Annotated in this window: 44 protein-coding genes and 1 pseudogene; 26 read left to right on the top strand and 19 right to left on the bottom strand. The window is 34.4% G+C overall.

Translation table 11 applies throughout. The features are described from left to right. Together ACJROP_RS07650 and ACJROP_RS07645 are read right to left on the bottom strand one after the other, a co-directional pair. A pseudogene (locus ACJROP_RS07650) lies at positions 1-231 on the bottom strand (hypothetical protein); the annotation flags it as partial. Between the two features lie 145 nt (positions 232-376). Further along, positions 377-1,552, bottom strand: a complete 1,176-nt coding sequence (locus ACJROP_RS07645) for an MFS transporter (protein WP_406534879.1) — start codon at positions 1,550-1,552, stop codon at positions 377-379. Between the two features lie 81 nt (positions 1,553-1,633). On the opposite strand from ACJROP_RS07645, the gene ACJROP_RS07640 reads away from it, so the two are divergent. Together ACJROP_RS07640 and ACJROP_RS07635 are read left to right on the top strand one after the other, a co-directional pair. Continuing rightward, positions 1,634-1,903 (top strand): hypothetical protein, encoded by a 270-nt coding sequence (locus tag ACJROP_RS07640; protein WP_406534878.1) that lies wholly within the window; start codon positions 1,634-1,636, stop codon positions 1,901-1,903. A 4-nt stretch (positions 1,904-1,907) separates the two neighbouring features. Continuing rightward, positions 1,908-2,012 (top strand): zinc-ribbon domain-containing protein, encoded by a 105-nt coding sequence (locus ACJROP_RS07635; protein ID WP_406534877.1) that lies wholly within the window; start codon positions 1,908-1,910, stop codon positions 2,010-2,012. A 99-nt stretch (positions 2,013-2,111) separates the two neighbouring features. Here the strand turns inward: ACJROP_RS07635 and ACJROP_RS07630 are convergent, their stop codons facing one another. From ACJROP_RS07630 to ACJROP_RS07620, 3 genes are all read right to left on the bottom strand, one after another. Continuing rightward, on the bottom strand, positions 2,112-2,324 hold the full coding sequence (locus tag ACJROP_RS07630; protein ID WP_406534876.1) for a hypothetical protein: 213 nt from the start codon (positions 2,322-2,324) through the stop codon (positions 2,112-2,114). 167 nt (positions 2,325-2,491) lie between these two features. Beyond that, positions 2,492-2,605: a symporter small accessory protein gene (locus ACJROP_RS07625; RefSeq protein WP_406534875.1), complete on the bottom strand. Its 114-nt coding sequence runs from the start codon at positions 2,603-2,605 to the stop codon at positions 2,492-2,494. Then, positions 2,605-4,215, bottom strand: coding sequence for a sodium:solute symporter (locus ACJROP_RS07620; RefSeq protein ID WP_406534874.1), 1,611 nt, complete (start codon positions 4,213-4,215; stop codon positions 2,605-2,607). Before ACJROP_RS07620 ends, ACJROP_RS07625 begins: the two co-directional genes overlap by 1 nt. 231 nt (positions 4,216-4,446) lie before the next feature. On the opposite strand from ACJROP_RS07620, the gene ACJROP_RS07615 reads away from it, so the two are divergent. Next, a complete protein-coding gene (locus tag ACJROP_RS07615; RefSeq protein WP_406534873.1) occupies positions 4,447-5,748 on the top strand; it encodes a phenylacetate--CoA ligase family protein in 1,302 nt (433 codons plus the stop codon). Positions 5,749-5,757: 9 nt separating this feature from the next. Beyond that, on the top strand, positions 5,758-6,189 hold the full coding sequence (locus ACJROP_RS07610) for an amino acid-binding protein (RefSeq protein ID WP_406534872.1): 432 nt from the start codon (positions 5,758-5,760) through the stop codon (positions 6,187-6,189). A gap of 116 nt (positions 6,190-6,305) precedes the next feature. Here the strand turns inward: ACJROP_RS07610 and ACJROP_RS07605 are convergent, their stop codons facing one another. From ACJROP_RS07605 to iorA, 3 genes are read right to left on the bottom strand one after another with little or no spacing between them, the layout of a single operon-like run. Then, on the bottom strand, positions 6,306-6,584 hold the full coding sequence (locus ACJROP_RS07605) for a hypothetical protein (RefSeq protein ID WP_406534871.1): 279 nt from the start codon (positions 6,582-6,584) through the stop codon (positions 6,306-6,308). A 55-nt stretch (positions 6,585-6,639) separates the two neighbouring features. Next, entirely contained in the window at positions 6,640-7,224 is a 585-nt protein-coding gene (locus ACJROP_RS07600; RefSeq protein ID WP_406534870.1) for an indolepyruvate oxidoreductase subunit beta, read from the bottom strand. 4 nt (positions 7,225-7,228) lie between these two features. Beyond that, positions 7,229-9,121, bottom strand: coding sequence for an indolepyruvate ferredoxin oxidoreductase subunit alpha (gene iorA, locus ACJROP_RS07595; RefSeq protein ID WP_406534869.1), 1,893 nt, complete (start codon positions 9,119-9,121; stop codon positions 7,229-7,231). A 108-nt stretch (positions 9,122-9,229) separates the two neighbouring features. On the opposite strand from iorA, the gene tfrB reads away from it, so the two are divergent. The 5 genes from tfrB to glyS are packed head-to-tail and all read left to right on the top strand — an operon-like array spanning position 9,230 to position 14,766. After that, complete coding sequence (gene tfrB, locus ACJROP_RS07590; protein WP_406534868.1) at positions 9,230-10,705, top strand: fumarate reductase (CoM/CoB) subunit TfrB; 1,476 nt, start codon at positions 9,230-9,232, stop codon at positions 10,703-10,705. A 12-nt stretch (positions 10,706-10,717) separates the two neighbouring features. Then, positions 10,718-11,626, top strand: a complete 909-nt coding sequence (locus ACJROP_RS07585; protein WP_406534867.1) for a TrmJ/YjtD family RNA methyltransferase — start codon at positions 10,718-10,720, stop codon at positions 11,624-11,626. Next, on the top strand, positions 11,623-12,453 hold the full coding sequence (locus ACJROP_RS07580) for a 4Fe-4S binding protein (protein WP_406534866.1): 831 nt from the start codon (positions 11,623-11,625) through the stop codon (positions 12,451-12,453). Before ACJROP_RS07585 ends, ACJROP_RS07580 begins: the two co-directional genes overlap by 4 nt. A gap of 18 nt (positions 12,454-12,471) precedes the next feature. After that, positions 12,472-13,056, top strand: a complete 585-nt coding sequence (gene dcd / locus ACJROP_RS07575; RefSeq protein ID WP_406534865.1) for a dCTP deaminase — start codon at positions 12,472-12,474, stop codon at positions 13,054-13,056. A gap of 15 nt (positions 13,057-13,071) precedes the next feature. Next, entirely contained in the window at positions 13,072-14,766 is a 1,695-nt protein-coding gene (gene glyS / locus ACJROP_RS07570) for a glycine--tRNA ligase (protein WP_406534864.1), read from the top strand. A 9-nt stretch (positions 14,767-14,775) separates the two neighbouring features. Here glyS and ACJROP_RS07565 read toward each other — a convergent pair whose 3' ends face one another. Then, positions 14,776-15,552: a helix-turn-helix transcriptional regulator gene (locus ACJROP_RS07565; protein ID WP_406534863.1), complete on the bottom strand. Its 777-nt coding sequence runs from the start codon at positions 15,550-15,552 to the stop codon at positions 14,776-14,778. A 184-nt stretch (positions 15,553-15,736) separates the two neighbouring features. On the opposite strand from ACJROP_RS07565, the gene ACJROP_RS07560 reads away from it, so the two are divergent. Beyond that, the gene (locus tag ACJROP_RS07560) at positions 15,737-16,489 is read left to right on the top strand and encodes a TatD family hydrolase (protein ID WP_406534862.1); all 753 of its coding nucleotides are present in this window, start codon (positions 15,737-15,739) and stop codon (positions 16,487-16,489) included. A 9-nt stretch (positions 16,490-16,498) separates the two neighbouring features. Then, entirely contained in the window at positions 16,499-17,416 is a 918-nt protein-coding gene (locus tag ACJROP_RS07555; RefSeq protein ID WP_406534861.1) for a TDT family transporter, read from the top strand. 5 nt (positions 17,417-17,421) lie between these two features. Here the strand turns inward: ACJROP_RS07555 and ACJROP_RS07550 are convergent, their stop codons facing one another. From ACJROP_RS07550 to ACJROP_RS07540, 3 genes are all read right to left on the bottom strand, one after another. Then, positions 17,422-17,931 carry a cell division protein SepF gene (locus ACJROP_RS07550; protein WP_406534860.1) on the bottom strand — a complete coding sequence of 170 codons (510 nt, stop codon included), beginning with the start codon at positions 17,929-17,931 and terminating at the stop codon, positions 17,422-17,424. Positions 17,932-17,936: 5 nt separating this feature from the next. Continuing rightward, entirely contained in the window at positions 17,937-18,989 is a 1,053-nt protein-coding gene (locus ACJROP_RS07545; RefSeq protein ID WP_406534859.1) for a DUF1611 domain-containing protein, read from the bottom strand. Between the two features lie 244 nt (positions 18,990-19,233). After that, positions 19,234-20,046, bottom strand: a complete 813-nt coding sequence (locus ACJROP_RS07540; protein ID WP_406534858.1) for a hypothetical protein — start codon at positions 20,044-20,046, stop codon at positions 19,234-19,236. 156 nt (positions 20,047-20,202) lie between these two features. Between ACJROP_RS07540 and ACJROP_RS07535 the strand changes: the two genes are divergently transcribed. Together ACJROP_RS07535 and ACJROP_RS07530 are read left to right on the top strand one after the other, a co-directional pair. Continuing rightward, entirely contained in the window at positions 20,203-21,147 is a 945-nt protein-coding gene (locus ACJROP_RS07535; protein ID WP_406534881.1) for a 3H domain-containing protein, read from the top strand. After that, positions 21,140-21,718, top strand: a complete 579-nt coding sequence (locus tag ACJROP_RS07530; RefSeq protein WP_406534857.1) for a ZPR1 zinc finger domain-containing protein — start codon at positions 21,140-21,142, stop codon at positions 21,716-21,718. The genes ACJROP_RS07535 and ACJROP_RS07530 overlap by 8 nt, the downstream gene beginning before the upstream one ends. 9 nt (positions 21,719-21,727) lie before the next feature. On the opposite strand, the gene ACJROP_RS07525 is transcribed toward ACJROP_RS07530, so the two are convergent. From ACJROP_RS07525 to ACJROP_RS07515, 3 genes are all read right to left on the bottom strand, one after another. Further along, positions 21,728-22,132, bottom strand: a complete 405-nt coding sequence (locus ACJROP_RS07525) for a hypothetical protein (protein ID WP_406534856.1) — start codon at positions 22,130-22,132, stop codon at positions 21,728-21,730. Positions 22,133-22,526: 394 nt separating this feature from the next. After that, the gene (locus ACJROP_RS07520; RefSeq protein ID WP_406534855.1) at positions 22,527-22,958 is read right to left on the bottom strand and encodes a hypothetical protein; all 432 of its coding nucleotides are present in this window, start codon (positions 22,956-22,958) and stop codon (positions 22,527-22,529) included. Positions 22,959-23,226: 268 nt separating this feature from the next. Further along, positions 23,227-28,893: a hypothetical protein gene (locus tag ACJROP_RS07515; RefSeq protein WP_406534854.1), complete on the bottom strand. Its 5,667-nt coding sequence runs from the start codon at positions 28,891-28,893 to the stop codon at positions 23,227-23,229. A 464-nt stretch (positions 28,894-29,357) separates the two neighbouring features. On the opposite strand from ACJROP_RS07515, the gene ACJROP_RS07510 reads away from it, so the two are divergent. Then, entirely contained in the window at positions 29,358-30,491 is a 1,134-nt protein-coding gene (locus tag ACJROP_RS07510) for an adhesin (protein WP_406534853.1), read from the top strand. 28 nt (positions 30,492-30,519) lie between these two features. Then, positions 30,520-31,203, top strand: a complete 684-nt coding sequence (locus ACJROP_RS07505) for an MIP family channel protein (RefSeq protein ID WP_406534852.1) — start codon at positions 30,520-30,522, stop codon at positions 31,201-31,203. A 21-nt stretch (positions 31,204-31,224) separates the two neighbouring features. On the opposite strand, the gene ACJROP_RS07500 is transcribed toward ACJROP_RS07505, so the two are convergent. Continuing rightward, positions 31,225-31,914, bottom strand: coding sequence for a nitroreductase family protein (locus tag ACJROP_RS07500; RefSeq protein WP_406534851.1), 690 nt, complete (start codon positions 31,912-31,914; stop codon positions 31,225-31,227). 76 nt (positions 31,915-31,990) lie between these two features. Here ACJROP_RS07500 and pyrH point away from each other — a divergent pair, with 76 nt between their 5' ends. The 7 genes from pyrH to ACJROP_RS07465 all read left to right on the top strand — a co-directional run bounded on the left by pyrH (position 31,991) and on the right by ACJROP_RS07465 (position 35,411). Beyond that, complete coding sequence (pyrH, locus tag ACJROP_RS07495) at positions 31,991-32,668, top strand: UMP kinase (protein ID WP_406534850.1); 678 nt, start codon at positions 31,991-31,993, stop codon at positions 32,666-32,668. 8 nt (positions 32,669-32,676) lie between these two features. After that, positions 32,677-33,465 carry a TatD family hydrolase gene (locus ACJROP_RS07490; RefSeq protein WP_406534849.1) on the top strand — a complete coding sequence of 263 codons (789 nt, stop codon included), beginning with the start codon at positions 32,677-32,679 and terminating at the stop codon, positions 33,463-33,465. Positions 33,466-33,476: 11 nt separating this feature from the next. After that, entirely contained in the window at positions 33,477-33,668 is a 192-nt protein-coding gene (locus tag ACJROP_RS07485; protein WP_292749562.1) for a DUF2116 family Zn-ribbon domain-containing protein, read from the top strand. 7 nt (positions 33,669-33,675) lie between these two features. After that, positions 33,676-33,999: a YbjQ family protein gene (locus tag ACJROP_RS07480; protein WP_406534848.1), complete on the top strand. Its 324-nt coding sequence runs from the start codon at positions 33,676-33,678 to the stop codon at positions 33,997-33,999. A gap of 1 nt (position 34,000) precedes the next feature. After that, complete coding sequence (locus ACJROP_RS07475) at positions 34,001-34,852, top strand: hypothetical protein (RefSeq protein ID WP_406534847.1); 852 nt, start codon at positions 34,001-34,003, stop codon at positions 34,850-34,852. A gap of 8 nt (positions 34,853-34,860) precedes the next feature. Beyond that, on the top strand, positions 34,861-35,112 hold the full coding sequence (locus tag ACJROP_RS07470; protein ID WP_406534846.1) for a hypothetical protein: 252 nt from the start codon (positions 34,861-34,863) through the stop codon (positions 35,110-35,112). Positions 35,113-35,201: 89 nt separating this feature from the next. Next, positions 35,202-35,411, top strand: a complete 210-nt coding sequence (locus ACJROP_RS07465; RefSeq protein WP_406534845.1) for a hypothetical protein — start codon at positions 35,202-35,204, stop codon at positions 35,409-35,411. Between the two features lie 12 nt (positions 35,412-35,423). Here the strand turns inward: ACJROP_RS07465 and ACJROP_RS07460 are convergent, their stop codons facing one another. Together ACJROP_RS07460 and ACJROP_RS07455 are read right to left on the bottom strand one after the other, a co-directional pair. Then, complete coding sequence (locus ACJROP_RS07460) at positions 35,424-35,783, bottom strand: tetratricopeptide repeat protein (protein ID WP_406534844.1); 360 nt, start codon at positions 35,781-35,783, stop codon at positions 35,424-35,426. Between the two features lie 9 nt (positions 35,784-35,792). Continuing rightward, complete coding sequence (locus ACJROP_RS07455; RefSeq protein WP_406534843.1) at positions 35,793-36,602, bottom strand: sulfite exporter TauE/SafE family protein; 810 nt, start codon at positions 36,600-36,602, stop codon at positions 35,793-35,795. A 38-nt stretch (positions 36,603-36,640) separates the two neighbouring features. Between ACJROP_RS07455 and ACJROP_RS07450 the strand changes: the two genes are divergently transcribed. The 4 genes from ACJROP_RS07450 (at position 36,641) to ACJROP_RS07435 (ending at position 41,830) form a co-directional block, all read left to right on the top strand. Beyond that, complete coding sequence (locus ACJROP_RS07450) at positions 36,641-37,723, top strand: hypothetical protein (RefSeq protein WP_406534842.1); 1,083 nt, start codon at positions 36,641-36,643, stop codon at positions 37,721-37,723. Between the two features lie 4 nt (positions 37,724-37,727). Then, positions 37,728-38,618 carry a DMT family transporter gene (locus ACJROP_RS07445; RefSeq protein ID WP_406534841.1) on the top strand — a complete coding sequence of 297 codons (891 nt, stop codon included), beginning with the start codon at positions 37,728-37,730 and terminating at the stop codon, positions 38,616-38,618. Between the two features lie 447 nt (positions 38,619-39,065). Further along, positions 39,066-40,964 (top strand): MJ1255/VC2487 family glycosyltransferase, encoded by a 1,899-nt coding sequence (locus tag ACJROP_RS07440; RefSeq protein WP_406534840.1) that lies wholly within the window; start codon positions 39,066-39,068, stop codon positions 40,962-40,964. 107 nt (positions 40,965-41,071) lie between these two features. Further along, complete coding sequence (locus ACJROP_RS07435; protein WP_406534839.1) at positions 41,072-41,830, top strand: Cna B-type domain-containing protein; 759 nt, start codon at positions 41,072-41,074, stop codon at positions 41,828-41,830. 104 nt (positions 41,831-41,934) lie between these two features. Here ACJROP_RS07435 and ACJROP_RS07430 read toward each other — a convergent pair whose 3' ends face one another. After that, positions 41,935-42,939, bottom strand: a complete 1,005-nt coding sequence (locus ACJROP_RS07430; RefSeq protein WP_406534880.1) for a transcription initiation factor IIB — start codon at positions 42,937-42,939, stop codon at positions 41,935-41,937. Positions 42,940-43,057: the final 118 nt, after the last annotated feature.

Genomic DNA, 43,057 nt, shown 5'->3' with positions numbered 1-43,057 from the left:
CTGATGGATTGCATCCATTTGCCTTATATCCTTATCGCTTTTTGCATAATTTTTATCATATGCAAGCTCGGAACCTTCTATTTCAGTACTTTCAGTAGATTTTGAATCTTCCACTTCAACAAAGTTAGAGATGTCCTGCTTACAAATCGGACAATTGTCCAAATCTTTGAGCAAAACACCTGTTGCCTCTTCATTATGTATATGACCACAGATTGTGCATTTGTAAATCATGGATATCACGCTCACTTGATTAATAAGTGAAGGCCATTAGTATATATACATATTGTCAAATTTCTTTTACAAATCTTAATGTAGCCTAATCTGGCGAAACAACAACCTAAAACGATAATTTAAAAAAAAAGTTAATATGATTTTCCTATTTTCTTAAGGCATACAAACAAATCGGCAATGCCAGTATTGTAATTATTGAAGATATGAAATACAAAGGAGCATAGCCTGTGCTTGCAGATACAAAACATCCAAGCAATGCAGGTCCAAAACCCATTGTGGCATCACAGAATATGAAGAATGTTGAAAGCGCATAAGAACGGCGCTCCTGAGTGGAATTTCTTGTAATAATGGTAGTGCAGGCGGAGTTCAGTGTACCGAATCCCAAAGCAGTGCCAATAGCACATAGAATTACTGTTAATGTGGATGGTGCTATAGCAATGAGCAAAAGCCCGATGCTTTGTGCAACAATGCCCACTACACAGACTATAAGGTCTCCACCCCTATCCTGGATTTTGCCTGCAATCGGTCTTGATAAAACCAGACAGATTGAATAGATTATAAAAAACCATGAAAAAATGCTTACCAAATCAACTTCAACGGCATAAAGCCTATAGAAAGATAAGATTGAAACATAACCTAGACTTGTAAGGGCAGTAAATAAAGAAACCGGAATTGCCTTAAATTCCAAAACCCTTTCAATGCCAGAATAGGACTCTTTTTCATCATCTGATGTATTGTGTACCGGATCATGCTCCCTTACATCAATGAAATACATGCAAATCAATGCAATTGCTGAAAATATGCTGGCCAGCAAAAAGCAACCTGCAGAACCTGCATTATCATATGCAAATCCACCTATATAAGGACCCATCCCAACAGCCAATGTAGTTCCAAGCATGAAGTAGCCAAACGCTTCTCCAAAACGCTTTTGAGGAAGAATTGCTGATGCGATGGTTACAATTGCATTTGCAGATGCTCCAAAGCCGACCCCATGAATGAATCTGATTATAATCAATGTTGTGACATCACTTACAAGAAAATATAAAAGACAGGCTAAGAAATGAATGCTCATGAAAATCAATGCAATCTTTTTCCAGCCGACCCTTTCAAGAGCATCTCCAGAGTAAACTCTTGAACAAAGCCCTCCAAAGACATATATTCCAGACACAAGCCCAGCAATAGTGGCAGTTGAACCCATGGAAGTGGCATACTCAGTTACGGTAGACATGAGAGCATACATCACAAGAGCTGTGAATAATAATGCCCCAAATATCAGGAAAAAGGAGGTTGTAAAAATTTTTTCAGATTCGTTAACTGTCATTGGTTAAAATTTTTTACTTCAATTTATATTAAAGTTATTATTATATAACATATAACAACAATATTGATACAAGGTGATATCATGGGAATTTGTCCTGTATGCGGTACTTTTATAGACCCCGGAGAACCTTATTGCCCTGATTGCGGTTATATAGTTAGTGAAATCTCATCTTCCCCAATATCTATCAATAAAGATTCAATAACCATTGATGGTATTGATTATGATATTGATGAACTTGAAGAGGCGTTGGAAGAATGGGGCTATGATTTGGATGATTTGGAATCCGGGTCAATAGATGATGATGAATTGGAAAAAATTCTAGAAGCCTGTAAATTATTAATGAAGTGGTGATTTAATGAAAACCTGTCCTCGTTGCGGATCTGTGCTTGCAGATAATGAACTTTATTGCGAAAACTGCGGTTTTGACCCTGATTATGATTCAGAAGATTGGGAAGATTAATACTAAATATTAATAAAATAAGAATAAACCCAACTAGATTGTTTTATCTAAGTTTAGTTAAAAAAATAAGAAAAGAAGAAAAATAAATTAATATTTTTCTTATTGGTTCATTTGATATGCATCATATGCAACGTAAACAGCATAAGCAATATTAATTATTGTTGCTAACCAATTTCTGAAAATTAATGCTACAATAGCACCTAATACAAGAGCACCTACGAGAAATATTACACCTTTTTTAATATCTCCAGAAATAGCTTGACCTAAACCTGGGATTATAAGGGATAATATGGCAGCAATTATAGCGTTCATATTTTTTACCTCCATTTAACTAATTATTACAAATTTTATTTAATGGTATTAATATAGTTTTTTGATATGAATCACAATTTTGAATAGAATTCTAATATTCTCTAAAATTCACAAATCTTAAAAAAAGAAAAGAAAAAAATCTAAAAAAAAGAAAAAGGTAAGGAGATTTAATCTCCTTTATTCCAGTTTATAATACCATAAACGACACATAAGAGTGTGGATAAGATAATTCCCAAATAAACTCCCCAAATCAATGGGTCTTCTATTCCTAAAACCATCATTATGCATCACTTCCTTTTGTATCAATGTTTTCAAATGCTTTATCAATGACCTCTTGAGCTGGAGGTTGGGTAAGCAAGCTTACTACAATTGTAAAGATAGCTGAAACTGGAACTGCTATTAACATTACATCAATGAACGGCCATGGTGCAGTTGGTATTAATGTTTCAGCACCAATCAAGAATTGGCAGATTCCAAGACCTACTGCAGTCTTTTTAAATACAAATATTAACCAGAATAAACTTACGAATGTTCCGGATAAGATACCTGCAATCGCTCCGAGCCTTGTAATTCCTTTCCAGTAAAGCGCTCCTAGGAACACCGGCAAGAATGCTGCTGCACAGATTTCAAAGAACAAACTTGTACCTAATGCAACTACACTTCCAGGAAGTGAAAATGCCATGATTAATGCCAATATAATAGCTATTAGAATACCCACTCTTGAAATGGACACCTCATCCAATTTCCTTTTGGATTCCTCTCTTAGAGTTGAGTAGATATCTACACCGAATGCTGTTCCTTGGGTGTGCAATTGTGAAGATATTGTAGACATTGCCGCTGCAATCAATGACAATAGGAAGATATATACAAACCATTCAGGCAGCGCCATTGTAATGAATGTCGGAATAATCTTATCGATGTTTCCTCCAACCACATCTACCGCAATTTGACCTAACTTATCGTAGAAGTATACATTTGATAAGGATCCTACGATATATGCTGTAGTCGGCATGATTGCAATAAATATTCCTCCAATCAAAACAGACCTGTTCAATTCTTTGTCTGATTTAACAGTCATGAACCTTACAATCAAGGAAGGCTGTGCGAGTACCCCAATACCTACACCGATAAGGGTTGAAGATACTAAAGACCACCAGAATGGAGTTCCAAACTCTGGGAACGATGTCCAGCCCGTACCCCCTGTTGCAATTGCATCGGCAGGATATAAGTTAACCATTCCTGAAAGTGCAGTATTTGCAGTGTTGACTCCGCCGAGCAACCAATATACAAATACAAGTAAGAAAATCATAGCAACTACCATGATTGACCCTTGTAATGCATCGGTATACATTACACCGCGTATTCCTCCGAACAATACATAGAATGTGATAATGATTGACAAGATTAAAAGCGCAATGCTGAAATCAATCAATAATGAGGATTCCAAGAATCTTGCGGCTCCAATCAATACTACTGCCGCATAAATAGGCATTGCACAGAAAATAATTAAACCTGATGCATATTGAATGAATTTACTGTCAAAACGTTTACCTAAAAACTCTGGGAAAGTCAATGATCCTAAAGAGTGACCCATACGACGAGTTCTTTTTCCTAAAAATACAAATGCGATGAATACACCAATTATGATGTTCAGGAATGCCAACCATAAAACGCTCATACCGTATTCACCGGCAACCCCTCCAAAACCAACGATAGCTGCTGTCGAAATGAATGTGGCCCCATAACTCATTGCCATAATGAATGGGTGTGTATCCTTACCAGCAATCATGAAGTCTTCAGAGGACTTAGTTTTCTTGTATGCATAATAACCTACAAAAACAAGTGCGAATATGTAGACTATAAATACAATTGCTAAAATCATTACGTCCATAAATAATTACCTCGATAAATATAATACAGATTATACAATCATTATATATAGTAGAAATACATATATAAATATTAGCATAAAGATATACATTAATGTACATTTTTGTACTATAATACTCAAATTATATAATTTGTACATTATAACAAGAATATTATAAAATGCTTACATAAATTTATATTAATTAAAAGCAATATTTTAACATGCTTATAAAAAATTAGAATAGGGATAAATATGTTTTGGGATGAAAAAGCCGAATGTATGAGTAAGGAAGAAAAAGAAGAATTGCAGCTTCAGAGGCTGCAAGAAACTGTGAAGATGGCATACGAAAATGTCGAATTTTACAAAAAAAGGTTTGACGAAATAGGTTTAAAACCTGAAGACATCAAAACATTGAAAGACATTGAAAAAATACCATTTACAACAAAAAGCGATTTAAGAGAAGCTTATCCATTAGGATTACTTGCAGTTCCTCGTGAAGAAATCGTGGAAGTTCACGCATCATCCGGAACAACCGGAAAGCCAACCGTAACTGCATACACTCAAAATGACTTGGATATTTGGGGAGAATGCATTGCACGTGGTCTTAAAATGGCTGGTGCTGAAAAAGAATACATCATTCAAAACGCATATGGATACGGATTGTTCACAGGAGGATTCGGTATCCACCATGGGGGAAATAAGATGGGAGCAATAACCATCCCTATTTCAGCAGGAAATACCCAAAGGCAACTTGACACAATGGTCGATTTCCAAAGTGACATCTTAACATGCACTCCTTCTTATGCAATGTATCTTGGCGAATCAAGAGAGAAAGCAGGAATCCCACTTGAAGACATTAACCTAAAAGCAGGAATCCACGGAGCTGAAATGTGGACCGATGAGATGAGAAAAAGAATTGAAGAATCCCTTGGAATCAAAACCTACAACATTTATGGTTTAACTGAAGTTATGGGTCCGGGAGTTGCCCAAGAATGTGAATACCAGAACGGAATGCACATTCAAGATGATCAATTCTACCCTGAAATCATTAACTCCGAAACTGGAGAAACCCTTGATTATGGCGAAAAAGGAGAACTTGTCTTAACTTCCCTTACCAAAACAGGAATGCCTATTTTAAGATTTAGAACAAAAGATTTAACCTCCATTATCGGAGAAAAATGTGAATGCGGAAGAACAACCGTTAGAATGACCAGAATCACCGGTAGAAGTGATGATATGTTGAAAATCAAAGGTGTTATGGTATTCCCATCACAAATTGAAAAAGCATTACTTAAAATCAAAGGAATCAGCCCTAATTACATGATTCATGTAACAAGACCAGATATTCTGGATGAAGTGGAAGTAAAAGTGGAAGCTTCAAAAGAGTTATTCTTTGATGAAATGAAAGAAATGGAAAAAGTGGAAAAACAAATCCAAGCATCCATCAGATCAGAAACCGGCCTTAGAGTTGATGTGACTATCTGTGAACCTGAAACACTTCCAAGAAGTGAAGGTAAAGCTGTTCGTGTAATTGATGAGAGGAATTTTGATTAAGGTGGTAAAATGGCAGTAAAACAAATTTCAATTTTCGTAGAAAACAAAGAAGGAAGGATTAAAAAAGCTATTAACACATTAGCACTAGAAAACATTAATATCCGTGCTCTTTCAATAGCAGATACAACAAAATACGGAATTTTAAGATTAATCGTTTCCGACAATGAAAAGGCAATAGAAGCTCTCGAAAGAGATGGATTCATTGTAAAAGAAAATGAAGTAATTATTTTAGCAGTTCCAGATGAACCTAATGGATTAAATTCTACATTAGCCGTCTTTGACGAAAAAGGCATCAACTTAGAATACTTATATGCATTCGTAAGCAGCAAAACCGATGAAGCTATTGTAGTTATGAGATTAGAAAATATGGAAAAAGCTATCGAAGCTCTTCAAGATAGTAATGTTAAAATCTTAGATGAAAACGACATTAAAGAATTATAGAAAAGATTACAATCTTTTCTACTCTATTTTTTTAAGAATATTTGAACTAAAAATATTAAAACTAAATAAAAACTAATTTTAGAAAATTAAAAAAAAAGAAGTGAAGAAAAAAATAACTAGAATTCTTTTAACATTTTAGCTATATCTTCTCTTGAATAACCTAAGCGGACAAATAGGCTTTTAATAGGTTCACTATCAGGAATAGGACCTAATTCTCTCCAACTTTTAAAATCGTTTTTCATAATACTATTTATTAAAAGCTGGATAGTAATTAAATCATCACTTTTAATTGCTATAAATGCATCTTCATCTCCAAAAACGTTTTCAGGATCAATTAATGAAATTTTTCCATCCTTATCCTTTTTTATAATGGCATTGTCAATTCTGTAACCCATGGTACCACACTTCTAATTATCTAATTAAATTTTTAGTTTAAATAGTATTTATAATTTAACCTTTAATGGAATTATATCCACTTTCAATTGCTTTTAAATTCATGTCATGGAATTTAGGTTTTAAATTATTTTTCATTGCATCAATAACTGATTCTTTAGTTAGAGGGAATTTATCATCAGCAGTGACAGCGCCTAAAAGAACCATGTTTAAAGATAATACGCTTCCGGCTTCAATAGCCAATTTAGTCCCGTCAATTGGAAGCACATATTTGAAATTCTCTTTTAATGTTTTGGTTATGCTATCCACACTCGGATAAGCCTTATCAGTTGAAGACGGAATAATCGGATGAGTATTGTAGACGATTTTTGTATCGCTGTTTACTTTGTCAAGGCCTCTGATTGTTTCAATCGGTTCAAAGGAAAGTAACATGTCCGCACCCTGTTTAGGAATGATTGATGAGTTGTATCCTCCTATCTTTAACTCGGTTGAAACGGATCCCCCCCTTTGAGACATTCCGTGGATTTCACTCATTACTACATCCAAACCCTGATTCATTGCAGCTTCGCCAATGATTGTTGAAGTTTTGATAATTCCTTGACCTCCAACACCACAAATATAAATATTATAATGATTATCCATTTTCTCACCTACCTGCCTCTAAAGCTCCATATTTACAAACCTGAATACATACATTACATCCATCACATTGTGCTGTATCAACGGTTATTTTACCATCGATTTTTGAAATTGCCGGACAAGCCAATTCGTTTACACATTTATCGCACTTATTACAATTACCTTCTACGAAATTAACCGGAGGTTTTTTGGTCAAACCTTTAATTAATGTACATGGTGCTTTTGATACAATAACTGCAGTATCATCTCTCTCAAATGCCTCTTTATAAGTTTTAATAACTTGTTCCAGGTTAAATGGATTGATTACACGCACATAATCGCATCCGCAAGCAACAGCCAATTTACGAATTGACACTTCAGGTGCTTCATCTCCCATTCCATCAATTGGAATACCAGGGTTTGGCTGACCACCAGTCATTGCAGTGATTCTGTTGTCCAAAACGGTTAAGACAAAATTGTGCTTGTTGTGAACTGCATTTATCAATGGAGAGATACCACTATGGAAAAAGGTAGAATCTCCAATGAAGCTTGCCACCTTCTGGTCTGTGGATACTGAAAATCCGCATCCGTCACCAACGCTGGATCCCATTGACAACAGGTAATCGGCAGCATTATATGGTGGATTAATACCTAATGTATAACATCCAATGTCAGATGCAAAGATTACATCGGAAGCCTTTAGGCCTAACTCTTCAATAGCTTTGTTTATTCCATAATACATTGCCCTGTGAGGACAGCCTGCACATAAAACCGGAGCCCGGGATGGAATGTTCTCGCTTAATTGCTCTAAGCTTTGAGAGAATTTAATGGACTCTTCATTTTTAAAGTTTAATACCTTATTAAAACCTTCCGCCACAACATCAGAATTGAATTCATGGTAAAGCGGGAAAGTTCCATCCAATTTACCATGTACAACAACATTGAGCTGTTTTGCACCAATGCAAGCTAGAGTGTCTCTCTCAATAATCGGATCGACTTCTTCAACGATGAACACTTCATCCAAATTCTTTAAAAATTCAGCCACTTTATCTTGCGGAAACGGATATGAAAATCCTAACTTTAAAATATCAACATCTAAATCATTGAATTTGACAACATCATGAGCATAATTATAAGCGCTGCTTGAAGCGATTGCACCATATTTTTTATCATTTGAAAATTCGATTCCGTGATTGAAATCACTTTTATTGGTTAATTCTTCCAATTTATGAACTTTATCCCATAATCTGACATGCATATCCCCCGCAAAAGCAGGGACAGGAACATATTTTGATGGGTCCTTGTTGAAGTGACCTCTCTTCCAGTGATTGTCATTATTTGATGAATTATCTTTAATATCCCCAAATTCGACTACACCCCTCATATGAGACACGCGAGTGGTTGTTCTGACAATTACAGGTAATTTAAACTGTTCTGACAAATCAAATGCATATTTTACCATATCTTTAACTTCCTGACAATTTGAAGGTTCTAAAACAGGCACATTTGCCAATCTCGCATAATTACGAGTGTCCTGTTCGTTTTGAGATGAAAACAATGATGGATCATCTGCTGAAAGAATGACCATTCCACCATTAACCCCAGAATATGCTGTTGTCATGAATGAATCGCTTGCCACATTCATGCCCACATGCTTCATGAATGTGAATGACCTAAGCCCTGAAGCGGCCGCAGTTGCAGCAACCTCCATTGCGACTTTTTCATTAGTAGAAAACTCAAAATAGATATTGGCATCCTTAGCCAATACTGATAACACATTTCCAATTTCTGATGAAGGAGTTCCTGGATATGTAGCTGCGATGGAAACACCTGCTTCTATAACTCCCCTAACGGCAGCTTCATTACCTAGCAAAAATTGTTTTTCACCAGACACCCCTGTGACTAATTCTTTTAAATTCATATATTTTCCTCAAAAATATCGTTAATTAACAATATATTATATAGTACATCAATACTATAAATATTATAGTATAAAATTTTACAAGCTTTTAAAGATAGAGGGATAAAAATGATTAAAGTTTATGTTTCAAGATTTAATAGTGAAACGGATAAGGAACCACATTTGGAGTGTTATGAAATTGAAAAAACACCCCATATGAAAGTTCTTGATGCGCTTCAAGCTATTAATGAGAAATACAATGAAGACATTAGTTTTAGAAGTTCCTGTAGAGCGGGCCAATGTGGATCTTGTGGAATCCTATTTAAAGGAAATGGAGCTCTTGCTTGTCAAAAGGAAATCACAGATGGGGCAATAATTGAACCCCTCAACTTCCCAGTTATCAAAGATTTAATCGTTGATAAATCAAGTATCGAAGCTAAAGTTAAAGAATTGGAATTATCTCTTCAATGTGACCACAAATGCGATGAACTTGATACCAGCATAACTAAAGAAGACTCAAAAGAAACCAAAAAGGTAAGAAGCTGCATTGAGTGTTATTCCTGTCTTTCAACTTGTCCGGTTGTCAATATTGCAACTGAAGAATTTGGCGGCCCATATTTAATGAGATATATTGATAAATTTGAAACTGACCCTAGAGATAAATTTGATAGGCTTAAAGAGGCTTTAGATGAAGGTTTGTATAATTGTACCAGTTGCGGCAAATGTTTAGCTGTTTGTCCTAAAAACATCAACACTTTTGGAGATGCAATAGAAAAGATGAGAGCCATTGCAGTTGCAAATGGTTCAGGGCCTCTTCCAGAGCATGTTGCATTTAAAGAAAATATCATGGAAACTGGAAGATCTATCAAAACTGATAAAACTCCATTTATCGAAGAGGCTGAAAATTATACTGGCTCAAAAGTAGCCTTCTTTACCGGATGTATGGTTGATTACAAGTTCCCGGAACTTGGCCATAAATTGGTTAAAATCCTAAAGGAAAATGGAATCGATATTGACGTGCCTGAAGGCCAAGTCTGTTGCGGGTCCCCTCTTTTAAGAACCGGACAGACCGATATCGTTCAAGAACTTGTTGACAAAAACAAAGAAGTCTTTAAAGACTATGACACAGTCATTACAATCTGTTCTGGTTGTGGAGCCACATTAAAGAATAATCATCCTGAATTCGGTTCAAAATTACATGTAATGGACATCAGTGAATTCCTAGTAGATAAACTCGACACAAGCAAACTCAAAGAGGTTGACATGAAAGTGACTTATCATGACCCTTGCCACTTAGGAAGAGGTCAAGGAATAAAAGACGCACCTAGAGACATTATTGAAATGATTCCTGGCGTTGAATTTGAAGAAATGCTGTACCCATGTCAATGCTGTGGTGCTGGCGGAGGAATAAAATCCGGAAAACCTGAAATCGCTATGGATTTGTCAAAATCCAAAGCGGAAATGATTAAGGATACTGGTGCTGATGCTGTAGTTACAATTTGTCCATTTTGTCAACTGAATATACAGGATGGCCTTAACGCTATTGGATGTGAAGATGTAAAATGTATGCACCTTCTAGAATTATTGGATAAAGCTTATGAATAACTAAATTGGGAGTTGATTAAAATAGGAGACGTTGCTGTTGATGAACAAAAAGTGGTTGAAACTACTTCCATTAGTTCACCTGAAAAAAAGGAAGAAAGCAGCAGCGAAAAAGAGTCAACTTCAACAAAAAAATCTAAAGCTAAAAAACAATCCAGAGGAACTGCTAGAGTTAAACTTGTAAGAGAACAGGAAGAAAAAGAGATTAACCTCTTTAAAGAAAACATTTACGTTGTTTTTGTAGAATGTGAAACTCCTGGAAATGTCGGTTTTCTTGCAAGAACAATGGCAAACTTTGGATTGAAAAATTTAGTATTGATTAATCCTCCTACATTAACAAAAGAAGCATATTATCAAGCTACACATGGAAAATATATTGTTGAAAATGCAAAAATTTATCCGACTCTTGATGATTTCTATCAATCCCAAAGGATTGATTTCAAAGTCGCTTCAACAGGAATGGCTGGGGGAAGTTATAATCTATCAAGAATTCCTATTAAGCCAGAAGAGCTTGGCAAATCCATAAATGTTTCAAATAAAACAGCAATCTTATTTGGAAGGGAAGGAGATGGACTTTCTAATAAAGAAATAGGAGATTGCGATATTTGTGTCTCAATTCCAACAGACCCAACTTATCCAATCATGAATATTTCACATGCAGCTGCAATAATTTTCTATGAATTATTCAAAAATAAGCATGATTTTGGCGTTAAAGGACTTGATGAAAGTACTGAGTTGGAAAAAGAGTACTTGATAAAAGACATGAAAGAGATGATTGATAGTTTGGATATTCCTGAACATAAAAAGAGAAATGGTCTTAAAACATTCAACAACATTATTTCAAGAGCTTTCATTACAAGCAGAGAAGCACATACCTTTAAAGGTATATTAAGACGATTAAAGATAAAACTTGGTGAAGAATGAGAAGAATTAGATTTGTAGACATCAGTATTTTTGTCCTAAAATACATTTTCAACTGGAGATTTTGGATAGCTGAAATAACCAAAAAATCAAAATCCTATAAAAAATTAGTTGATAAAATGCTTTTTGAAGAGGACGAAATCATTGTTATTCCCAATACTATCAATGTGAACAAAAAAATAGAATCCGAAGGATCTGAATTTTTACCGACGGATATTATCAAAGAAGTTATAAAACGCAGCGATGATATTGTTATAATGAATTCTTGCCTTTGCCGGTCATCAAATAACTGTAAAGACTACCCTCAAGACATTGGATGCATTTTCCTTGGTCCGACTACAAAAAAGATTCCAAGCCATATCGGAAAACCTGCAACAGTCGAAGAAGCATTAGCACAGGTAGATAAAGCTGATGAAGCTGGATTGAGCCATATTATTGGAAGAAATAAAATCGATACCGTATGGATGAATGTAAGGCCAGGTAAAGGGCTTTTAACAATCTGCCATTGCTGTCCATGTTGCTGCCTGTGGAAGGTTTATCCGAATTTAGATAATGACATTAGCGACAAATTAGAAAAGCTTGATGGCGTTGAAGTGAAACTTCACGAAGACAGATGCAGATTGTGTAAAAAATGTTTGGATGAAGTCTGCATGTTTAAAGCCATTGATTTAAAAGATAATAAAATTACAATCAATCACGATATTTGCAGAGGATGTGGCCTTTGCGTAAATACCTGTAAATTTGATGCCATTACAATTGACTACACTGACGAGACCATTGAAAATGTAGTTAATAGAATGGACAATTTAATTGAAATTAAAGAATTATAAACTTACTTGTGTGAAAAAATGGCAATCTTAAGTGATAAGACTATAAAAGAATATTTGAAAGAGGGAAAACTTGGTTTCGAACCTCTTTTAGATGAAAAGCAGATACAGCCATCTTCTATTGACATGAGATTGGGAGATGAGTTTAAAGTATTCAAAGTAATTAGAAAACCGTATATTGACCCTAAAGATGAAGAAGACGTTGCATCCTATATGGAATCAACAACTGTTGAAGAGGGTGAAGCCTTCATAATCCACCCGAATGAATTTGCCTTGGCCACCACTTTAGAGTACGTCAAAATACCGGATGACCTTGTTGCAAGGGTGGAAGGCCGTTCAAGTATGGGAAGGCTTGGTGTTACAATGCACGTTACAGCAGGTTTCATTGATTCTGGTTTTGAAGGAAAGATTACTTTAGAAATATCAAACATTGGTGCAATGCCAGTTGCATTATATCCTGGTCAAAGAGTGTGTCAGATTGTATTTGAAACCATGACAACACCATCAGAAGTTCCTTACGGACACCCTGACAGAAACAGTAAGTATATGGGTCAAACTCGCCCTGAAAGCAGTAGAGTTAAACAAGATTATGAATTAAAAAAATAATTGGAGTTAATATTTATGAATCATGATAAAATGAGCAATATTAGTGCAAAAAGAGGATTTTTATGGCCGTCTTTTGAGATTTACTCAGGAGTATCCGGTTTTACAGATTATGGTCCTCTTGGAGCAAGCTTAAAAAATAACATTATGCAAAAATGGAGAAAACAATATGTTTCAGGTGAAGGATTTTATGAAATAGAAGGTCCGACTGTTATGCCTGAAGAAGTCTTAAAAGCTTCTGGACACGTTGATAACTTCACAGACCCAATGTGCAAATGTGAAAAATGTGGAGAAGTATTCAGAGCAGACCACATCATTGAGGATGTTATTGGTGAGGATGTGGAAAGCCTTGAAAACGAAGAGCTTGACCAAATCGTGCTAGATAACAACATAGTATGTCCGGAATGTGGAGGCAAATTATCCAATATTTGGAACTATAATCTAATGTTTAAAACAAGCATTGGTGCTAAAGGAGATAAAGTAGGGTACATGAGACCTGAAACAGCACAAGGAATCTTCATTTTATTCAAACGTTTGGAAAGATTTTTCAGAGGAAAACTTCCGTTCGGTGCAGTGCAGCTTGGAAAAGCATACAGGAATGAAATTTCACCAAGACAAGGAGTTATCAGACTCAGAGAATTCACACAAGCAGAAGCTGAAATCTTTTTAAATCCAAAAGACAAGACTCATCCTAAATTTTCACAAATCGAAGACGTAATCTTACGCTTAAACTCACAAGAAGTTCAGGAAAATAATTTGGAACCTTTAGAAATAACCGCACGTGAAGCGCTTGACAAAGGAATTGTAGCCAATGAGATGTTAATTTACCAATTATATTTGGCTCGCAAATTCTTGACAGAAATTGGAATTCCTGAAGATGTTTTAAGGTTCAGACAACACCTCGCAGGAGAGATGGCTCACTATGCGCTTGACTGTTGGGATGTTGAAGTTAAAACCGACAAATACGGTTGGGTAGAAATTATTGGAATAGCTGACAGGGAAGACTACGACCTAACATCACACTCCCAGTACAGTAACGATGATTTGAATGTGTTTGTAGAGTATGATGAACCTAAGAAAGTTCAAAAAACCATTGTTAAACCTAACCTATCCAAATTCGGACCAATATTCAAAGGAGATTCTCCTAAAGTAAAACAGGCTATTGAAGATGCTGACATTGAAGATATTAAAGCTGCAATTGAAGCTGAAGGGAAATTCACTGTTGAGTTGGATAAAACCTATGAAGTAACAGAAGATCTATTAATCTTTGAAGATGTTGAGGAAGAGATAACCGGTGAAAAAATCGTTCCTCACGTTATTGAGCCTTCATTCGGTATTGACCGTATAACATATTCCGTTTTATTGCACTCATTTACCGAAACTGAAGAAAAGGATTATTTCAAATTTGACAAATCCGTAGCTCCAGTGCAACTTGGAATATTCCCTCTTGTCAACAAGGAAGGCCCTCGTGAAATCGCTCAAGAGTTAACAGAAAATCTAAGAATGGCCGGATTTACTGTTGAATATGATGCTACTGGAACTATCGGAAAAAGATATGCTAGAGCTGATGAAATTGGAATTCCCCTTGCAATAACCGTTGATTTCGACACATTAAATGACAATCAGGTAACCGTTAGGGATAGAGACACAGAAGCTCAAGAAAGAATTCCAATCGAGGAGCTTAACGACTATCTGGAAAAATATTATAAATGAGTCTAACACTCATTTATTTTCCTTTTTGAAATTTTTAAACAAATTTTCTGCCCATTTAATTGAATCCTCATTTTTAGAGGTCAATAACCTGTTCTGGTCAAAATAGCCGTCATCCTTAAACAAACCAAGAATCATCACTTCATCCGTAATTATTAATAAAAAGTTATGTTCCCCGGTAAAAGTGAACAATCTCTTGATTTTAGATTTCTCTTCAAAAATCTCAATGACAACTTCAGGCACTACTGCTTCTACCCTTTTCCTGTTGTCAACCAAATCATTTAATTTATCATTGAAATTCTCATGATAAAACGGCAAAATGCATTTTACTTCATTGGCATTAGTTAAAACCTCTTCAATGTAATTATACATCTTATATACATCAATGCCATCGGATTCTATGAGATTCGCTTTTCCCAGCAGATACAGCTCTGCAACCGATTGATTTGGAATCATATCAACAAGATGTTTATCTAGAATATTGAAAAATTCATTTAATAGCTTTATGATGCTTCCAAGTTCAATAATTTCTTCAATTTTCAATTTTGTTGAATTGGATAAATGATATTTGTTTTTATATCTATATACATGGCCCCTTAATTCCAAAAAGTGCATGTTGCTGGATATTGAACTGTAACTTAATCCGGTACCCTCGTTTAAGTCTTTCATGGCCAAAGGTTTCTCATATAAAATAGCCAATATCTTCAACCTTATCAATGACTTGGTCAGGTACTTTACTTCTTGCGAAATCGATTCGTAGTTTTCTAAATAAATCTTACTGTCTTTCACATTAATCACCAAATAGTATTACTTACAACATTACTTTTTATTACTGAAAAATATAAAATCTCTTGAAGTGAACAAATGCACCAAGTAGCACATGCAAAAAATTTAAATGCATTAAATAATTTCAGTAATTTTTTTAAAACAAAAGAAACAAAATATCAATAACTAAACATTAACATGTGATAATATGATTGATACACACATCCATGCCGATTCAAGAAGTAGTGAAGATTTTAGAGATATGTATTTGGCAGGAATAGATACTGCCATAACCTGCAGTTTTTATCCCTACAAAGTCAATGAAGATATACTTTTAAATCATTTAAATAGAATTTTAGAGTTTGACACCAAAAGAGCACTGAAATATGGCCTAGATTTAAAAGTTGCATTGGGAATACATCCCACAAATACAATAGAAAACCCAGAAAGAATCTTCAATGAATTATATTCATGGATAGAAAACAAACAGATAGTGGCTATCGGCGAAATTGGCCTTGAAGATTTAACAGACTCCGAAATAGATACATTTAAAAAACAGCTCGTCATTGCTGATGAAACCGATTCCAAAGTAATCATCCATACGCCAAGAAAAAATAAGCTGGAAGTTTTAAAAGTAATTCTGGACATTGTTCCCCAATATCTGGATGAAAAACAGGCCGTTATCGATCATATCAACCCAGATGTTATTGGCGAAGTCATTGATAAAGATTACATGTTAGGATTAACCGTGCAACCCCAAAAACTTGATGTTGCAGGAGCAATAGCAATTTTAGATGAATATGGATTTGACAGGTTCTTTTTAGATAGTGATATGAGCAATAATCCGTCTGACCATCTTTCAGTTCCAAAGACCATTCGCGAATTAACCAGATTGGGCTACAAGCAAAGCGATATTGAAAAAGTATCACAGGAAAACGCCAAAAAATATTATGGAATATAACTTGATAGAATGAATCTCATTAAACAACTGCCACTGCCTGCTTGCGGCTTGATTCTTGCAACGTTATCCCTTGGAAACCTCCTGCAGGACATTCATCCATATGCAAGATACCTATTTGGAACAATAGGCACAATATTGATGATTTTAATAATCTTAAAAGTGATTTCATATCCTAAAGATATTAAAAATGATTTTAAAAATCCAATAATTTTAAGTAGTTGCGGTACTTTTTCCATGAGTTTGATGTTGTTATCTACATATCTTATCCAATTTACACCAAGTATTGCATATACCATATGGATAATTGGAATTATGTTGCATATTCTGCTAATGATTTACTTTACCTATAATTTCGTTATAGCCACTTTTGATATTTCGACAGTCTATCCGACATGGTGGATAGTCTATGTTGGAATTACCATGGGCGCAATTACTGCACACATTCATGGACTTAACGAAATAGGATTTATCTGCTTTTCAATTGGATTCGTTGCGATGCTGATTACAACACCCGTAATGATATACAGATACCTTAAATATCCGGATATTCCAAACATGAACAAACCTCTAATCTGCATCCATACTGCACTTTTCAGCATATTGATTGTAGGCTATCTGAACTCCGCAACTGTAATTTCAAAAGAATTTCTAATTGGAATATATGTGCTCGCTTGCTTGTTTTACATATTTTCATTTTATAAGCTGGTGGAATACAGAAATTTGGAGTTTTATCCAAGTTTTTCAGCATTTACATTCCCATTTGTGATAAGCGCACTTGCAACAAAAGGAGTTTTGAACGTGATGAGCCCAAACATAATATTATCTGCCATTTCAACAATGGAAACTTTAATAGCGGTAATAGCAGTATTCTATGTATTGTTCGAATACTCTAACTTCTTAAAAAATAGTGAAAAAAGTAGAAATTAATCTACTTAACCTTTATTAACGATTTTTACTTTTTTAGGAGAAAGAATTATTAGATTTCTCTCTTCAGAACGTGCAAGCAATAATGCCTGCGCATCATATTTTGATCTTAATACTTTGATTTTATCTCCTGCTAATTTAAAGTTGGCGGGACTTTCCTTTTCTAAAAAGGATAAATCTAAAATAACAGGATTCTTCTCTTCAATTATCTGATCAACAACATAATTGATATCATCAAGAGTTTTAGGCCTAATTAAAACAATTTCATAAAAAGGCTGTTCAGGAGTAATCACATAATCGTAGTCATCATAAACAGGGGTAGGTTTTGGAACAGAATTTTGTGCTGTTCTAGTTTCAGGCCTATTTTGTGTACTTTGTTGATTTTGCGCATCGTTACCTGAAGGTTTAATCAAACTGTTAATAATCTCATTTAGATTAAATCCTTCACCATCCTTTTTGTCATTTGATTCTGTTTCTTCAAAGCCTAAGCTTCTTTTTATAGTATCAGTAAAGCTCATTTAAACTACTCCTCTAAATATTCAAGGATTGCATCTAACAATTTAGAAGCTCCATTTTTATAAACATCCTCAGCAGGTAAATTATAAGTAGATTCAAAGTATTCAGGGCATAAATCCAGACTAGCATTTTTAAGGTTAACTGATAAACCAACGACTTTTGTAGGTTCAACAGCTTCAATAGCTTTAATTTCTTCTTCAATGCCTCTAGGTTCTCTATATGGGTGATTTGGTCTATGTCCAACAATAACTGCATCAGGAGCGCAACCTATTAAAATGGCTGCAGATAAACCTCTTGGGTGAGGGTTTCCCTTTTCAGTCAAACTGGACTGGCCTTCAATAAAAATGATATCCGGTTGTTTTGTTTCTTCAGCATATTTGATTGCAGATAATACTGCTGCCGGAACATCCATTGCAGATAAACTTCCAGCTCTAAAGTTAAAATCAGTAGGTTCTTCCAATCCCATTTCGTCAGTTGAAATAATTGCAGGATTTAATCCTCTCTCAGCACTTGCCAAACCAAGCATTTTAGTGGTAGTTCTTTTACCACATTCCTGGGAAGTTCCTCCAACAAAAATTACCGGAGCTTTTGCTTTGTAAGAAATTTTTGGCAATACTTCACATGATTTATCAGGAGCAACACCAGCTATTTTTTCCACTACATCAAGCCTAGGGCCAATTTCTTTTACAACTACATTTTTAGAATCAGCAAACTTCTTTAAAGACAAATTCTCACTAATGGATAATGATCTAAAGGAAGTGATTACATTTAACCCTGCATCAATAGCCTGAACTGCATATTTTAAAGCAGTCCCTTCGGCACCAATTGGCAACATTATGACTAAAGATTTGGCTGCTGGAGCGCTTTTTAAGCAGTTAGCTAAACCGTCTGCTACGATATGGCCACAAAACTCTTTTCCTTGTTTTCTTACATCATCATCAATGAATCCTACTGCATCAATTCCGTCAAGATTAGAGAATTTTTCTCCTCCACCGCCACAACCGACAACGATGTACGGATTTAAATCTTGAAGTTCTTTTACTGATTTTACTGAATACAAAAATTTCACCCCTATAAGTTACCTATAAGTTATAATTTATAACAACCGTGTAAATTTATTATCATAATTTTTCTGAAAAATTTTTCGAAAAAAATGTTATATTAGTAATTATGATTTTTCATATTAATAAATGTAAATGTTTTAAGGAGAAATCAATAAAAAAATAATATCAAAAAATAGTGATAAAATAGGATGAAATCATTCTAAATCATCCAATTATCATTTTATCAAAATATGAAATAGCTTATTTAAAATCAACGTGTTGAGTTTCGCCTTCGGAACTAGCACTGCCTGAATTGGAAGGGGTTTTACTAGAACCTGAAGATGAACTACTGCTTGAAGATTTGCTTGAACTTGATGAAGAGTCAGCAGTCTTATGGGTGTCGCTTGAAGATTGGCTTGAACTTGAGGATGAGTCACTACTTTGAGAACTGTCACTGGAGCTTGAGTCTGAACTAGAACTATAACTGGATTGGCTTGAACTTGATGAATAATCATCATAATATCCACTATCATCATCCACAGTATCCTCTACATATGTATCTTCAGTATCGCTTTGTTCATTGTCTTCTACTACCGCAGGAGCCGCAAAAACAAGACTGTCAAGCATATGTTTGAGAATTTCCAAATCTTCGCTTCCTATGATAATGTTATCATGGGTAGTTTCATTACCGATATAGGCAATATAGTAATGAGTGTCATTTATTGTGCTTTCCTTAATTTCATATCCTGTGTAATTTTCCACTTCATTCGCACTATTCACCCACATGTCAAGATAATTGGCAAATTCTTCATCGCTTGAAGAACTGTAATCCTCAGCACTGTTATAGGTATTCATAAAGACCTTTTTAGATGGGCATTGGTATGTCTTAATACCGTTTTCATTTACTATCCATGACGCATCGTCAGTTTTAGGCACATCAATTGCAGCAGTACTGCTGATATTTAATGTTTCATATGTAACTTCAGATTGGGAAAATAATGCTGCCCCAATACCGATTACAAGTGCGAGTATTACTAGAATTAATGCTATCAAAATATATTTGCTGTCTATCATACTAAATCACTTTTCTTAAATTTTGCATAAATTTATGAATATTGATTATATTTAATATCAATCTTATTAAATACAATAGTTTTTTTATTATAATTGAAACAAATATAACCATTAATGAGTATCGAAAATAAAGTTCAAGACAAAAGTGAGGATAGCATAAGAAAACCCTATGTCATACTTATTGGAAGTGCATCCGGAATTGGAAAATCAACAATTGCAGCGGAACTGGCTAAAACCTTGAATATCAAGCATTTGATTGAAAGTGATTTTATAAGGGCTGTTGTCCGTGGAATTATCGGTAAAGAATATGCTCCTGCTCTTCACAGCTCCTCTTACGATGCATATAAAAGTTTAAGGAATAAAAACCGATATGAGGATTACAATGATTTGGTTTCGGCCGGATTTGATGAACATGCATCCTATGTAATTCCTGCATTAGAAAAGATAATCCAAAGGGCAATTACTGATTATGACGACATTGTTATTGAAGGCGTGCATTTGGTTCCGGGGCTGATTAACACCGAACAATTTGAAGACTATGCGAACATCTACTTTTTTATCCTGGGTTCTGATGAGGAATCCCACAAAGAAAGATTTGTCAAAAGGGCCGTTCAAATCCACAGAGGTGGAAAACAGCTGGATTTCTTTAGAGAAAACAGAATAATCCATGACCATCTGTTAAAGCAAGCTGAAATATATGATGTCAATGTTATCCATACCGAAACAGTCGAAAAAACATTGGATAAAATCTTAGGGATAATAAATAAATCCTGCGCTACAATAAACTTGATAAACAGTATTGATGAGTTAGAAGACGTTATTGACATAATCATCAACGAGAACAATGGTTCGCTAGAAAAAATTACCTACAACATCAAAGGATTTAAAGAGCCATTGACTAGAAATATTGGTGTTTCAGACAGCAAATCCGCAAATACGTTTATTAAAAGCATTAACGAAGATAAGAGTAAAAAGGAATACCTGTCAGAATTATATAATTTATCAGAATATAGGAAAACCACTATCTGTGCATCAAATAAAGAGAGATTAAATAAAATCATTGAAGAATTAAAAGAAAAGGGGTATGTTTTAGATGAGTGAAGAAAACCTTGCAGAAATGATTATCAAATGTCCCGCCTGCGGCATTGAAGGCGTGGCAAAATCAATTATGAAAGAACTTGACATTCCTCATTTTGGGAAAGTCTTAGAAACAACAATCCTATGTCCGAAATGTGGATTCAGACATAGTGATGTAATAGCTTTAGAGCAGAATGATCCTGCAAAATATGTTTTAGAAATAAACAAAAACAATTTGTCCATACGTGTCGTCAGGTCCCAATCCGCAACTGTGGAAATACCTGAAATTGGCGTGAAAGTGGAACCCGGTCCAAAATCAGAAGGTTACGTGACAAATGTGGAGGGGGTTCTTACCCGTTTTGAGGACGCAGTAATTAAAGCCTTGAACTTATTTGAAGATGCACAGTCACAGGAAAATGCAAAAATTGCTCTTGAAAAAATAAGGGAACTTAAAAAAGGAAACGGAACTGCTACATTGATTATGCTTGATCCGTTCGGTCAGAGCAATATTGTAAGTGAAAAGGTTGAGATTTCTGAAATTCCCGAAGAGGAATTGAAACAATTAAAAACTGGTTTTTACGATTTAAATGAATAAGAGGAAGATTCATTCATCCTCCTCATCTTCTTTTTCTGTTGCTGAGAAATCAACAAAAGAGTCTTCCTCAACAACATCCTTTAATTTTAATGTTTTTTGAACATCAGCAGATAATGCATCGCAATCCGCCTTGATTGCATCCAAATGCAATAGTATTCTTTCTTTTTCCTGATTGATTCTTTTGATGTTTGTATATGGGTATGTGGATTCCTTGAACATTTCGTAGTCTATAGTGGTGTATGGGTACTCGTTTAACTGTTTGCATACGTTTTTCAAAATGTCGCCTAAAAACTTGTTCATTTCAACTTTTACCCTTTCCCTAATCATTTTATCGTCATCCAACTCTCTTTTCATTAATTTTACAACTTCCGCATATGCAAATGGCAATTCTTTTTTATTGACTTCTTCTGACATGGTTTTACCTCACAGTTTTTATCAAAAAATGGTTGTTCAACTAACTTTTAAAAAAAAAATATTTTAGTAGTGTCTAATAATATATTTAGTTGGCATTCTATATAAAGGTTTTGTTTAAATGAAAGAACCGACTAATTATTTGATATGATATTGATATAAGTTATCAAATAATGTTGCATAAAGTAGATTATATGAATGCTTGTAAATTTTGAAAAGTCAAATTATTGAATAGTGAAACATCTAAAAGGATATTATTCTAATGAAAAAATATTACTGATAACAAGTTCTCTCTAAAAAAAGTCAGGCAATGCTGATAAGTGAAAAATAGGATACTGTGAAATTCCGGATAGGAATTAAAAAAAATTATTAAAAATAAAATAAATTAGAAGAAGATCTATTCCTCTTCTTCGTCTTCTTCTTGAATTGATGCTGAAAAACTAGCGAAGGTGTCTTCTTCAACAACATCTTTTAATTTTAAGGTTTTTTGTACGTCCATAGCTAATGCATTACAGTCTGCTTTAATAGCTTCTAAATGCAATAGGATTCTTTCTTTTTCTTGATTGATTCTTTCAATGTTGGTGTATGGGTAAGTACATTCCTTAAACATTTCATATTCAATTGTAGTGTATGGATAATCGTTTAATTGTTTACATACATTTTTTAAAACTGAATAGAGGAAATTGTTCATCTCTACTTTTACTCTTTCCCTGATCATTTTGTCATCATCAAGATTTTCTTTCATTAAACGTACAACTTCTGCTTTTGCAAAAGGTAATTTTTCTTCCTCGATTTCAGAAATTTCTTCAATCATTTCTTCTTCAGACATAAATTACACCTCATGTGTTTGATTAAGAATATTGATTCACTCTACGTTTTTTTAAAAAAAATATTATTTCATCAATATCTACCAATACATTTGTTGGAAGTTTTATATAAAGGTTTTGCTTAAATTGAAGAAACGGACAAGTATTAGACCATATTTATATCCAACTTATAAAATAATTCATCGATAAATTAATAATTCGGACACTTACAAATTTTTGAAAAATCGTTTGAAAAAAATAAGAAAAAGTAGCTTAAAAGCTACTTTAAATTTATCTCTTTTTAAAAATATCGCGACCTCCAAAAATTATGGAAACTAATGTAGAAGCGATTAACAATGCAATCAGATTTGCAGTAGAGTATTTTTTAAGGTTAGAAACTGGATGATGAATATTTCCAGCTTTAGACATCTTTTGTTTAGCAAAATCACCAGTGACATTATTTAAAATATTGTCCTGATGTTTAACGATTTTTACTAAAGCAAAATCATCATTATTACTTAAATCAATATCAAAGGTATCGCTTACAACAGACACTACATTTTTGAAGATGCCCTCTTTAATAGCTTCAAATCCAAGTAATAATTTTTCTTCACCACCCGCAGCAAGTTCATCCATGGACCATTCATAACTTGAAGTGTCGAATGTGCCTTTTGTTGCTTTAACAGACCTTAAGACTAAAGAATCATCAAATACTTCACTAACCTTAACGTTCAAAGCATCATCAGGCCCCAAATTACTTAGTTTGATGGAAAAAGTAACCAAGTCCCCTACGCCATACTTGTATTTTGATACTGTCTTTGTAATTGCCAAGTCTGCTGCAGGATAAACATGAACAGTATCTTCAGCCTCATCGTTTAAAGGGTTAGGATCTTTTTCATTGCCGGAAACGATAGCATAATTAGAAATGTCTCCAGTTTCGATGACTTTGGATATGATTTCTAACTTTTTAATTTCTCCAACTTTTAATTCCCCAATATGCCATATGCCTGTTTCATAGATTCCATCACCGATTGCTTCAATTAATTTTAAGCCGTGAGGGAATGTATCTTCAACAATAACACCAGTTGCATCATTAAAGCCCTCATTTGAAACGACTAATGTCCATTTAATGATATCACCATAATTTGCACTGGAAACGTTTGCGAATTTTTCAATTGAAAGGTCTGCAACTGGAGATGCATCAATCAACTCATCATCATGGTTATTGGACATGTTAACATCATACTCATTCGCTATTGCAGATACATTATTGATGATTGTTCCTAATCCATTTACATAACAACTGATGTTTATGCTTTCGCATTCGCCTTTGTTTAGATAATCTAAAATCCAAATGCCATTTTCATAAGTGCCTCTACTGGATGCATAATCTATAAAGATTAGATCTTCAGGCAATTCATCGTATATACGGACATCTGTTGCCATATCCGGACCCATATTTTTAACAGTTATTGTCCAAACAATTACATCGCCGAAAAAAGGATTAAGATCATTAACTTCCTTTAAAACAGCAATATCGGCCGCTAATGGCACGTCAATAGATTCATTATCAATATTGTTAGTTAAATCCGAATCATATTCCCTTCCGGAAATTCTAGCCAGATTTGTTAAATGACCAGTTTTATTGACTTTACAAATGATTTCTAATGTTTGCATTTCGTCTTTTTCAAGACAGCACACATTCCACACACCCTCATCATAAAATCCTTTGCTTGCAGTATAGTTTAACAATATTAACCCGTCTGGCAAAGCATCATCCACCACAACATCAGTTACCTTGTCAGGACCTTTGTTTGATGCAATTAATGTCCACTTGACCAAATCAGTATAATTGACCTCACTAGCATTGACTAATTTTACAATAGCCAAATCACCGGATTTATTAACAACAATAATTTCACTATCATTGTTATTGGTTAGATTATAATCAAATTCCTTAGCAGTGACTTTTGCATCGTTTGTGATGTTGCCGGTTGCATTGACTCTAGTTATAACATTGAATTCAGCTGATTTTCCTTTATTTAAAGTGCCTATATCCCAAACACCAGTATTATGATTAAATTTACCTTGTGAATCATCACTAATCCAAATCAAAGATTCTGGAATCACATCAGTAAGTTTTACGTCATGTGCATTATCCGGACCGTTATTCTTAACGATTAAAGTCCATTTTACTACATCTCTGAAATTAGGGTTGGAATTATTAACCAATTTTATAACTTCCACATCTGATGCGGGATTTATTGTGACTGATTTATTGGCAACATTGTTTTCAGGGTTGTAATCGTATTCATTGCATGTGACATTTGCAACATTTACAAATTTGCCTGTCTTATTTGCCTGGGCAATAATGACAATCTTTAATATCTCTCCAACATTTAAATTACCTATATTAAACACATTGTTTGAATAGGAACCTTTATCCAAAATTGAATTAATGTAAATAAATCCGTTTGGCAAGATATCAACTACTTTAACACCGGTTGCATTGTCAGGACCGTTATTTTTAATAGTTAATGTCCATTTGACCAAATCAGTATAATTTGCAGTTGAAACGTTGGCTGATTTTGAAATTTCCAAATCCGCTGAAGGTCCGACATTGATTTGCTCATCATCGTGATTGTTTGACAAATCATAATCAAACTCGCGGCAAGTCACGTTAACCTCATTGATTATTTTTCCTGTTGCATTCACTTTACAAACTATTGAAAGTTTAACGGATGCAGAAGGATTTAAAGTTCCAACATTCAAAATGCCCATACTAGTGTTGTAATTTCCGTTACAACTTACAAATATCAATGATTCCGGAAGAATGTCAACCGCTTTTACATCATGGGCAACATCAGGACCATTATTTGTTACTTCAATAGTCCATTCTATTGAATCGTTGAAATTTGGATTTGAATTGTTCACCAATTTTTGGACTTCCACATCACATGCAGGATTGACGGTAATTGCTTTTTGATCTTTATTATTTGACATATCATAATCGAACTCGCGAGATGATACATTAGCATTATTTACAATCTTGCCTGTTGCATCAACCTCACAGACCAAATTTAACCTAACTGACTTGTCAACACCCAAAGTTCCAATATTCCAAATACCTGTATTCTCATCATAAGCATCCACATCACTGCTGATGAATTTTAATGAATCTGGAAGCACATCAAGAAGCTTAACATCATTAGCAATATCAGGACCGTTATTCTTAACGATTAAAGTCCATTTGATTAAATCGTGATAATTCGGATTGGTCACGTTGACATGTTTTACAACACTCACATCAACGGCAGGTGCAACACTAATTTCTGCATCATCATAATTATTTGAGGGGTCATAATCAAATTCCCTTAATGATACAGCAGCATTATTCCTGATAACACCTGTTGCATTGACTCTAGCCACAATATCTAATTTAACAGAGTTATTAACACCTAAAGTTCCAATATTCCAAATACCTGTATTGTTATCATAGTTTCCATCACAACTAACAAAAATCAAAGATTCTGGAAGCATATCTTCAACCTTAACGTCATGGGCAACATCAGGACCGTTATTCTTAACAACCAAAGTCCATTCAACCAAATCCCGATAATTCAAATTAGTTTCATTGACGGATTTTTCAATAGCCACATCCGCTGCTTGAGGAACATTTATCGCTTTTTCATCATAATTATTGTTGAGATTAGTATCAAATTCCTTTCCTGTGACATTTGCCTTATTTACTATATCTCCAGTCTTATTTACTTGAGTTACAATATTTACAACAAATGTCTGACCAATTTTCAAATCGCCAATACTTAAAACACCAGTGATTGAATCGTATTTACCATTGCTGTCATCGCTTTTCCAGATTAAGCCATCCGGCAGAACATCATATACGACAACCCCAGTAGCATTATTTGGACCGTTGTTTGTGATATTCAATGTCCAGACAACCAGATCCCCATAATTTATAGTGTCCTTATTAGAAGATTTGACTATCCCATTGTCAATTTTCGGATAAACATTGAATGTTGTAGCATTAGTAATTCCCTTGTAGTAATTATCTTCAAAATGCTTTGCTGTGACATAATATTTTCCAGGTTTCAAATTAGTCAAGTTATCAGAGACTTCACCCAAATAACTTGAATTTAAGGAGTTATTGTAAACGACTGTTCCATCTTCATGTTCTACTGTCATTAGTATTGCCATGTTATACTCACGGTCATCCTGGTATAATTCACCACTCATTGTGGCGCCGGAAACCGGATGTTCACCGTCAATTTCAATGTTATTGTAATTTGCGGCATTATAAATTGCATTTGAAACGGCCAAATTATCATAATCCGCAATGTTATTTCCACCAACAATGACGGATTTGATGTTTTCTACATCCCCATAGTAGATATCATGAGCAGAAATTGGCAAATGATAGACCCATGCCTGATTTTGATATAAAGTGTTGTTTTTTAACTTAAATTCAACACCATGTTCATCAAAATAGATTGCACTACCGTTTCTTGCAGTGTTATACATGAAAACGTTGTTTTGAGCTAATACTTTTGTAGAATTTACATAAATAGCCCCACCTAATCCGTCATTCAATTTATTAACGTCTGGTATTGCTTCATTAGCAATGAATGTAGAATCTTTGACTGTTGTATCTTCACCTTTAATAAATACGGCACCACCGTCAATATTCGCAATGTTTCTGTTAAATTCAGAATTTATAATTTTAACATTATCTGCCTCAATATTCACAGCACCACCATACTCTGAAGCATAATTATCATTAAAGATAGATTTTTCAATTTTAATATTGAATCCATCCAACTTAACTGCACCACCTAGCGGAGCACTGTTTCCTTCAAAAACACTATTTGTAATGTTTAAATCCATAAAAGTCTGATAATCCATCAATATTGATACTCCTCCACCAAATACGCTTGCGGAATTATTGATTAAAGTACAGTTGTTTAAGTTTCCTGAAGCGTGGAATGTCAAAGCACCACCATGATCTGCACGGTTATTGATAAAAACGCAATCATAGTATGATGATCCGTTCCTAACGCATCCTGCTCCGGCATGTCCAGACCCATCGGAAGTTATTACAATGTTGTTTTTGAATACACACTTGCTAACAACCCCATAAGACGGTTCGGTATCCAAACCTATCTGTATTGCTCCACCACAGAGAGCCTCAGGACCACGGACATAATTTGAATCAAAAATACAGTTCGTAATTTTGAAGTCATGGCTGAAAGCCCCTACAGCACCGGCAGCAATGCCTGCACCATTATTTGTGAAATTACAGTTTTTGATTGTTAAACCTTGAGCGGTTTCTGCCTTATATGGCGTGTGAATTGCACCAGAGGTGGTTTTTGCAAAATTGTTTTCAAAAACACACTTATCGAATGTTATGTATTTAGCAGAAACCTGTACAGCCGCACCTCTACCATCCGTATATCCATTAATGAATTTCAAATTGGTAAATTGAGAATTGGCTCCGCCAGAACTAATTTTCAAGATTACTGTTGATTGTTTTCCATTTAATGTTGCACCGGATGATGAAGTGAATGTCAATTTTTTATTGAGTGAAATCGTATCAGAGGAACTGGTTGAAACGAAGGTTCCACTAAGTTTAATTGTATCTCCGCTACTTGCTTTGTTTATAGTATTCTGAATATCTTTAAATGTACCTCCATTGAGAGAATATGAATTTGCTCCCAGTGACTCATTGTTTTCATAATTCAACGACATGATTTCATTTTCTTGAGAATCTTCTAGCTTATCTTCTAAATCTAATTCCACATTAACTTCATCAGTCTCATTCAAATCTATGGCATATGCTCCTTCCATATCCACTCCGATTGAAATGAACACTAAGCCAATGAGGACTAATGAAACGAGGAATCTTTTGCTAATAGCTATCTTTTGAATATTTCTTAACATATTATTACCTCAATTGAGGACGTTTACGCAGTATTAATTAACAAAAGCTATCAATCAGCAATTAAACTTTTTATTTTTAGTTTTAATCTAAAAAGAATATATCCAACCACCAAATTTGAAAAGATAACCTTAATTAAAAAGCCAACTATTATTTAGCAGCCTTACACGAAAAATTTTTAATCAAATTCTTCGCCACGATTAAAAATTATCCTTCAATTTGACATGACGGAATATACTTTTTCAAATCATGACAAAATTTAACTTAAAATAAAAGATAATCTCTCTAAATCCTCAAAAAAACTATTACCAATTGATTTATTTAAATCTTTTGTTTTAAATGGCTTAAATTTCTTTAATTTAAAAAATATCTGATTTCAAAAGAAATATTATATGGAAACGTTGAAAAAATATTTTATTGATAAAGTTAATAAATTAATATTAATTAACATCAAGGAAAAAGAAAAATGAAAAAACAAATTGCAATACTGATATTGGCATTATTGATAATTGCCCCAGTTATTCACGATGTATCTGCATCAAAGACAGTATTCATAACTTCGGACAATATAGTAAACCATGATCAGGACATAAAGTTATTAAACTCGCTTAAAACTCATATAGAAGACATAAGTAATGGTGAATTACAGGTAATTGTTGACAATCAGGCACCTGCACCCGGAGAAGGATGGCGGTCAATAAATGTGACAAGTGACGTAAGCATCAACATCGCCGCTTCGGATGCCGGAAATTATATGCAGCTTGCTTCATCAACTGTTGATACAAATAAACAGATTGTTTTTGTAAACATAGGCAGCTATGATTTGGATAACCATACCAACTTCCTTAGAAGAGCATGGGACGATAATTATTCAAATGAGGCTCTTGCCGGAATGCATGACCCTGGAACATTTCTAAAAAATGCCGGAATCTATTACATACAGCCGGCTAAAGAATTTCCAAGTAACGTTGAAGATGGCGTCTTATCTAAATATGATGAAGACATGAACAGAAAAATGGCAAAAGAAATTGTGGACATCATTAATGGATATGGAAATTATTCAAAAGTCTACAGTAGTGAATTAGTTGTAACAAATAAAATATCCCCACAAGGCATGGCAAATGCAAGCAAAATGCTTGTCCAAAGTGGAGATAACGAAATGAAAGGCCCATACGGTCCATATTCAACCCCTCAATTACTATACCAAACCAGTGCTTACCTGAATGGTGATGGAATTGACATTCCTAAAGAATATGACGAACCAGACAATCCACAGGGAATTTCATTTTTAACAAGAGACAGTTATTCCGTTTACGACTATTTCAAAATGGCAGGAATCGTTAAAAACTATATGGATGCAAACGGCAAAGCACCTGACTCAATAGTGTATGAAGGAGCACATATAGGCTATTATGACCTTGTATACAACTTTGCAAAAATCGTGCAGAATCATACTGATGCTAACCACATGGGCTTTGAAAGTGAATATCACTTCGATAAAGTAAATGATTCATTACTATTACATGTATTCCCATTCATCTTAGTATTATTTGTACTATTAGTTGCATATTTATTTATGAAAAGAATTAGACTATTTTAATAAAAATTAGGATTATAGGAGAAAAATTATGAGAAGATATATATCGGAATTAATCGGAACAATGGTACTTGTCCTGTTCGGTTGTGGAAGTGCAGCCATAGCCGGTTCAGTATTAGGTACCGTTGGAATTGCATTGGCATTCGGTTTATCCATCGTTGCTATGGCATATGTGATTGGAGACATTTCAGGATGCCACATCAATCCGGCTGTTTCAATCGGCATGTGGATTGATGGAAGAATGGAAGCAAAAGACCTAATAATGTACATCGTATTCCAATGTATTGGTGCAATCATAGGTATTGCGATATTGGTTGCAATCATCAGTTCAATTCCAAGTCTTGGAGGATATGCTGCAACAGGACTTGGCCAAAACGGATTTGGATCTGCATCAAGCCTAGGTATCGATGTTGTTGGAGCAATTATTGTTGAAATTATTTTAACCTTTGTATTTGTATTTACTGTCCTTGGTGTTACAAAAAAAGCAGAAAACGCTACAGTCGCAGGTATTGTAATCGGTTTGACACTTACTTTCGTACATATTATGGGAATTCCATTAACCGGAACTTCCGTAAACCCGGCACGTAGTTTAGCACCTGCATTATTCCTTGGTGGCCAGGCTTTAGAACAAGTTTGGGTATTCATTTTAGCACCTATTGTTGGTGCAGTCATTGCAGGTTTCCTATACAAAGGCTTAACTTCAGAGGATGCTTAAATCCTCTAATTTTTTCTTTTTTTAAATCTTTATACTTCCAATGTAAGTATGGCTCTTAATATTTTCAAAATTAGCTTTTTTATAGAATTCAAAGGTGTCCTCGTTAGCCACATACATATGCGCTAAAGCTATTCCTACATCGATTGGATTCCATTTCTTGATGAATTGGCGTTTAACAATATTCTGTTTTACCTGATAGACATCAAAGCCGTCATCCGAATGTTTGAAATACCAAGGCTGTGCATTGATGGCTGATGGAGCGAGTTGTGCTGGAATTAATCTCTCATCGGCAAAATCTGAAATTTCATCCAGTTTTTTCCTTTTAAAACTAGAGCGGTCTCTTGTAATATTGTCTGATTTGCCAAATGCAATGGTTATCACAAAACCTGGTCCCTTATCCTTAGGTGAAGCCAAGCCCACCCAGCAATTGCCAATACCCTTACTTTGGAGATATAAGCAAAGCTGCTCGAAAATAAAACCGATATCTATATGATTCTCTTTTTTATCAGCGTATAATGCCAAATAATATGGAGCGGAAAAACGTGCGCGATTATTAACCTTATCAAGAGTTAATATTTCATAATGGTAGTCTACACCTTCATTTAATGGCTTGACTTTTGACATTGCATCATGAATCATATCCATGTCAATCTCATCTTCCAAATACTTGCGGCAGGATTTCCTTTGATAAATTTGCTCATTTAAACTCATTAATAATAATTATTTTCTCCATCTTATTAAAATTTAAATAATATCTTAAAGATAAATATATATTTAAGGTGAATATATGAAAATTGTTGTTGCAATTGGAGGATCTATTTTACTTAAGGAATATGATAGTAAAAAATTCCAAGAATACAGTGCTATCTTAAAAGATTTGACCAAAGAACATGAAATATTTGTTGTTGTGGGTGGTGGAAAACCTGCAAGGCAATACATCAGTGTAGTCCGTGATTTAGGGGCTGGCGAAGCGCAATGTGACGATATCGGAATTGAAGTTACAAGAATCAATGCAAAACTAATGTTGTCTGCACTTGGTGATGCTGCATATCAAAGAGTGCCTCATAACTTCCAGGAAGCTTTAGAATTCTCAGCTACTGGAAAAATAGTCGTTATGGGTGGAACTGAACCTGCACACAGTACAGATGCAGTTTCTGCTATTCTAGCAGAATATGTTCAAGCGGACAAGCTCATCAACTTGACTTCTGTCGATGGAATGTATACCAAAGACCCTAATAAATTCGATGATGCGGAGCTTGTTCCAGAAATTACCGCAACTGATTTGCTTGCATTCTTAAGCGATAAGGACGTTAAAGCCGGAACATATGAATTTTTCGACACAACTGCAGTTCAGATGATTAAAAGGTCCGACTTAGAAACCGTTATAACAAACGGTTTTGAGCCTGAAAACTTGATTAAAGCAGTTAACGGAGAACCTATCGGAACAAGAATCATTAACGAATAGGTGATTAAGTGGATAATCTAATCGATATTGGCTTAAACTTAATGCACTCTTCATTTAGAAAAGACAGAGTCGAAATAATTGAAGAAGCAAAAAGGGTTGGTGTAAACCAGTTCATAATTACTGGAACCAACATTCATGCAAGCCAATTGGCAGCAGAATATGCATCCAAATATCCCGGAACTCTCTTTTCAACATCAGGAGTTCATCCACATGATGCAAAAACCTGTAACGGCCATACTATTTTTGAAATAGAAAAAATAGCTAAAAACAAAAGTGTGGTTGCCATTGGCGAATGCGGTCTTGATTATAATAGAAACTTCTCGCCACAAGACCTTCAAAGAAAATGGTTTGAGGCACAAGTAGAATTAGCGGAAAGAGTGGACATGCCATTATTTTTACATGAAAGAGAAGCCCACGAAGATTTATGTACAATATTGAAAAGGCACGATAGCGTTATTGAGAAATCCGTTGTTCACTGTTTTACAGGAAACAAACAAGAAGCACAGAACTACATCGATTTGGGTTGCTTTATTGGCGTTACTGGATGGATTTGCGATATGAAAAGAGGAAGGGACTTACAAGAGGCCGTAAGTGTTATTCCCCCAGAAAAATTGATGATAGAAACAGATGCGCCATTCTTAATACCAAAAAACTTTGACAGAAAACCTAAAAAGAACAGAAATGAACCGAAATATTTGCCTCATATCCTCGAGACAATTGCAATGTGCATGGGTCTTGATGCTGAAGACCTTGCAATTCAAGTTACTAAAAATACAAAAGAATTTTTTAAATTATAGGAAGTGAAAATATGGCAGTAGAACCTCATAAACATTGTCCGATTTGCGGAACCCCAATACCTTTAAACGAACTCGTATGCTCACCAGATTGCCAAAAAGTCTGGGATGCAAGATTAAACCAAAGAAAAAGATCACAAATAATCTTATATGTAGTGATTGCAATCTTTTTAATTATTTGGGCAGTGATGACCTTTATGAAATAGGGATATAATGATTTTAACCTCATCAAATACCTTAGAAAACAAAAAAATTATAGAATACAAAGGATTAGTAACTGGAGAATCTCTGATTGGAGCCAATATCTATAAAGATTTATTCTCCGGTGTCCGTGATGTTGTAGGTGGAAGAACCTCACAATACGAAGAAGAATTGCAAAAAGCGCGCGACATCGCTTTTGAAAGCATGAAAGAAAAGGCCGAAAGTTTAGGTGCAAATGCCATAATCGGGCTTAAGATTTCCTACAACAACCTTGGCGGCACTATGGGAAATACAATCCTTGTAACCGCATACGGCACTGCAGTCAAATGTGAATAACATGAATCTTAGAAATAGAGATGAAAGACTGGCGCATCTAAAAGAAGCTATCATATGCATCACATCAGGTACATTAGCCGGTCTTGCAGTTTATCAATTCTTTTTATACTTCAACATAGCAATTTTTGGCTGGAATTTAGGATTGATTTTTGCACCGCTTATTGCAGGATATGTCGAAACCATAATTGCAAATAGAATACTCGGCGAAGACATCGGTGCAATTAGCGCATTTATCCTTTTTGCATATACCACATATTATAGCTTTATTTTGAAAAATCCTACATTAGGCATGAATTTTATTACTGTCGGATCAATAGTAGTAATCCTGCAAGCCGCATTTCCAACATTGATTAACTATATCTTGATAGTTGTTGGAGTAGGCGTGATTTCCTACATTTTTGGATTTTTTAAAAGAATAACTACTTATATATACCATAAAATAAAGAATTTTAATTATACATACATTCTTAAAAAGCCCTATGAAGTTGAAGAACATACTGTTGAGGAATTTGATGAAGAAAAAAGCAATAAAAAAATCAATAGTCTGGATTTCATCTTTATGACTAGCACAGATGTTCCTGATAAGCAAATTGTTAATCTAGGCCAATTCTATTCAACTGTGATTTTGGAAAAAGATAAGCATTTAGTTCATGCAGATCCCGAACAGGCAGAAATGAACACATTAAATACCTTGAAATCTGGAAAGGACGAATGTTTAATCGGATTGACTAACAAAATAAAAGCAGCTGGTGGAAATGGAGTCCTTGATTTAGACATACAATATTGTTTGATTGGGCTTGGCGGTGACAGTTACCAAGTAAGTGCCATTGGAATGGGAGTGTATCTAAAATAGGTGATAACATGAACGCAGAAGATTTCATTGCTCAATTAGTTTCAGAAACTGGTTTGACTCAAGAACAAGGTATAACAGCTAACAGTATTTTTGAAAGTACCTTTTTAGCTGGTAATAAAAACAAAGACTTTATTGTGCAACAATTGATGGAAAGATTAGGTGTTGACGAATCCCAAGCAAACTTGATCTATGAAGTCGGTGTTGGAATTTTAGCAACCGGTATTTTAGGCAAACTCAAAAAAAGAATTTTCGGAAGATAAGGGGAATTATTCTTCTTATTTCTTATTTTTAATTTTTATAATTTTATATTCAAAAAAAACTTTTTTTTTAACCCTTAAAAGGTGAGAGTATGGATAACGAAGGAACAAAGATCATACCTATTATTGGATATGTAATAGCATTTTTATCCCCACTTTTAGGTTTGATATATGGGGCAATATTGTTTTTCTACAAAAAAGATGTTCCATTATACCGCAAACATGGTAGATACATAATATACTTTGCAATTGCCATGTTTATAGTCAGTCTGATAGTGGCATGGACAATGGGATGGATTTAATAGTTAAATGAATTATTCCAATTCATTTAATCTATTTTTGAAATCCTTATTATCTTTACAGTTACTAATAGCCTTCTTTAAAATATCTATTTCTTTATCAGTTTCGCCTTGTTTTTGATAAATATTTGCCAATGCTTCATATGCTTTTTGAGAATCTGGCAAAACAAAAATGACTTGCTTATATAATTCAATAGCTTCACTGAATTTGCCTGATTTTTCCAGATATTGGGCTTCATTCATCATATTCTTAATATTGTCGAATTTGCCGTCTTTTTTAGGTTTGATTTTCCCTTCAACGTTCTTCAATTTATCAAAAATACTGTCTGCTTCACCAGCATCAAAATTTTCTCCAACTTTTCTATCTCCGCTCATCATATCACCTTAAGGCAAGATTCCTAACATTTTCAATGCCATGTACAATACAAGTACTGAAAATATGATCTTCAACTTTTTTTGAGGTACCTTATGTGCCATTTTGGCTCCAAGCGAGGCCATCGGCACTGAAAAACAAGCAATCAAAAGGAAATTAACAATGCTTACATAACCAATTGAGTATGGGAATGTGCTTACGCCCCATCCTGAAATGACATAAGACAAAAATCCTCCAATTGCTGTTAAACAAATAAAAATAGAAGATGTTCCAATAGCTTCAATCAATGAAAATCCAAGAAGTGCAGTCAGAATAGCTATTAAAAATATACCACCACCAACGCCCAAAAGTCCTGATGAAAATCCAACCAGCAGACCTATAATTGCGGTTGAAATTAAATTAAAAGGAATTTTAGCTTCTTCTCGCTCTTTATTAATATTAACGATATTATTAAAAGCAATGAACAATAATAAAAGACCAAAAATAATTTCCAATACTCTTGAAGGCAATGCTGATGCTACAAAACCTCCTATAACACCACCAACAATACCAAAAATACCCAATCTTATTCCTGGCTTTAAGATATTATCCAATGTTCTGGTGTGTCTGTAAGCTCCGCTTAAGGCTGTTGGGACAATAATGGCCAAACTGGTTCCAAAAGAAATCAGAATAGCCAAATCCGGTTCAACTCCAATATACTTCAACAGGAAATATTGGAGCGGGACAATTAAAAATCCTCCGCCAACACCCAGAAGTCCTGATGCAAAACCGGCACAAATACCGATCAACACCAATCCTATGAAATATTCTATTGTAAACATGCTCATCTATTTAAAGTATTAATATTAAATTATTGTTAATGAAACTTAATAAAACTATACTACTTGGATTTATATTCATACTCCTTGCAGGAGTAATCTTTGTAAGTGACATCTTAAATCCAATTATCAGACCGGTTACCTACCTATTTTTAATGGGATCATCAAAAGGTAAAGACATTATGTTTTTTGGCCTTTTAGGCATATTTCTAATATTATCCCAAGTCATTGAAAAAGAGATGGATGCAACAAGATATCTGAGGATTTCAATCATAATCGGTTCAGTTTTATTGGTTTTAGGCATTATTCTAGAAATCATATTTAGATTGCAGATGGGCATTAAACTTAACACCGTATTCTGCTCCATGTCCAACACAATGAGCTCTACAAGCATTTTGCATACTCACCTGTTAAAGTCCATTTTAGGAGCAGTCATAACTCAAATTATAGGTCCTTTTATACAAAGCGACATCAACACGGGAGTTGGCCTATACTCATACGTTCCAAGCATCGGATTTTTGGTAATTTTATTAATTCCCATTTTATTTGTAACTTTAGTTTTAGCCATTCAAAAACGCCCATGGTTTACAACACTTTTAATAGCGTTCTTTTCAAGTTGCCTTCTTATTGGAGCGATTGATGGAGGATTGTGGGCAACACCTTCACTTGTCGGTATTTTAGGACTTTTCTTAGTTTATAAAAACGGTTATTACCTAAATTACATTGTAGGCACTGTTTTAAAAGATGAAAACCTGCTTAAAGAGAACGAAATGATACAGCCATCTTACAGAAATACATGCTTAAGCAAAAACAGATACATGTTTAACAGGCTATTGCCTTACATGGTTGTCGTTTTAATAGTTGCATTAAGATTTACCGTTGCATTTGCAGGAGCAGAACCCGACTGCTATACTGTTGAAGTCGTAAATGCAAACGATACTGTCGATTTGGGAAATATCAGCATAGAAACTATTGATTATGATGCAAATACAAATGTAAACAAAACCATTTTCAAAGTCGAACCAACTTATAATGAAATGGAATTGATCAACGATTTAAAAGTTCCTCTGAATAATTCCTGTGAGTATTATACAGTTTCCTGGAATGCCTATTCATATCTGTGATACCATGAAAAAGATTTATCTATTTTTGCCAATCCTTGCAGGATTCATGTTCGGGTCAAGCGGCATTTTTGTTCGAACATTGACTCAAAATGGAATTGACCAAGGCACACTGTTATTTTTAAGGTTTTCAATAGCCATCATTCCAATACTGATAGCCCTTATTTTAACTGATAAGAAGCTTTTGAAAATAGATTTAAAGGACATTCCATTATTTCTGGCCTGCTCAATATGCATCATTGGCCTTAATCTATGCTATAATGAGTCAATGAATACAGTTCCACTGTCTCTTGCAGCAGTGCTTCTATCACTTGCACCAATCTTTGTGCTGGTTTTTGCCTACATTCTGTTCAGGGAAAAGATTACCTCAAAAAAGCTGATTTGCATGTTTCTGGCAATATTTGGATGTGTGCTAATGACAGGCGTTCTGGAAGATAACATTATAAACATCCCCCTATTCGGTATCCTTTCAGGTGTCGGTGCTGCACTGTTCTGGGCGGTCTATCTGATGGCCTCAAAAAAATCAATGGAAACCGGCAAACACACTTATACAATCCTATTTTACTCAATAATTTTCATCACAATAGCGCTTATCCCGTTTACCAGTTTCGGCCAGATTGCAGATTTCATTTCCATTGACCCCTTATTATGCATCATATTCCTAATCATACATTCAACATTCTCATTTGCCCTGCCTTATATCTTTTCAACATTGAGTTTAAACTATATCGACTCCGGAATATCCTCGATACTGCTATCCGGAGCAGAGCCCCTTGCGGCATTGATTTTCGGATTTTTCATCTACAGCGAAGTTCCAACAGTTTTGATGTTTTGCGGATTCATACTGACAATCGCAGCCATGATGATGCTAAGCAGGAAAGATACACTTGAAACATAACTACGGGTAGAGGTGTATTTCAACTGTAAATGCTCTAAATTAAATAAGTATGAATATTAAACCTTTTTAAAGTAATTAAAACATTATTTGCCTTAATTTATAAAAATAATATTAAACCGTATTTAATATCAAAAACCTGCAAAAAATATCAAGTTACTCGCAAAAAATTTTCATACAGTAACTAACTAAAAAACCTTAAAAATACAAATAAGTCGGTTTATAAAAAATTTTTTAAGATTAAAGTTAATTGAACAGGACTTTTCAGATAAAAATAAAAAAATATCATCAAATTTAGAAAAATCACTTTTTAAAAAAATATTGAAAATATGTTGAATTATGCTCTCTAAGAACAAAATTCTATTCAAGAAAATAATTTAAATTAAGTTAAATTACAAAAAAAGGCCATTTTTACAAATATTTATTAATTTAAAAAATAAACTTAAACATATGATTTTAAGCATTATCATACCTACCTATAATGAAGAGGAATACCTTCCAATCCTATTGGAAAGTATTAAAGAGCAAGACTTTGAAGATTACGAAGTCATTGTTGCAGATGCTAACTCAACTGATAAAACCAGAGAAATTGCAAAAGAATATGGTTGTATAGTTGTTGATGGAGGCCTTCCGGCAGTAGGTAGGAATAATGGTGCTCGTGTTGCAAAAGGGGAATATTTGCTCTTCCTAGATTCTGATTTAAAGCTAACCGAAGACTATTTAAGGGATGTATTATACGAATTTAGAATGGAGCATCTCGGAATAGCCATCACACAAATGAAACCACTATCAAATAAGGTGCAAGATAAGATATTCCACGAATTTGCAAATTATTTCATGATTAGCGTTGAAAAAATCAAGCCCCATGGAGCTGGATGCTACGGGATAATTTCAAGAAAAGAGCTGCATGATGAATGCGGTGGCTTTGATGAATCCCTAACATTTGGAGAAGATACTGATTATATCGAAAGACTGGCCAAAAAAGAACGATTTAAAGTTTTAAGAAATGCAAAAATTGGTGTTTCAACTAGAAGACTTGAAGAAGAGGGGATTACAACATTAATCCAACAGTACGGTAAAAGTACCGTTAATGATTTTTTAGGAAAAAGAACCGATGCCAGTGAACTTAACTATAACTTCGGCCATGGAAAAGAAAAGATTACCACTTCAAGACTGGATAATATAACCAGACAAACTGAAAAAATCAATAATATTAAAGAAACATATGACGATTCTCGAGAACTGATTCGCTCCACAAGAGCAGAGATTAAATCTTCAAGACGCAGGAGAGAGAAAAAAGTTGTATTTTACTGCGTTTGCGGAGAAGGAATGGGTCATGCAATAAGAACAGGCGTAATCGTTGATAGAATTAAAGACAGATATGATGTCCATATTTTCTCAAGCGAAAGGGCTTACGAGTACTTAAATTCGAAATTTGATAATGTTTATGAAATCGGCGGATTCAATACAGTTTACATTAACAATAAAGTGAACAACCTGAAAACTTTTTCTAATGCATTAAAAAGGAATCCGACCAATATTAAAGTAGGCTATGAAAATTTATATAAAAAAGCAAGGCAACTGCATCCGGATGTTATTGTAACTGATTTTGAAATATATGCTACAATGCTTTCTAAAATACGGGGAATCCCGTTAATAAGCTTAGATAACATCCATATGATTACACAAACTAAAATCGACTATCCTCAAAATCATTATGTTGAAATGCTAAAAGCGAAGGGCGTAATCAAAACATATGTTGTAAAGCCAAAAGTGCATATTCTAACAAGTTTCTTCTATCCAAAAGTAAGGGCTAAAAAGAATGCGGTAATATATCCTCCAATTTTACGTGAGGACATATTAAAATTAGAACCTAAAGAAGGAGATCATATAATCGTCTATCAAACAAGTCGTGAAAGCGAAAAACTCATTAGAAAACTCAAAGCTTTAAAAGATGAAAAATTCATTGTATATGGATTCAATAAAAGTGAAGAAGATGGAAATCTAACATACAAAGAATTTAACGAAGATGTATTCTATGATGATTTGGCCTCATCAAAAGCAGTAATCTGTAATGGTGGATTTACATTCATCACCGAAGCGATACATCTTAAAAAACCTATTTATTCAGTTCCGGCAATCGGCAACTTTGAACAGACCTTAAATGGATTTTATGTGGAAAAATTAGGATATGGAGAATATCATGAAGTTATGAGTGCTTCTAGAGTTAAATCATTCTTAAATAATCTTCCAAAATACCAAAAAAGATTAGCTAAAGTTAAAAAGACCAATAATGATGGAGTTGTTCGTGAACTGATTTATAGAATTGAAAAATATTCTAAACTTTAATAATTTTAGATAGGATATTAACTGACCTTGAATCTGCAACCATACCCAAAATATATATTGCATTTTGCATAGACTTCTATTCATAATCCCTAGGAGGATATTGAAAAATGAATAAAAAATTGTTTACAGTATTATTTATTGCAGTTTTTCTAATGGCTTCCATTAGCTTTGTTTCTGCAGCAGACAATATTCCTGTAAAAGTAATATGGGATGATGCAAATCAGGCTAATGAAAGACCAGACGAGATTACTGTAAATCTTTTATGTGATGGTAAAGTGGTCGATACCGCTAAATTAAACGCATTTAATTCTTGGAAAACTACTTTTAAGGGTTTAAATGATGATGGAAATTATGAAGTAAAAGTTGCAAGCAAAGTGAGCAATTATTCTACTCAAGTTAGAGGCAGCGCTGAAAGTGGTTTTGTAATAACTGGTAAAATCATAGCAGAAACTCTTGGGTCCAGTGCAGAAGATGCTTCCCTGGAAAATATTGACGAAACTCCAGTTGGAGATGACACTACAACAGGACAAACCGATAACAATGCTGCTGAACCAGCAGAAAACAATGCAACAGATAAAAATGCAACAGATAAAAATGCAACAGATGGTACTGCCACTAATGAAACAGATACTGAAAATAATACTACAGATGATGAAACAACCGACGGTGCCGATGTAGCTAGCAATACTCCAACTGTTGACAAGCAATCTCCAACTAAAGATAACAATAAAAATGTAAAACAAGTTAAGAAAAACGATAATAAAACTGTAAAACCTAAACACGGCCCAACAACAGGTATTCCAATTGCAGGATTGGTTTTAGTATTATTTGCAGTGGCATTTGTTCCGTTTTCACGTAAAAAATAGTTAAATTAAAAGTAGATGTTTATCATCTACATCCTTATTTTTTAAAAATTAAAAAAAAAGAATGATTAATAAATTAAATTATTAATCAAATAATGAGTGAACTTCTATAAAGTCACACCCATCTCTAATTGTTCAGTTAATTCTTTATATCTATTCCTGATAGTTACTTCAGTAACGCCAGCAATATCAGCCACATCTCTTTGAGTTTTTCTCTCACCGAGTAAAACAGATGCGATGTATAATGCAGCCGCCGCTACACCAGTAGGTCCTCTTCCTGAAGTTAATCCTTTTTCCATTGCTTTTTCAATGATTTCAATAGCTTTGGATTGTGCTTCACCAGAAAGACCGAGTTCTGATGCAAATCTAGGCACATAATCTACTGGGGAAGTCGGTGGTAATTTGATGTTTAACTCACGGGTTAAAAATCTGTAAGTACGACCTACTTCTTTTTTGGTTACTCTAGATACTTCTGCGATTTCATCTAAAGTACGTGGAACGTTACAACGTCTACATGCAGCGTATAATGATGCGGCTACTACTCCTTCAATACTTCTTCCTCTAATCAATTTATTTTCAACTGCGCTTCTGTATACTACACTTGCAGCTTCCCTTACACTTCTTGGAAGACCTAATCTTGAAGAGTCTCTGTCTAATTCACTTAATGCAAAAGCCAAGTTACGTTCAGTAGCACCGGAAATTCTGATTTTTCTTTGCCATTTTCTTAAACGGTACCATTGAGCTCTGTTTCTTGCAGGAATATCTCTACCATAGATGTCCTTATTCCTCCAATCAATCATTGTACTTAAACCCTTATCGTGAATAGTGTAAGTAATAGGAGCATCTACTCTTGTACGTTTGTCTCTTTGTTCATGGTCGAATGCTCTCCATTCTGGACCCATATCTACAAGGTTTTCATCAATAACTAATCCACAGTTAGCACAAACCACTTCTGCCCTTTCATAATCTCCAATTAAATCAGTTGAACCACATTGTGGACATACGGTTTGTTTTTCTGGCTCAGAGTCATCTTTTTGTCTTCTTCTTGAAGTTCTTTTGGAATTTTGAAGAACTTCTTCAGATAATCCTTCTTTCGTGTTAATCTCTCCTATTAAATGTTAATTTGAAATTTTCCCTAAAAAACAAATAGAGAAATAATTTTTTTATAGAATCCCTAATAAAAATAGAGAATAATATTAACCCTCTTAAAAAAATAATAGAGAACTGATT

It is taken from the genome of Methanobrevibacter sp. (genome assembly GCF_045220775.1).
In the GTDB taxonomy this organism is placed as follows: domain Archaea; phylum Methanobacteriota; class Methanobacteria; order Methanobacteriales; family Methanobacteriaceae; genus Methanocatella.
The sequence above is the reverse complement of the archived record's forward strand: the minus strand, read 5'-3'. Positions and strand labels throughout refer to the sequence as shown.

Coding starts and splice junctions, on each gene's coding strand:
- ACJROP_RS07645 (WP_406534879.1), bottom strand. CDS start 1,552: ATGACAGTTAACGAATCTGAAAAAATTTTTACAACCTCCTTTTTCCTG.
- ACJROP_RS07640 (WP_406534878.1), top strand. CDS start 1,634: ATGGGAATTTGTCCTGTATGCGGTACTTTTATAGACCCCGGAGAACCT.
- ACJROP_RS07635 (WP_406534877.1), top strand. CDS start 1,908: ATGAAAACCTGTCCTCGTTGCGGATCTGTGCTTGCAGATAATGAACTT.
- ACJROP_RS07630 (WP_406534876.1), bottom strand. CDS start 2,324: ATGAACGCTATAATTGCTGCCATATTATCCCTTATAATCCCAGGTTTA.
- ACJROP_RS07625 (WP_406534875.1), bottom strand. CDS start 2,605: ATGATGGTTTTAGGAATAGAAGACCCATTGATTTGGGGAGTTTATTTG.
- ACJROP_RS07620 (WP_406534874.1), bottom strand. CDS start 4,215: ATGGACGTAATGATTTTAGCAATTGTATTTATAGTCTACATATTCGCA.
- ACJROP_RS07615 (WP_406534873.1), top strand. CDS start 4,447: ATGTTTTGGGATGAAAAAGCCGAATGTATGAGTAAGGAAGAAAAAGAA.
- ACJROP_RS07610 (WP_406534872.1), top strand. CDS start 5,758: ATGGCAGTAAAACAAATTTCAATTTTCGTAGAAAACAAAGAAGGAAGG.
- ACJROP_RS07605 (WP_406534871.1), bottom strand. CDS start 6,584: ATGGGTTACAGAATTGACAATGCCATTATAAAAAAGGATAAGGATGGA.
- ACJROP_RS07600 (WP_406534870.1), bottom strand. CDS start 7,224: ATGGATAATCATTATAATATTTATATTTGTGGTGTTGGAGGTCAAGGA.
- iorA (WP_406534869.1), bottom strand. CDS start 9,121: ATGAATTTAAAAGAATTAGTCACAGGGGTGTCTGGTGAAAAACAATTT.
- tfrB (WP_406534868.1), top strand. CDS start 9,230: ATGATTAAAGTTTATGTTTCAAGATTTAATAGTGAAACGGATAAGGAA.
- ACJROP_RS07580 (WP_406534866.1), top strand. CDS start 11,623: ATGAGAAGAATTAGATTTGTAGACATCAGTATTTTTGTCCTAAAATAC.
- dcd (WP_406534865.1), top strand. CDS start 12,472: ATGGCAATCTTAAGTGATAAGACTATAAAAGAATATTTGAAAGAGGGA.
- glyS (WP_406534864.1), top strand. CDS start 13,072: ATGAATCATGATAAAATGAGCAATATTAGTGCAAAAAGAGGATTTTTA.
- ACJROP_RS07560 (WP_406534862.1), top strand. CDS start 15,737: ATGATTGATACACACATCCATGCCGATTCAAGAAGTAGTGAAGATTTT.
- ACJROP_RS07555 (WP_406534861.1), top strand. CDS start 16,499: ATGAATCTCATTAAACAACTGCCACTGCCTGCTTGCGGCTTGATTCTT.
- ACJROP_RS07550 (WP_406534860.1), bottom strand. CDS start 17,931: ATGAGCTTTACTGATACTATAAAAAGAAGCTTAGGCTTTGAAGAAACA.
- ACJROP_RS07540 (WP_406534858.1), bottom strand. CDS start 20,046: ATGATAGACAGCAAATATATTTTGATAGCATTAATTCTAGTAATACTC.
- ACJROP_RS07530 (WP_406534857.1), top strand. CDS start 21,140: ATGAGTGAAGAAAACCTTGCAGAAATGATTATCAAATGTCCCGCCTGC.
- ACJROP_RS07525 (WP_406534856.1), bottom strand. CDS start 22,132: ATGTCAGAAGAAGTCAATAAAAAAGAATTGCCATTTGCATATGCGGAA.
- ACJROP_RS07520 (WP_406534855.1), bottom strand. CDS start 22,958: ATGTCTGAAGAAGAAATGATTGAAGAAATTTCTGAAATCGAGGAAGAA.
- ACJROP_RS07515 (WP_406534854.1), bottom strand. CDS start 28,893: ATGTTAAGAAATATTCAAAAGATAGCTATTAGCAAAAGATTCCTCGTT.
- ACJROP_RS07510 (WP_406534853.1), top strand. CDS start 29,358: ATGAAAAAACAAATTGCAATACTGATATTGGCATTATTGATAATTGCC.
- ACJROP_RS07505 (WP_406534852.1), top strand. CDS start 30,520: ATGAGAAGATATATATCGGAATTAATCGGAACAATGGTACTTGTCCTG.
- ACJROP_RS07500 (WP_406534851.1), bottom strand. CDS start 31,914: ATGAGTTTAAATGAGCAAATTTATCAAAGGAAATCCTGCCGCAAGTAT.
- pyrH (WP_406534850.1), top strand. CDS start 31,991: ATGAAAATTGTTGTTGCAATTGGAGGATCTATTTTACTTAAGGAATAT.
- ACJROP_RS07485 (WP_292749562.1), top strand. CDS start 33,477: ATGGCAGTAGAACCTCATAAACATTGTCCGATTTGCGGAACCCCAATA.
- ACJROP_RS07480 (WP_406534848.1), top strand. CDS start 33,676: ATGATTTTAACCTCATCAAATACCTTAGAAAACAAAAAAATTATAGAA.
- ACJROP_RS07475 (WP_406534847.1), top strand. CDS start 34,001: ATGAATCTTAGAAATAGAGATGAAAGACTGGCGCATCTAAAAGAAGCT.
- ACJROP_RS07470 (WP_406534846.1), top strand. CDS start 34,861: ATGAACGCAGAAGATTTCATTGCTCAATTAGTTTCAGAAACTGGTTTG.
- ACJROP_RS07465 (WP_406534845.1), top strand. CDS start 35,202: ATGGATAACGAAGGAACAAAGATCATACCTATTATTGGATATGTAATA.
- ACJROP_RS07460 (WP_406534844.1), bottom strand. CDS start 35,783: ATGAGCGGAGATAGAAAAGTTGGAGAAAATTTTGATGCTGGTGAAGCA.
- ACJROP_RS07455 (WP_406534843.1), bottom strand. CDS start 36,602: ATGTTTACAATAGAATATTTCATAGGATTGGTGTTGATCGGTATTTGT.
- ACJROP_RS07450 (WP_406534842.1), top strand. CDS start 36,641: ATGAAACTTAATAAAACTATACTACTTGGATTTATATTCATACTCCTT.
- ACJROP_RS07445 (WP_406534841.1), top strand. CDS start 37,728: ATGAAAAAGATTTATCTATTTTTGCCAATCCTTGCAGGATTCATGTTC.
- ACJROP_RS07440 (WP_406534840.1), top strand. CDS start 39,066: ATGATTTTAAGCATTATCATACCTACCTATAATGAAGAGGAATACCTT.
- ACJROP_RS07435 (WP_406534839.1), top strand. CDS start 41,072: ATGAATAAAAAATTGTTTACAGTATTATTTATTGCAGTTTTTCTAATG.